Annotated in this window: 51 protein-coding genes (2 of these 51 running past the window's edge); 28 read left to right on the top strand and 23 right to left on the bottom strand. The window is 65.2% G+C overall.

Annotation, left to right across the window (positions count from 1 at the left end; translation table 11 throughout):
* Both J2X92_RS14360 and pilV read right to left on the bottom strand, forming a co-directional pair.
* On the bottom strand, positions 1-38 hold the 5' end (the start) of the coding sequence (locus tag J2X92_RS14360) for a PilW family protein (RefSeq protein WP_307576633.1). The gene continues 937 nt to the left of window position 1, outside the view; 38 of the gene's 975 nt are visible here — the first part of the coding sequence; its start codon is at positions 36-38; its stop codon lies beyond the left edge, outside the window.
* Entirely contained in the window at positions 25-627 is a 603-nt protein-coding gene (gene pilV / locus J2X92_RS14355; RefSeq protein ID WP_307576632.1) for a type IV pilus modification protein PilV, read from the bottom strand. The genes J2X92_RS14360 and pilV overlap by 14 nt, the downstream gene beginning before the upstream one ends.
* Before the next feature lie 164 nt (positions 628-791).
* On the opposite strand from pilV, the gene ribD reads away from it, so the two are divergent.
* From ribD to J2X92_RS14290, 13 genes are all read left to right on the top strand, one after another.
* Positions 792-1,919, top strand: a complete 1,128-nt coding sequence (gene ribD / locus J2X92_RS14350; protein WP_307576631.1) for a bifunctional diaminohydroxyphosphoribosylaminopyrimidine deaminase/5-amino-6-(5-phosphoribosylamino)uracil reductase RibD — start codon at positions 792-794, stop codon at positions 1,917-1,919.
* 86 nt (positions 1,920-2,005) lie between these two features.
* Complete coding sequence (locus tag J2X92_RS14345; protein ID WP_307576630.1) at positions 2,006-2,686, top strand: riboflavin synthase; 681 nt, start codon at positions 2,006-2,008, stop codon at positions 2,684-2,686.
* A complete protein-coding gene (gene ribBA / locus J2X92_RS14340) occupies positions 2,683-3,837 on the top strand; it encodes a bifunctional 3,4-dihydroxy-2-butanone-4-phosphate synthase/GTP cyclohydrolase II (RefSeq protein ID WP_307576629.1) in 1,155 nt (384 codons plus the stop codon). The genes J2X92_RS14345 and ribBA overlap by 4 nt, the downstream gene beginning before the upstream one ends.
* A gap of 6 nt (positions 3,838-3,843) precedes the next feature.
* Entirely contained in the window at positions 3,844-4,311 is a 468-nt protein-coding gene (ribH, locus tag J2X92_RS14335; protein WP_307576628.1) for a 6,7-dimethyl-8-ribityllumazine synthase, read from the top strand.
* Positions 4,308-4,844 (top strand): transcription antitermination factor NusB, encoded by a 537-nt coding sequence (gene nusB, locus J2X92_RS14330; RefSeq protein WP_307576627.1) that lies wholly within the window; start codon positions 4,308-4,310, stop codon positions 4,842-4,844. Before ribH ends, nusB begins: the two co-directional genes overlap by 4 nt.
* Positions 4,841-6,037, top strand: coding sequence for a pyridoxal phosphate-dependent aminotransferase (locus tag J2X92_RS14325; RefSeq protein ID WP_307576626.1), 1,197 nt, complete (start codon positions 4,841-4,843; stop codon positions 6,035-6,037). Before nusB ends, J2X92_RS14325 begins: the two co-directional genes overlap by 4 nt.
* Entirely contained in the window at positions 6,034-6,492 is a 459-nt protein-coding gene (locus J2X92_RS14320) for a YbgC/FadM family acyl-CoA thioesterase (RefSeq protein ID WP_055806080.1), read from the top strand. Before J2X92_RS14325 ends, J2X92_RS14320 begins: the two co-directional genes overlap by 4 nt.
* Positions 6,489-7,211: a protein TolQ gene (gene tolQ / locus J2X92_RS14315; protein WP_012748214.1), complete on the top strand. Its 723-nt coding sequence runs from the start codon at positions 6,489-6,491 to the stop codon at positions 7,209-7,211. The genes J2X92_RS14320 and tolQ overlap by 4 nt, the downstream gene beginning before the upstream one ends.
* A 15-nt stretch (positions 7,212-7,226) precedes the next feature.
* Entirely contained in the window at positions 7,227-7,664 is a 438-nt protein-coding gene (locus tag J2X92_RS14310; protein ID WP_055806077.1) for an ExbD/TolR family protein, read from the top strand.
* A gap of 3 nt (positions 7,665-7,667) precedes the next feature.
* Positions 7,668-8,600, top strand: a complete 933-nt coding sequence (locus J2X92_RS14305; protein WP_307576623.1) for a cell envelope integrity protein TolA — start codon at positions 7,668-7,670, stop codon at positions 8,598-8,600.
* Positions 8,601-8,718: 118 nt separating this feature from the next.
* Positions 8,719-10,449 (top strand): peptidoglycan D,D-transpeptidase FtsI family protein, encoded by a 1,731-nt coding sequence (locus J2X92_RS14300; RefSeq protein ID WP_307576621.1) that lies wholly within the window; start codon positions 8,719-8,721, stop codon positions 10,447-10,449.
* Positions 10,450-10,501: 52 nt separating this feature from the next.
* A complete protein-coding gene (locus J2X92_RS14295; RefSeq protein ID WP_307576619.1) occupies positions 10,502-11,722 on the top strand; it encodes a SprT-like domain-containing protein in 1,221 nt (406 codons plus the stop codon).
* A complete protein-coding gene (locus J2X92_RS14290) occupies positions 11,719-16,950 on the top strand; it encodes an AAA domain-containing protein (protein ID WP_307576618.1) in 5,232 nt (1,743 codons plus the stop codon). The genes J2X92_RS14295 and J2X92_RS14290 overlap by 4 nt, the downstream gene beginning before the upstream one ends.
* A 61-nt stretch (positions 16,951-17,011) precedes the next feature.
* Here the strand turns inward: J2X92_RS14290 and dnaE are convergent, their stop codons facing one another.
* Positions 17,012-20,530 (bottom strand): DNA polymerase III subunit alpha, encoded by a 3,519-nt coding sequence (gene dnaE, locus J2X92_RS14285; RefSeq protein ID WP_307576616.1) that lies wholly within the window; start codon positions 20,528-20,530, stop codon positions 17,012-17,014.
* 61 nt (positions 20,531-20,591) lie between these two features.
* On the opposite strand from dnaE, the gene J2X92_RS14280 reads away from it, so the two are divergent.
* Complete coding sequence (locus J2X92_RS14280; protein ID WP_307576615.1) at positions 20,592-21,377, top strand: sulfurtransferase; 786 nt, start codon at positions 20,592-20,594, stop codon at positions 21,375-21,377.
* Positions 21,378-21,413: 36 nt separating this feature from the next.
* On the opposite strand, the gene J2X92_RS14275 is transcribed toward J2X92_RS14280, so the two are convergent.
* From J2X92_RS14275 to J2X92_RS14260, 4 genes are all read right to left on the bottom strand, one after another.
* A complete protein-coding gene (locus J2X92_RS14275; RefSeq protein ID WP_307576614.1) occupies positions 21,414-22,325 on the bottom strand; it encodes a pirin family protein in 912 nt (303 codons plus the stop codon).
* Positions 22,326-22,338: 13 nt separating this feature from the next.
* Positions 22,339-22,902, bottom strand: coding sequence for a flavodoxin family protein (locus J2X92_RS14270; protein ID WP_307576612.1), 564 nt, complete (start codon positions 22,900-22,902; stop codon positions 22,339-22,341).
* A 57-nt stretch (positions 22,903-22,959) separates the two neighbouring features.
* On the bottom strand, positions 22,960-23,397 hold the full coding sequence (locus J2X92_RS14265; RefSeq protein ID WP_307576611.1) for a DoxX family protein: 438 nt from the start codon (positions 23,395-23,397) through the stop codon (positions 22,960-22,962).
* 89 nt (positions 23,398-23,486) lie between these two features.
* Positions 23,487-24,188 (bottom strand): pirin family protein, encoded by a 702-nt coding sequence (locus J2X92_RS14260; protein ID WP_055806050.1) that lies wholly within the window; start codon positions 24,186-24,188, stop codon positions 23,487-23,489.
* Positions 24,189-24,358: 170 nt separating this feature from the next.
* Between J2X92_RS14260 and J2X92_RS14255 the strand changes: the two genes are divergently transcribed.
* From J2X92_RS14255 to trmB, 4 genes are all read left to right on the top strand, one after another.
* On the top strand, positions 24,359-25,312 hold the full coding sequence (locus J2X92_RS14255; RefSeq protein ID WP_055806744.1) for a LysR family transcriptional regulator: 954 nt from the start codon (positions 24,359-24,361) through the stop codon (positions 25,310-25,312).
* 85 nt (positions 25,313-25,397) lie between these two features.
* A complete protein-coding gene (locus J2X92_RS14250; RefSeq protein WP_307576609.1) occupies positions 25,398-26,498 on the top strand; it encodes an NAD(P)/FAD-dependent oxidoreductase in 1,101 nt (366 codons plus the stop codon).
* 10 nt (positions 26,499-26,508) lie between these two features.
* Positions 26,509-27,432 (top strand): tRNA glutamyl-Q(34) synthetase GluQRS, encoded by a 924-nt coding sequence (gene gluQRS / locus J2X92_RS14245; RefSeq protein ID WP_307576607.1) that lies wholly within the window; start codon positions 26,509-26,511, stop codon positions 27,430-27,432.
* Positions 27,432-28,181, top strand: a complete 750-nt coding sequence (gene trmB, locus J2X92_RS14240; protein ID WP_307576605.1) for a tRNA (guanosine(46)-N7)-methyltransferase TrmB — start codon at positions 27,432-27,434, stop codon at positions 28,179-28,181. The genes gluQRS and trmB overlap by 1 nt, the downstream gene beginning before the upstream one ends.
* Positions 28,182-28,321: 140 nt before the next feature.
* Here trmB and J2X92_RS14235 read toward each other — a convergent pair whose 3' ends face one another.
* The 6 genes from J2X92_RS14235 to pdxR form a co-directional block, all read right to left on the bottom strand.
* A complete protein-coding gene (locus J2X92_RS14235) occupies positions 28,322-29,185 on the bottom strand; it encodes a hypothetical protein (RefSeq protein WP_307576603.1) in 864 nt (287 codons plus the stop codon).
* Between the two features lie 150 nt (positions 29,186-29,335).
* Positions 29,336-32,599 (bottom strand): zeta toxin family protein, encoded by a 3,264-nt coding sequence (locus J2X92_RS14230; protein WP_307576601.1) that lies wholly within the window; start codon positions 32,597-32,599, stop codon positions 29,336-29,338.
* Positions 32,586-33,023, bottom strand: a complete 438-nt coding sequence (locus J2X92_RS14225) for a hypothetical protein (RefSeq protein ID WP_307576599.1) — start codon at positions 33,021-33,023, stop codon at positions 32,586-32,588. Before J2X92_RS14225 ends, J2X92_RS14230 begins: the two co-directional genes overlap by 14 nt.
* 192 nt (positions 33,024-33,215) lie before the next feature.
* Complete coding sequence (locus tag J2X92_RS14220; protein WP_307576598.1) at positions 33,216-34,049, bottom strand: hypothetical protein; 834 nt, start codon at positions 34,047-34,049, stop codon at positions 33,216-33,218.
* Positions 34,050-34,165: 116 nt separating this feature from the next.
* On the bottom strand, positions 34,166-36,013 hold the full coding sequence (locus tag J2X92_RS14215; RefSeq protein WP_307576597.1) for a type IV secretory system conjugative DNA transfer family protein: 1,848 nt from the start codon (positions 36,011-36,013) through the stop codon (positions 34,166-34,168).
* 227 nt (positions 36,014-36,240) lie between these two features.
* The gene (pdxR, locus tag J2X92_RS14210) at positions 36,241-37,689 is read right to left on the bottom strand and encodes a MocR-like pyridoxine biosynthesis transcription factor PdxR (protein ID WP_307576595.1); all 1,449 of its coding nucleotides are present in this window, start codon (positions 37,687-37,689) and stop codon (positions 36,241-36,243) included.
* A gap of 95 nt (positions 37,690-37,784) precedes the next feature.
* Between pdxR and J2X92_RS14205 the strand changes: the two genes are divergently transcribed.
* The 3 genes from J2X92_RS14205 to J2X92_RS14195 all read left to right on the top strand — a co-directional run bounded on the left by J2X92_RS14205 (position 37,785) and on the right by J2X92_RS14195 (position 40,319).
* Positions 37,785-38,543, top strand: a complete 759-nt coding sequence (locus J2X92_RS14205) for an NAD-dependent epimerase/dehydratase family protein (protein WP_307576594.1) — start codon at positions 37,785-37,787, stop codon at positions 38,541-38,543.
* Positions 38,540-39,079, top strand: coding sequence for a cupin domain-containing protein (locus tag J2X92_RS14200; protein WP_307576593.1), 540 nt, complete (start codon positions 38,540-38,542; stop codon positions 39,077-39,079). The genes J2X92_RS14205 and J2X92_RS14200 overlap by 4 nt, the downstream gene beginning before the upstream one ends.
* Before the next feature lie 76 nt (positions 39,080-39,155).
* Positions 39,156-40,319: an ABC transporter substrate-binding protein gene (locus tag J2X92_RS14195; protein ID WP_307576591.1), complete on the top strand. Its 1,164-nt coding sequence runs from the start codon at positions 39,156-39,158 to the stop codon at positions 40,317-40,319.
* Position 40,320: 1 nt separating this feature from the next.
* On the opposite strand, the gene J2X92_RS14190 is transcribed toward J2X92_RS14195, so the two are convergent.
* Positions 40,321-41,040, bottom strand: a complete 720-nt coding sequence (locus J2X92_RS14190) for a Crp/Fnr family transcriptional regulator (RefSeq protein ID WP_307576590.1) — start codon at positions 41,038-41,040, stop codon at positions 40,321-40,323.
* A 132-nt stretch (positions 41,041-41,172) separates the two neighbouring features.
* On the opposite strand from J2X92_RS14190, the gene J2X92_RS14185 reads away from it, so the two are divergent.
* The 4 genes from J2X92_RS14185 (at position 41,173) to J2X92_RS14170 (ending at position 45,306) form a co-directional block, all read left to right on the top strand.
* Positions 41,173-41,763, top strand: coding sequence for an HD domain-containing protein (locus tag J2X92_RS14185; RefSeq protein WP_307576588.1), 591 nt, complete (start codon positions 41,173-41,175; stop codon positions 41,761-41,763).
* Between the two features lie 23 nt (positions 41,764-41,786).
* On the top strand, positions 41,787-42,554 hold the full coding sequence (locus J2X92_RS14180) for a class II aldolase/adducin family protein (protein ID WP_307576587.1): 768 nt from the start codon (positions 41,787-41,789) through the stop codon (positions 42,552-42,554).
* Positions 42,555-42,741: 187 nt separating this feature from the next.
* Positions 42,742-45,018 carry a glycoside hydrolase family 3 N-terminal domain-containing protein gene (locus J2X92_RS14175; RefSeq protein WP_307576586.1) on the top strand — a complete coding sequence of 759 codons (2,277 nt, stop codon included), beginning with the start codon at positions 42,742-42,744 and terminating at the stop codon, positions 45,016-45,018.
* A gap of 6 nt (positions 45,019-45,024) precedes the next feature.
* Positions 45,025-45,306 carry a hypothetical protein gene (locus J2X92_RS14170; RefSeq protein WP_307576584.1) on the top strand — a complete coding sequence of 94 codons (282 nt, stop codon included), beginning with the start codon at positions 45,025-45,027 and terminating at the stop codon, positions 45,304-45,306.
* A gap of 65 nt (positions 45,307-45,371) precedes the next feature.
* Here the strand turns inward: J2X92_RS14170 and J2X92_RS14165 are convergent, their stop codons facing one another.
* The 3 genes from J2X92_RS14165 to J2X92_RS14155 all read right to left on the bottom strand — a co-directional run bounded on the left by J2X92_RS14165 (position 45,372) and on the right by J2X92_RS14155 (position 47,763).
* Positions 45,372-45,722, bottom strand: a complete 351-nt coding sequence (locus tag J2X92_RS14165; RefSeq protein ID WP_307576583.1) for an alpha/beta hydrolase — start codon at positions 45,720-45,722, stop codon at positions 45,372-45,374.
* Positions 45,723-45,953: 231 nt separating this feature from the next.
* Positions 45,954-46,406 carry a hypothetical protein gene (locus tag J2X92_RS14160; RefSeq protein WP_307576581.1) on the bottom strand — a complete coding sequence of 151 codons (453 nt, stop codon included), beginning with the start codon at positions 46,404-46,406 and terminating at the stop codon, positions 45,954-45,956.
* Positions 46,407-46,602: 196 nt separating this feature from the next.
* Complete coding sequence (locus J2X92_RS14155; protein WP_307576579.1) at positions 46,603-47,763, bottom strand: sensor histidine kinase; 1,161 nt, start codon at positions 47,761-47,763, stop codon at positions 46,603-46,605.
* Between the two features lie 98 nt (positions 47,764-47,861).
* Here J2X92_RS14155 and J2X92_RS14150 point away from each other — a divergent pair, with 98 nt between their 5' ends.
* Positions 47,862-48,146 carry a DUF1488 family protein gene (locus tag J2X92_RS14150; RefSeq protein ID WP_307576578.1) on the top strand — a complete coding sequence of 95 codons (285 nt, stop codon included), beginning with the start codon at positions 47,862-47,864 and terminating at the stop codon, positions 48,144-48,146.
* Here the strand turns inward: J2X92_RS14150 and J2X92_RS14145 are convergent.
* Positions 48,132-48,971, bottom strand: a complete 840-nt coding sequence (locus J2X92_RS14145; protein WP_307576577.1) for a DMT family transporter — start codon at positions 48,969-48,971, stop codon at positions 48,132-48,134. The genes J2X92_RS14150 and J2X92_RS14145 overlap by 15 nt on opposite strands.
* Positions 48,972-49,082: 111 nt before the next feature.
* The gene (locus tag J2X92_RS14140) at positions 49,083-49,856 is read right to left on the bottom strand and encodes a helix-turn-helix transcriptional regulator (protein ID WP_307576575.1); all 774 of its coding nucleotides are present in this window, start codon (positions 49,854-49,856) and stop codon (positions 49,083-49,085) included.
* 143 nt (positions 49,857-49,999) lie between these two features.
* On the opposite strand from J2X92_RS14140, the gene J2X92_RS14135 reads away from it, so the two are divergent.
* Together J2X92_RS14135 and J2X92_RS14130 are read left to right on the top strand one after the other, a co-directional pair.
* On the top strand, positions 50,000-50,818 hold the full coding sequence (locus tag J2X92_RS14135) for a substrate-binding domain-containing protein (RefSeq protein ID WP_307576574.1): 819 nt from the start codon (positions 50,000-50,002) through the stop codon (positions 50,816-50,818).
* A 67-nt stretch (positions 50,819-50,885) separates the two neighbouring features.
* Positions 50,886-51,632 carry a transporter substrate-binding domain-containing protein gene (locus tag J2X92_RS14130; protein WP_307576572.1) on the top strand — a complete coding sequence of 249 codons (747 nt, stop codon included), beginning with the start codon at positions 50,886-50,888 and terminating at the stop codon, positions 51,630-51,632.
* Positions 51,633-51,660: 28 nt separating this feature from the next.
* Here J2X92_RS14130 and J2X92_RS14125 read toward each other — a convergent pair whose 3' ends face one another.
* The 4 genes from J2X92_RS14125 to J2X92_RS14110 form a co-directional block, all read right to left on the bottom strand.
* Entirely contained in the window at positions 51,661-52,071 is a 411-nt protein-coding gene (locus tag J2X92_RS14125) for a hypothetical protein (protein WP_307576571.1), read from the bottom strand.
* A gap of 12 nt (positions 52,072-52,083) precedes the next feature.
* Positions 52,084-54,306, bottom strand: coding sequence for a M1 family metallopeptidase (locus J2X92_RS14120; RefSeq protein ID WP_307576569.1), 2,223 nt, complete (start codon positions 54,304-54,306; stop codon positions 52,084-52,086).
* A 677-nt stretch (positions 54,307-54,983) separates the two neighbouring features.
* A complete protein-coding gene (locus J2X92_RS14115; RefSeq protein WP_307576567.1) occupies positions 54,984-56,090 on the bottom strand; it encodes a porin in 1,107 nt (368 codons plus the stop codon).
* 38 nt (positions 56,091-56,128) lie between these two features.
* On the bottom strand, positions 56,129-56,946 hold the 3' portion of the coding sequence (locus tag J2X92_RS14110; RefSeq protein ID WP_307576566.1) for a PDR/VanB family oxidoreductase. The gene runs 151 nt beyond the window's last position; the window shows 818 of its 969 coding nt (coding positions 152-969); its start codon lies off the right edge, out of view; the stop codon is at positions 56,129-56,131.

The raw sequence follows: 56,946 nt of genomic DNA, 5'->3' as shown, positions 1-56,946 counted from the left end.
CGCTGGCCGCACAGCCGCGCTGTATCACGAACCGTCATGACCATCCTGTGCCCAACCGGAGACCAGCTGCATCACGAGGCGAGGTGGAAGCTCCCGTTGCGGTCCGCCCTTCTGCTTGATGCTCAATGTATCCGCATGCGATGCCCAGCCGATTTTTGCGACCATGTTGCGGCCGGTCTGGCTGCACATCCAGTCGTATTCGCCGGCCGCCGCGTTCCAGGGCTTGTCGTCGAAGCACACGCGCACCCGGGCGCCCGGCAGCGCCTTGGCGACACGACGAGTCCATTCATCGATGTCCCACGCGGCCAGGCTCGCTGCGTCGCAGGTCGCACCTGGCGCCGCGCAGCCGCCGATCGCGGGGCTCGCAGCGGCACCCTCGGCCGAGCGATCGACCAGATAGGTGTTGGCCGCACCGTGGCCTGCCGCGACGCCCGGGTTCATGCGAACCTTTTCCGACAAGTCGCGCACGAGCCCGACCGCCGCATTGAACGTGGCGGCCTCCTTGCCCGCGCGCACCGCCGCCAGCAGCATGCCAATCGCGCCGAGCAAGCCGATGCTCAGCACGGCAACGGAAACGAGCACCTCCACGAGCGAAAAGCCCGCGCCGGACCGTCTTGTGGTCGTCATTTTTCGATGTCCTCCCGTCCTGCAACTTGTGTTGCTTCTTTATTCCTGCCATCGAATCCGGAGCGTAGGCGTGGGCTTCAGCGGTGGATTTACCGTTCATCCGCTTTGGACTGCCGCTCGTATGATCCGGCGGCCCAGGTGTTAAATAATTCTTCTCGCAGCCCATGCCCTCTCCTGAACAAGACGCGCAGCACATGGCCACCGCCTTGCGGCTAGCTTCCGCCGCGCTGCTGCTGACCGACCCCAACCCGCGCGTCGGCTGCGTGCTGTGCGATGCAGAGGGCCAGGTGCTAGGCCAGGGCCACACGCAGCAGGCCGGAGGACCGCATGCCGAAGTGATGGCGCTGCGTGACGCGGAGGCCAACGGCCATACCGTCAAGGGCGCCACGGCATACGTGACGCTCGAGCCCTGCTCGCACCACGGGCGCACCGGCCCCTGCTGCGACGCCCTCATCGCGGCCGGCATCGGCCGGGTCGTGGCATCGCTGCCCGATCCGAATCCGCTGGTGGCAGGCCAAGGCTTCGACCGCCTGCGTGCGGCCGGCGTCCAGGTGGAAACCGGCCCGGGCGCCGCCGAGTCGCGCGAGCTCAACATCGGTTTCTTCAGCCGCATGGTCCGCAAGCTGCCCTGGGTACGCCTCAAGGTGGCGGCCTCGCTCGATGGCAAGACCGGCCTGGCCAATGGCGTGAGCCAATGGATCACCGCCGAAGCCGCCCGCACCGACGGCCACGCCTGGCGTGCCCGCGCCAGCGCAATACTGACGGGCGTGGGCACCGTGCTCGAAGACAACCCCCGCCTCGACGTGCGCCTGGTCGATACGCCGCGCCAGCCGCACCTGGTGGTGGTCGACAGCCATCTGCAGACGCCGCCCGACGCTCATGTTTTCATAGCAGGCCGACCGGTCTGGATCTATGCCGCAGCGCGCGACGAAGCCCGCGCCAAGGCGCTGGAGGCACGAGGCGCCACGATCACCTGCCTGCCCAACGCAAGCGGAAAGGTCGACCTGGCCGCCATGCTGCAAGACCTCGCTCAGCGCGGCGTCAACGAGCTTCACGTCGAAGCCGGCCACAAGCTGAACGGCTCGCTGATTCGCGAAGGCTGCGTCGACGAACTGCTGGTGTATCTGGCACCCAAGCTGATCGGCAGCGGCCTGGAGATGGCAAGCCACCTGCATGCCGAGGGCCCGCTGACCTTGCTGGCTGGCGCGCTGCCGCTCGAATTCAAGTCGGTGGAGATGCTGGGACCGGATCTGCGGATCGTGTCGCGGGTGAGCGGACGCGACAACTTCTAATCGCCTCGCGCTTTCAGGGGACGGATCACATCGCCCTAAAGCGCCATGAAAAGCCGGGGGGCTCACGCATCTGCGAAAATGTGCGAATGTTCACCGGAATCATTACCGGCGTGGGGCGCATCGCCGCCATCCACGACCTCGGCCCCTCCTCCTCCTACGGCAAAAGACTCGGCATTTCGGTGCCCGACGGGTATCTCGACGATGTCGGGCTCGGCGACAGCATTGCGCTCAATGGCGCCTGCATGACCGTCACCACCCTCGATCCGGCGCAGCAGCAGTTCACCATCGACATTTCGGCCGAATCCCTCGACAAGACCGCGGGCCTCACCGAGGACGGCGCGCGCGTCAACCTGGAGAAGGCGCTGCGCGCCAGCGACCGGTTGGGCGGCCACATCGTCTCGGGCCATGTGGACGGCATCGGCACGGTGAGCCGCTTTGCGCCGGTCGGCGAAAGCTGGGAGCTGCGCGTGCTCGCGCCGCCCGCCCTCGCGCGCTTTCTGGCCTACAAGGGCTCCATCACCATCAACGGTGTGAGCCTGACCGTCAACAGCGTGGCCGACAGCGCCGAAGGCAGCGAGATCAGCATCAACCTGATTCCGCACACCGTCGAGAACACTTCACTGGGCAGCCTGAGAGCCGGCTCCAGGGTCAACCTCGAAATCGATACCGTGGCGCGCTACGTGGAGCGCATGCTTCAGGCCGGCGTTCTTGCGCCCACATCCATGGCTTCCATGCAATCCACGTACTCCAAGGACACTGCCGAATGAACGCTTCCGTCACGCCCATCGGCGCGCCCCGCAGCTCGCGGGCACCCGCGCCGATTTCCTCCGTCGAGGAGATCGTGGCCGAGCTCGCCGCCGGCCGCATGGTCATTCTGGTGGACGAGGAAGACCGCGAGAACGAAGGCGACATCGTTATTGCGGCGGACCACATCACGCCCGAGTCCATCAACTTCATGGCCCGCCATGCGCGTGGCCTGATCTGCCTCACGCTCTCGCGCGAAATGTGCGAGCGGCTGCAACTGCCGCCCATGGTGTCCCGCAACGGCGCCAAGCACTCGACCGCCTTCACCGTTTCGATCGAAGCGGCCGAGGGCGTGACCACCGGCATTTCGGCCGCCGACCGCGCGCGCACCGTGCAGGCGGCCGTGGCGCGCAACGCCGTGGCCAGCGACCTAGTGCAGCCCGGCCACATCTTTCCGTTGCAGGCGGTGGACGGCGGCGTGCTGATGCGCGCCGGCCATACCGAAGCCGGCTGCGACCTCGCGGCCATGGCCGGCTGCTCGCCCGCCTCGGTGATCTGCGAGGTGATGAACGAAGACGGCACCATGGCGCGCCTGCCCGACCTGCAAATCTTTGCGGCCGAGCACGGGCTCAAGATCGGCACCATTGCCGCGCTCATCGAGCACCGCAGCCGCACCGAATCGCTGGTTGAAAAGGTCGGCTGCCGCGAAATCCAGACCGCCTGGGGCAGCTTCACCGCCCACGCCTTCACCGACAAGCCGAGCCGCGGCGTGCACCTTGCGCTGGTGCGCGGCAAGTGGGCGCCCGATGACACGGTGTCTGTGCGCGTGCACGAGCCGCTCTCGGTGCTCGACGCGCTCGAAATCAACCGTTCGCTGCACTCGTGGAGCCTCGACGCCAGCCTGGCGCACATCGCGAACGAAGGCAAGGGCGTGGCCGTGCTGCTCAACTGCGGCGAAACGGCCGGCGAGCTGCTCGCGCAGTTCGACGGCACCGCGCGCCCCGCGCAAGCCCCCGAGCGCGGCCGCATGGATTTGCGCAGCTACGGCATCGGCGCGCAAATCCTGCGCGAATGCGGCGTGCACAAGATGAACCTGCTCGGCACGCCCCGCCGCATGCCGAGCATGGCCGCAGGCTACGGCCTCGAAATTGCCGGCTACCTCACGAAAGACTGATACGACATGCAAGGTGCAAACAAGGGCGCGGATGCAAAGCCGCTCGACGGAAAAGGGCTGCGCATCGGTATCGTGCAAGCACGCTTCAACGCCGACATCACCGACGCGCTGGCCGCGGCCTGCCTCGCCGAGCTCGAGAAACTCGGCGTGGCTGCGGACGACATCCACCATGTGCAGGTTCCCGGCGCGCTCGAAGTGCCAGTGGCCCTACAAGCGATGGCCGTGCGCGGCGGCTACCACGCGCTGGTGGCGCTGGGCTGCATCATCCGCGGCGAGACCTACCACTTCGAACTGGTGGCCAACGAATCGGGCGCGAGCGTGAGCCGCGTCGCGCTCGACCACCGCCTTCCCATCGCCAACGCGATCCTCACGACCGAAAACATGGAGCAAGCCATTGCACGCCAGACCGACAAGGGCCGTGATGCGGCCCAGGTGGCTGTCGAGATGGCGCAATTGCTGGCCTCCCTCAAATGACCGAAGACAACAACAAGACAGCAGGCGCCAAGCCCCGCCAGGCGCGCACGGGACTCACCAGCACCGGCGCGCGCAAGGCTTCGGCCAAGTCGAACCGCAGCCGCGCGCGCGAGTTCGCGCTGCAGGCGCTCTACCAGCACCTGGTTGGCCGCAACGACCCGACCGATATCGATCACTTCACGCGCGACCTCGCGGGCTTTCACAAGGCCGACGCCGCGCACTACGACGCGCTGCTGCACGGCTCCATCGAAGGCGCCGAGCAGCTCGACGCGCTGATCCGGCCGCTGCTGGACCGCAAGTTCGAAGAGATCTCGCCCATCGAGCATGCCGTGATGTGGATCGGCGTGTACGAGTTTCAGCATTGCCTGGACGTGCCATGGCGTGTGGTGCTGAATGAATGCATCGAGCTTGCCAAGGAATTCGGTGGCACCGACGGTCACAAGTACGTCAATGCCGTGCTCAACGGCCTGGCGCCGCAGCTGCGCGCCACGGAAGTCGAGGCCGATCGCGCCACAGGCAAGGCCAGGACGTGAGAATTTCGGCGCGCGCACAGCGCATCGAACCCTTCTATGTGATGGAGGTCGCCAAGGCGGCCGGCGTGCTCGCGCGCGAAGTGGCCCACACCGACCGGCCCATGATCTTCCTGAACATCGGCGAGCCCGACTTCACCGCGCCGCCGCTGGTGCAGGAAGCCGCCGCGCGAGCCGTGCGCGCCGGTGCCACTCAGTACACCCAGGCCACCGGCCTCGACCTGCTGCGCGAGCGCATCAGCGGCTGGTACGCGCAGCGGTTCGGCGTCGACGTGCCGGCCCGCCGCATCGTGGTGACCGCGGGGGCTTCGGCTGCACTGCAGCTGGCCTGCCTCGCGCTGATCGAATCCGGCGACGAGATCCTGCTGCCCGACCCGAGCTATCCGTGCAACCGCCACTTCGTGAGCGCCGCGGACGGCAAGGCCGTGCTGATACCGACCACGGCCGAAGAGCGCTTCCAGCTCACCGCTGCCAAGGTGGAAGCCGCCTGGACCGACAAGACACGCGGCGTGCTGCTCGCCTCGCCCTCCAACCCGACCGGCACCTCGATTGCGCCCGACGAGTTGCGCCGCATCCACGAGGTGGTGTCGCAGCGTGGCGGCATCACGCTGATCGACGAGATCTATCTCGGTCTCTCGTATGACGACGCGTTCGGCCAGACGGCGCTGGGCATCGACGACAACGTCATCAGCATCAACAGCTTCAGCAAGTACTTCAACATGACCGGCTGGCGCCTGGGCTGGCTGGTGGTGCCCGAAGCGCTGGTGCCCGTGATCGAGCGGCTTGCGCAGAACCTCTTCATCTGCCCCAGCACCGTGTCGCAATACGCGGCGCTGGCCTGCTTCGAAGAACCAAGCATTGCCGAGTACGAACGCCGCCGCGCTGAATTCAAGGCGAGGCGCGACTGGTTCATTCCGCAACTCAACGCTATTGGCCTCGACGTGCCCGTGGTGCCCGACGGTGCCTTCTATGCCTGGGCCGATTGCACCCGCGTCGCCGAGAAGCTGGGCATTTCGGGCAGCTGGGATTTCGCTTTCGAAACCATGAAGCGCGCCCACGTCGCCGTGACACCCGGCCGCGATTTCGGCACTGCCGAAACGGCCAAGTTCGTGCGCTTCTCCACCGCCAGTTCGATGGCGCACCTGCAGGAATCCGTCGAACGCCTGCGGGCCATGATCGCGAACCCCGCCCGATGAGCTACGCGTTTCCGATCCGCGTCTACTGGGAAGACACCGACGCCGGTGGCATCGTGTTCTACGCCAACTACCTCAAGTTCATGGAACGCGGCCGCACCGAATGGCTGCGCTCGCTGGGCGTGGAGCAGCGAAAGCTGCGCGAGGAAACCGGCGGCCAGTTCGTGGTGAGCGAAACGCAGCTCAAATATCATCGCCCTTCCCGCCTGGACGACGAACTGCTCGTTACAGCCGATCTTCAACAACTGGGCACCGCGTCGTTGATAATCGGTCAACGCGTGCTATCAAAAACAGAGCAAGAGCGAACGGGAGCTTCGGCGCCCGTCCTATTGTGCGAAGGCACGATCCGCATCGGCTGGGTGGATGCCTCCACCTTGCGCCCCGCGCGCATACCGAGCCAAGTTTCGGGAACCCTCGAGCGCTGCGGCGGCTCCATGACTCAACCTTTCAAGCCATGAATCAAGACCTCTCCATCATCAATCTCCTGCTCCATGCGAGCTTCGTGGTGCAACTGGTCGTGCTGCTGCTCGTGATCGTCTCGATCGCTAGCTGGGCCGCGATCATCCGCAAGTACTTTGCCCTGCGCCGCATGCGCGCGCTCAACGACGACTTCGAGCGCGAGTTCTGGTCGGGCACCAGCCTGAACGAGCTGTTTGCCTCGGCCGCGCAGAACGCCAAGTTCGCCGGCCCCATGGAGCGCATCTTCGCGTCGGGCATGCGCGAATATCAGAAGCTGCGCGAGCGCCACGTAAGCGATGCTCCCACGCTGCTCGATGGCGCCCGCCGCGCCATGCGCGCGAGCTTCCAGCGCGAACTCGATGCGGCCGAGCAGAACCTGTCGTTCCTCGCCACCGTCGGTTCGGTGTCGCCCTACGTCGGCCTCTTCGGCACGGTCTGGGGGATCATGCATGCCTTCACCGGCCTGGCCGCACTCGCGCAAGTGACGCTGGCCACCGTGGCGCCCGGCATCGCCGAAGCGCTGGTGGCCACCGCCATCGGCCTGTTCGCCGCCATTCCGGCCGTGGTGGGCTACAACCGCTTCGCACGCGAGATCGACAAGATCGCGATTGCCCTGGAGACCTACATCGAGGAGTTCTCCAACATCCTGCAGCGCAACCTCTCGGCCAACCCGGCCGCGGTGGCGTCGGCAACTTCGGCGGCTCCGGCCAACCGCTGAACGGAGGCCCAGCGCATGCCCGCCGTTTCATCCCGGGGCCGAGGCCGCCGCACGATCAACGAGATCAACATGGTCCCGTTCATCGACGTGATGCTGGTGCTGTTGATCATCTTCATGGTCACGGCGCCGCTCATCACGCCGAGCGTGATCAACTTGCCCTCGGTCGACCGTGCCAACAAGCAGCCCGACAAGCCGATCGAGATCGTGATCAAAAGCGATGACGAAGTGCAGATCAAGAAAGACCCGTCCACCGGCAGCGGCGGCGCGTCGATTCCCATGACCCAGATCGGCTCCGCGGCCAAGACCGCCCAGGGCGGCGACGACCAGCGCCCCGTGGTCATCAGCGCCGACAAGTCCGTCAAGTACGAAACCGTCGTGAAGGCGATGAACCAGCTCAAGCGCAGCGGCATCGAGCGCGTGGGCCTGTCCGTCACCACCACGGGCGGCAAATAAGGCATGTCGCTCGCCCTGGATCGCCCCGAGTTCGCACCACCGCCGCAGCGCGGCACGCCGCGCGCGGTGATGCTCGCACTGGTCGCGCATGCGCTCCTGATCGCGGCGCTGACGTGGGGAGTGCGCTGGCGCAGCGAGGCTGACGACGGCGCGGTCGATGCGGAGCTGTGGTCTTCCACGGTGCAGCAGGCTGCGCCGCGCCTGTCCGCACCGCAAGCGCCCACGCCCGCCCCCGCACCACCGCCGCCTGCGCCCGCACCGCCACCGCCGCCGCCACCGCCGCAGGTGAAGGCCCCGGAGCCCGCACCACCGCCGCGCGCCCCCGACATCGCCCTGGAGCGCGAGAAGAAGCTCAAGGAAGAAAAAGAACAGAAGGAGCGCGAGCTCGAGCGCCAGCAACAGCAGCGCAAGAAAGAGCTCGAGGCCAAGCAGCGCGCCGAGGACGAAGCCGAGCGCAAGAAGGTCCAGCAGCAAAAGCTGGCCGAGCAGCAGAAGAAGCAGCAGGAAGCCGAGGCCAAGCAGGCCGAAGCGAAGAAGCAGCAGGAAGCTGCCGCCAAGCAGGCGGCTGCCGACCGCGCCGCAACGCTCAAGCGCATGCAGGGCCTGGCCGGTGCGAGCGGCAGCGACGACTCCAAGGGCACGGCGCTGCGTTCGTCCGGGCCGTCGAGCGGCTACGCGGGACGCATTGCCGCCGCAGTGCGGCCGAACATCACCTTCCCCGATGCGGAGACGGTGAACGGCAACCCCGCGGCAGAATTCGAAGTGAATCTCGCGCCCGACGGCACCATCGTCGGCGTCAAGCTCACCAAGTCGAGTGGGCTCCCTGCCTGGGACGAAGCCGCGGAACGCGGCCTGCACAAGACCGACAAGCTGCCGCGCGACACCGACGGGCGCATCTTCCCGTCGCTGATCGTCTCGCTGCGACCCAAGCGCTGACGGCGCAGCATCGATTTGCGCATCGATTCCGGGCGGTTTCGGACCACCGCCCGGAACTCGTCCGATGCCCCGTTGTCTACCCGCGGACAACAACAGCCGGGTGCCATGCCCGCACAAGATGAAACCCAACGGCCGCATCCGCTACGGCAGCAGTCCGCTGCTTGCCAGTCCCACGCCCGTGTGGCGCAGCAAGTTCATCGTCGCCAGCATTGCCTTCGGCTTCGTGCTGCTGGCGGGCCGTGCGGCCTACATTGAGATCTTCGACAACGACTTCTTCCAGCACCAGGGCGATGTGCGCTACCTGCGCACGCTGGAACTGCCTGCGAACCGCGGCCGCATCCTCGACCGCAATGGGATGATCCTCGCCTCCGACGTTCCCGCGCCCAGCATCTGGGCCATTCCCGAGGACATCGAGCGCGACGACCCGGCGGTGCAGGCCAAGCTCAAGCAGGCGGCGAGTTTGCTTGGCATGCCGCAGAAGGAATTCGACAAGAAGCTCGAAGATGAGGACAAGAGCTTCGTCTGGATCAAGCGCCAGGTCGACCCGTCGGTCGGGCGGGAGATCGCGGCGCTCGGCATCAAGGGCATCTACCTGCGACTCGACTACCGCCGCCAGTACCCCGAGGGCGAAGCGGCGGCGCACCTGGCCGGCTTCACCAACGTGGAGGACACCGGGCAGGAAGGCGTGGAACTTGCCTTCAACCACGAACTGGCCGGCACATCCGGCTCGCGCCACGTCATCAAGGACCGGCTGGGGCACATCGTCGAGGACACCGAGGACCAAGTGCCGCCGACCGATGGCCACGACGTCCAGCTGAGCATCGACGACCGCGTGCAGTTCTTCGCCTACGAGAAGATCCGCGATGCCGTCATCGCCAACAAGGCGCATGCCGGCAGCGTGGTGGTGGTCGATGCACAGACGGGCGAACTGCTGGCCATGGCCAACTACCCGAGCTACGACCCCAACGACCGCCGCAATCTCGCCGGCGAGCAGCTGCGCAATCGCGCGATGACCGACGTGTTCGAGCCCGGCTCGACGATGAAGCCGATCACCATCGCCACCGCGCTGCAACTGGGCCGCGTCACGCCCAAGACCATCATCGACACCAATCCGGGACGCATCACGGTGTCGGGCGCGACCATCCATGACGACGAGAACTTCGGCGTGCTCACGGTCGAGGGTGTGATCCAGAAGTCGAGCAACGTGGGGGCGACCAAGATATCGCAACGCATGACGGCCGAGGAAATGTGGAACTCGCTCACGGCCGTCGGCCTCGGGCAGAAGCCGCAGACGCCCTTCCCCGGTGCGGTGACGGGGCGGCTGCGGCCATGGAAGTCATGGCGCCCGATCGAGCAGGCCACCATGTCCTACGGCTACGGCCTTTCGGCCTCGCTGTTCCAGATTGCGCATGCATACACCGCCTTCGCTCACAACGGCGAGGTGATCCCTGTGAACCTGCTGAAGAACAACGGCGAGCAGCCGGCCGGCGTGCAGGTGTTCTCGCCGCTGGTGGCGAGCGAAGTGCGCCAGATGATGCACATGGCGGCTGCGCCCGGCGGCACCGCGCCTCTGGCACAGACCGAGGGCTATTCGGTGGGCGGCAAGACCGGCACCGCGCACAAGCAGGTCGGCAAGGGTTACGCCGGCAACAAGTACCGCGCCTGGTACACGGGCATGTCGCCGATCGACAAGCCGCGCATCATCGTCGCGGTGATGGTCGACGAACCGAGCGCCGGCAAGTACTTTGGCGGTCTGGTGGCGGCGCCGGTGTTCAGCCAGGTGGTGCAGCAGACGCTGCGCATCATGAACGTGATGCCCGATTTGGCCGTCGCGCCGATGGCGCACTGAGCACAGCCGCTCGTTTAGGATCGTCGGCAACTCATTGCCTGGCGCTCCTGACATGGTCGAAACCACTCCCGCCGTTCGCCTCGAAGACCTGACCCCGCTCCCCTACCAGCAAGCACTTGCCGCCCATCTGCAAGCGAACGAGCCCGAGGTCTGGCGCTGGACTGCCTCGGCTGAAGCGCGCGAGGAGCATGCCGCGGCAGTGCGCGCCGACCTGCTGCGCAATTCGTACCGGCTCGATGCCGATGCCCACCCCGATCTGCACGCGCATTGCACCGCGGCCGCGCAGCGCATGGGCATCACGGCACGCGTCACGCTTTACCAGGCGGGCGACGGCACGATGAACGCCACGCTCTACTTCCTGCCCGGCGAGGCGCACATCGTGCTCTCGGGCCCGCTGCTGGAACGCCTCCAGGGCCCCGAGCTGCAGGCCGTGCTCGGCCACGAACTCGCGCACTACCTGCTGTGGGAGCGCGACGGCGGCAAGTACCACGTGGTCGACCGCATCCTGCAGGCCGCGGCGGCCGACTCCCGCGCCGACGCGAGCCTTCTGCATGCGGCGCGCCGCTACGGGCTCTACACCGAGGCTTTTGCCGACCGCGGTGCCTGCATCGCCTGCGAAGCGCTCGAACCCGCGGTCACCGCGCTCGTCAAGGTACAGACCGGCCTCGCGCAGGTCAATGCGGCAAGCTACCTGCGGCAGGCCGACGAGATCTGCGCCGAGCCCGAACTCCAGACGCGCGGTACCAGTCACCCCGAGGTGTTCGTGCGGGCGCGGGCGCTGCGCCTGTGGACCGAGCGCCAGCCCGAAGCCGACGAATGGCTGGCGGGCGCGCTCGAAGGCCCGCTGGACATCGCCACGCTCGACCTGCTCGGCCAGCAGCGCGCCAATGCACTGACGCGCGAGACCATCGCCCAGTTGCTGCAACGCCCGTTCCTGCAGTCCGAATCGCTGCTGGCCCACGCGCGCCGCTTCTTCCCGAACTTCGCGCCGCCCTCGGCGACCATGCCGCCGCCCGCGCCGGTGCCGGCTGGCGTGCACGACTACCTGGCCAGCGTGCTGGTCGATTTCGTCGCGGCCGACCCCGACCTCGACGACATCACGCTCGCCGCCGCGCTCGGTCTTGCCGAAGCCATGGGCTGCGCCGACCAGCTCGAACAGCGCGTCGTGAAAGACATACGCTTTCCCAAGCGCAGCCTGACCCGCGTGAAGCGCGATGCCGCCACCCTGCTTGAAAAGGCAGCGGCCCAACATCTTCAGGGCGCATCCGCATGACGACACCCGCCACCTCTCCCATTCAGCAGCTGCTGGACACCGGCGACGCCCACGGTGGCCTGCAGACCGACGACGTGCTGAGCCTCGTGCTGCCGCTGCTGCGCGAGGTGTCCGCCTTGCACGAGCAAGGCAAGGTCGCCGCGCTCGGAAGCGTATTCGCCTACCGTGTCGACGACACGCCCGCTCTCGCGCTCGCACAGCCCACAGGCGCAGAGCCGCGCCAGAACCGCGAAGCCATCGCACCGCTCGAACAGCCCGCGGCTTCCGTGCTGCGCGTGGTCGGCGAACACCGCGTGACGCTCGATGCCGACGAAGGCGTGTCGGTCGAAAACCTTGCGCTCATGGCCGACGCCTCGCCCGATGCCCTGCCGACGCGCCCCGTGTACCTGCCCGGCTACACCGCATGGGAGTTGCGCTTCGGGCATCACGACGCGCTGACCGACATCCTCTGCCTGGGCCAGGTGCTCGCCAGCCTCTCGTGCGGGCTCGACTTCACCGACACCGAGGAGCTCGGCCGCTTCGTCGCGAGCCGCGGCAACCTGTTCGCACTCAACCGCCGCCTGCACCCCGTGGTGGCTGCGGTGATCGGCGAGATGACCGCGCTCGACCGCCACGAACGCGCGCGCGACCTGCCCTCGGTGATTCGCCGGCTCGAAACCTACCGCGACCAGCCCCTGGACCTCGGCCTCGACCGCATCGCGCCCGCCAGGGACGGCGCGGGCCAGCGCCGCCAAGCAATCCGCCTGCACCTGCGCGACCGCCTCTTCGACCTCTCGCGACGCAACCGCCTGCTGCATTTCAAACCCAGCCAGACGCACGTGAACCTCACGGTGGCGAGCGTGCCGCTGGTGGTCGACATCAAGAACATCCGCGTCGACCAGCTCTGCGTGTGGGACGGCCGCTTTGCGAGCGACATCGCCACCTGCGACCCCGTGACGCTCGCGCGCTGGCTGCGCTTCGAAGACCAGCCCTACCTGCCGGGCGCGCTCGACCGCATCCTGCAGGAGGCGCGACGCGACCGCTCCGAATACGGCTTCTCGCAGCTGTCGCTGGTGATCGCCTTCCTGCGCTGGCACAACCTGAAGGAAGGAGAAACCGAGCGGGCCGAGCGCATCGCGTCGCCGCTCCTGATGCTGTCGGTCGAACTCACGCGCAAGAAGGGCGTGAAAGACCAGTACCTGCTTGAAGCCGCCTCGAGCGAAGCCCAGGTCAACCCGACGCTGCGGCACCACCTGCGCCAGCTCTACGGCATCGTGCTGCCCGAGACGGTGGATCTGCGCGAAACCACCATCGAGCAGTTCCATGCCCAGCTCGCCGCACAGATCGCGGCCAGCGAGCCCGGCGTGCAGCTGCGGCTCGTGAAGCAGCCCGAAATCGAACTGATTCATCAGCGTGCCCGCCAGCGGCTCGAACAGTTCAAGCGCCGTGCCCGTGTGCGCAACCCCGGTGCGCAACCCGTCGCGGCGCAGGATTTCAGCTACGCGCGCGACGACTTCCGCCCACTCGGCCTTCAGCTCTTTCACGCGAAGGTGCGGCCAGTTCCGCTGCCGTTGCGCGATGCGGTCGGCGCCCGGCCCGTGCCGCGCGCACCGCAGATGGCCTCCACCTCAGCCCAGACCCAGCGCGAGACTTTCACGCTGCGCGAAAGCACCGGCAACCCCTACCAGTGGGACGTCGACCTCACCTCGGTGACGCTCGGCAACTTCAACCATCGCAAGATGTCCCTGGTGCGCGACTATTCGGCGCTGAGCGAAACCGAAATCGCGAGCGAGGCCTTCGACAGCGTGTTCTCGCTGCAGCCGCGCCAGGTCGATGCCGAACCGCCGGCCGCGCTGCCGCTGGCCGACCAATGGCCCGTGGTGCAGGCCGACGCCACGCAGACTGCCGCCGTGGCGCTGGCACGTACCGGCACCAGCTACATCATCCAGGGACCGCCCGGCACCGGGAAGTCGCAGACCATCACCAACCTCATCGCCGACTACGTGGGCCGCGGCCAGCGCGTGCTCTTCGTCTGCGAGAAGCGCGCCGCCATCGACGTGGTGTTCCACCGGCTGCGGCAGCAGGGGCTGGACGAGCTCTGCTGCATGATCCACGACTCGCAGGGCGACAAGAAGGCCTTCGTGCAGAACCTCAAGAAGACCTACGAGCACTGGCTCGCAGCGCCCGAGGAGCTGGAGGCCGAGACCCGCGAGCGCACGCAGCTCGTCGACACCATGGACGCCGACCTGAAGGCGCTGGAGCGGTTCGATGCCGCGATGCGCGAAGCCCCCGAACACCTGGCCGTGACAGTGCGTACGCTGATGGCGCGGCTGATCGCGCTCAAGCCGCACGACCCCGCGCTCACGCCGCTGCAAGCCGAAGCGCTGCCGGCCTTCGCGGCATGGCGCCGGCATGAGGATCTGGTCGCACGCCTGCATCTCGCAGTCACCGAAAGCCTCGGCGTGCCGTACCTCGCACAGCATGCGTTCGCGCAACTTGCACCCGTATTGCTGCGGCAGGAGCGGCCGCTCGCGCGATTGGTCGAACTCAGCGACCGTGCGGCCGAGCAGATCGGCCCACATCGCGATGCGTTGATCGACGCATGGCCGCCGCTGACCGACGTGCGCACCCTCTGGGGCGATGCACTGGCAGTGGTGGCCGATGCGCGCCGCGTCGCCGCGCTGGCCGCGCGCGGGCATCTCTCGCTACTCGACACCGCGCACCCGACGAGCCTCGCGTTCGGCGAGGCGATGACGCAGCGCCGCGCATTGCAGCAGGTACTCAAGGAAGCGCTGGAGCGCACGAGCCACTGGCGCGACAAGCTCTCGCCGGGCGACACCGAAGCAGGCCTCGCCCAGGCCAAGGCGCAGCAAGGCTCCTTGCTCCGCTGGGTCCAGCCTTCGTGGTGGCGGCTATCGGGCGAACTCAAGCGCCGCTACGACTTCACCAAGCATGCGGTGCGCCCGCAGCCGAGTCAGGTGCTCGAAGAACTCCTGGCCGAGCACACGGCCCGGGCAGCCATCGGCAAACAGGCGACGCAGATCGAGGCCACCTACGGCTGCACCGACCCCGACGATTTCGTGCAGCAGCTCGATGCCCTGCGCCGCGGCGATGCCACCGGCAACGGCGTGCGCGCGGCCTTCCAGGCGCATCTGCGCACCGAGGCCGGCGCGAGTCGCAACGTCGAACGACTGGCCGCGCTCGGCGAGCGCACCGACGCACTCGATGCGCTGTGGCGCGACCTGCTGGACGACCCCGCCGCACAGCCGCTGTCATCGCTCGAAGAACTGGCCCGCACGCTGCGCGAGCAGGCCGACACCCTGCCCACCGTGCTGCCCCACCTGCAGGAACTGGCCGATGCCGACCCCGCCCTGGCCAAGGCCCTGCGCACGCTGCCGCTCTTGCCAGACGCCATCGAATACGCCGTGGCCCGCGAAGGCCTGGAACGCGTCTACCGCACCGAGCGCTGGCTGCCGCGCTTCGACAGCGCCGCGCTCGCCCGCCATGCCCAGCGCCTCGCCGAAGGAGAGCGCAAGCTGCTCGACCGCAACGCCCGCACCCTTGCCGCCGCGGTGCGCCAGCGCTTTCGCGACCATGTGCAAAAGAGCGCCCTGCCCGCGAGCCAGCTCGACACCGGCGGCAAGCTCTTCAAGAAGAGCTACAACGCAGGCCGGCGCGAACTCGAACACGAGTTCGGCAAGACCATGCGCTACAAAGCCATCCGCGAACTCGCCTCCGGCGACACCGGGCAAGTCGTGCGCGACATGAAGCCGATCTGGCTCATGAGCCCGCTCTCGGTGTCGGACACGCTGCCGCTCGCCGCCGATCTGTTCGACGTGGTGATCTTCGACGAGGCGAGCCAGATTCCGGTGGAAGAAGCCGTGCCCGCGCTCTACCGCGCGCCGCAGATCATCGTGGTGGGCGACGAGATGCAGCTCCCGCCGACGAGCTTCTTCTCCTCAGGCCGCGATCCGGAGGACGACACAGTGTCGGTCGAGGACGAGGGCGACCGCATCGCCGTGGTGCTCGATGCCGACAGCCTGTTGAACCAGGGCGCGCGCAACCTGCCGGCCACCCTGCTCGCCTGGCACTATCGCAGCCGCTACGAGTCGCTCATCGGCTTTTCGAACGCGGCCTTCTACGCGGGCAACCTGTTCACCATTCCGGACCGCAGCCTGCCCGCGGCCGCGCGCGACGAGATCCTCGTGCAGTCGCGCAACCCGACTGACGAATCGGTGGCCGCGCAGGTCGATGCCCTGCTCTCGCGCGCCATCAGCTTCCACCGCGTGACCGATGCGGTCTACGAAAACCGCATCAATGACGGCGAGGCACGCCACATTGCGCAACTGGTGCGCGAACTGCTCAAGCGCGAGACCGGGCGCAGCCTCGGCATCGTCGCGTTCTCGGAAGCGCAGCAGACCGAAATCGAGGCCGAGCTCGATGCGCTGGGCGCCACCGACAGCGACTTCGCCGCGCGGCTCGAGGCCGAGTACGTGCGCGAGGAAGACGACCAGTTCTGCGGTCTCTTCATCAAGAACCTGGAGAACGTGCAGGGCGACGAGCGCGACATCATCATTCTCAGCATCTGCTATGGCCCGAACCCCGACGGCCGCATGCTGATGAATTTCGGCCCGATCAACCAGCGCGGCGGAGAAAAGCGGCTCAACGTGATCTTCAGCCGCGCACGGCATCACATGGCGGTGGTCTCGACCATTCGCCACGAGGCGATCACCAACGATCACAACGAAGGCGCCGCGGCCCTCAAGCAGTTTCTGCGCTATGCGGAGTGCCTGTCGCGCGGCGACTCGGCCACCGCGCGGCGCGTGCTCGAAGGCATGAACCCGCTCACGCGGGCCAGCAGCGCCCAGCAGGCGCGTGCCGACGAGGTGACAGCGCAGCTCGCGGCCGCGCTGCGTGGGCGAGGCCACGAAATCGATGAACAGGTGGGCCAGTCGCGCTTCCGCTGCGACCTTGCGCTACGCGCGCCCGAGGCCGGCCACTATGCACTGGGCATCCTCGTGGACACCGCCACGCATTACGAGAACCGCAACGTGCTCGAACGCTATGTCTCGCGTCCGCGCGCGCTCGATGCGTTCGGCTGGCAGGTGGTGCAGGTGCTCGCCAAGGATTGGCTGCATGCGCCGGAGGCCGTGCTCGAACAAATCGAACTGGCTCTGCGCAAGAAGGGAGACAAGGCGGGCGAACTCGCTGCCACCACTGCGGCCAGCGCACCAGGCGCAGCCGTTTGAGGTCGAGTTTGGCCTGCGAGCGCGCGCGGATGCTACGCAACCGCGCGCCTTGCTTGCCTCTTTATTCGTAAACCACCGAGGCTTTTCCAGCTTCCGCCTGCGCCGTCCAGCTCGCGAGCGCTGCGTCGGTCGGGAAGAACTTGGCGCGCTCGCCAAGTTGCAGTTCGACCTGCGCACCACCGCGCGCCATCGAGAGACGCACCGGTAGCCCCTGCACCAGGTCGCCATGCTCGCTTTGCTCGGTGCGCGGAGGAAAGTCTTTCACCAGGCGGGCGATGTCGGGCGCCTTGCCGTTCACGGCTACCCGCAGGAACTTGCCGAAGCGACAGCGCGCCGTGGCCAGGTCCCACACCTGCTGCACCTGAAAGCGTGCCTCGAAACCGCCGCGCCCCGGCTGCAGCCGGCCGCTCACGATCACCAGTTCGTCGTCCTTCAAGGTGTTGCGGTTCGCGTTGATCAGCGCCTCGTCGGCGGTGGCGTCGATCGAGTCCGACTTGTCGTCCAGCTTGAAGATCGCCAGGCGCCCGCGCTGGCCGTTGATCACGCGGAAATCGCTCACGATGCCCGCGATCACCTGCTGCTCGCGAGTGTCCATCAGGTCGCCGATCTCGCGCTTGCAAAAACGCCGCACCTCGTGCGAAACCTCGTCGAACAGATGGCCCGAGAGATAGAAGCCCACGGCCGTTTTCTCGTAGGTGAGCCGCTCCTTCACGCCCCAGGGCGTGGCGTCGACCAGCTCGGGCTCCTGCGTGGCCGAGCCGTGCTCGCTGTCGCCGAAGATGTCGACCTGCGCCGCATTGGCCTCGGTGGCCGACGCGAACTCGAAGGCGCGGTCGACCGAAGCGATCAGCGATGCGCGGTTCTGCTGGATCGCATCGAAGGCGCCGGCCTTGATGAGCGCTTCGACCGTGCGCTTGTTGATGCGCTGGCGATCGATGCGCACACAGAAGTCGAACAGGCTCTTGAACGGCCCGCCTTCTTCGCGCGCCCGAACGATGGCTTCGACCGCCAGCTGGCCGGTGCCCTTGACGGCGCCCAGGCCGTAGCGAATCACCTTGTCGGTGACGGGCTCGAAGCGGTAGTTGCCGCGGTTCACGTCCGGCGGCTCGAAGGTGATGCCGAAATTTTTCTGCGCGTCTTCGAACAACACCTTGAGCTTGTCGGTGTCGTCCATTTCCACGGTCATGTTGGCGCAGAAGAACTCGGCCGTGTAGTGAACCTTGAGCCAACCGGTGTGGTACGCCAGCAGCGAGTACGCGGCGGCGTGCGACTTGTTGAAGCCGTAGCCCGCGAACTTCTCCATCAAGTCGAAGATCTCGTCGGCCTTGTCCTGGGGAATGCCGTGTGTCGAGAGTGCACCCGCGCGGAATTTCTCGCGGTGCTCGGCCATCTCCTCGAGCTTCTTCTTGCCCATTGCGCGGCGCAGCAGGTCGGCGCCGCCGAGCGAGTAGCCGCCCAGGATCTGCGCGGTCTGCATCACCTGCTCCTGGTAGACCATGATCCCGTAGGTCTCCGACAGCATCTCGGCCACGGCCGGGTGCGGATACTCCACCTCTTCGCGGCCGTGCTTGCGCGCCACGAAGCTCGGAATCAGGTCCATCGGGCCCGGACGGTACAGCGCGTTGAGCGCAATCAGGTCTTCCAGGCGCGTGGGCCGTGCGTCCTTCAGCATGCCCTGCATGCCGCGGCTTTCAAACTGGAACACCGCCTCCGTCTTGCCCTCGGAAAACAGCTTGTAGGTCTCGCGATCGTCCAGCTTGATGTTCTCGTACGCGAAGTTCTCCTGGCCCTTGTGGCGCTTGACGATGAACTCTTTCGCAATCTCGAGGATGGTGAGCGTCGCGAGACCCAGAAAGTCGAACTTCACGAGGCCGATGGCCTCCACGTCGTCCTTGTCGTACTGGCTCACGGCCGAGTCGCTGCCGGGCTGCTGGTAGAGCGGGCAGAAATCGGTGAGCTTGCCGGGCGCAATCAGCACGCCGCCCGCATGCATGCCGATGTTGCGGGTCATGCCTTCGAGCTTTTGCGCCAGCTCGACCAGCATGCGCACTTCTTCTTCCTTCTCGATGCGCGCCGCAAGCTGCGGCTCCATCTCGATGGCGTAGTTGTTCTTGTCGCCTTCCACTTTCGGATTCGGCGGGTATTGGATCGTCACCGGCTGGCCCGGCTTGTTCGGAATCAACTTGCTGATGCCATCGCAGAACATGTAGCTCATGTCCAGCACGCGGCCCACGTCGCGAATGGCGGCGCGCGCGGCCATGGTTCCGAAGGTGGCGATCTGGCTCACCGCGTCGCGGCCGTACTTGTCCTTCACGTAGTCGATCACGCGGTCGCGGTTGCCCTGGCAAAAGTCGATGTCGAAGTCGGGCATCGAGACACGCTCGGGATTCAGGAACCGTTCGAACAGCAGCTTGTACTCGAGCGGATCGAGGTCGGTGATCTTCAGCGCATAGGCCACCAGCGAGCCCGCGCCCGAGCCCCGGCCCGGGCCCACCGGACAGCCGTTGTTCTTGGCCCATTTGATGAAGTCGCCCACGATCAGGAAGTAGCCGGGGAACCCCATCTTCAGGATAGTGTTGATCTCGAACTCCAGCCGCTCTACGTAGCGCGGCCGCTCGGCATCGCGCTTGGCGACGTCGGGGTAAAGATGCGCAAGACGCGCTTCCAGACCTTCAAACGACTCCTGGCGGAAAAACTCGTCAATCGGCATACGAACGCCTTCGCTGACGAAGGGCGTCGGAAAGTCGGGCAGCTGCGGCTTGCCGAGCACCAGCGTCAGGTTGCAGCGCTTGGCAATCTCGACCGTATTGGCGAGCGCGCTCGGCACGTCGGCAAAGAGCGCTTCCATCTCGGCGCTCGACTTGAAATATTGCTCTTCGGTGAACTTGCGCACGCGGCGTGGGTTGCCGAGGATTTCGCCTTCCGAGATGCAGACGCGCGCCTCATGTGCCTCGTAGTCCTGGCGTTCGGCAAACTGCACCGGATGCGTGGCGACCACCGGCAGGCGCAGCCGGGCTGCGAGCTTCACGGCGGCAACCACATGCGGCTCGTCTTCGGGGCGTCCCGCGCGTTGCAACTCGATGTAGAAACGGTGCGGGAACATGCCCGCCAGCTGAAGCGCCAGTTCGGCGGCGCGTTCTTCCTGCCCCTGCAGCAGCGGCGCGCCCAACGGGCCGGCCTGCGCGCCCGAAAGCGCGATCAGCCCGCCCTGCAGTTCCTCGAGCCATTCGAGCTTGCAGGCCGCCTGCGACTGGCCCCGGCCCACGTTCTGCGTCCAGGCACGCGCCAGCAGCTCCGACAGGTGCAGGTAGCCTTCCATGTTCTGCACCAGCAGCACGATGCGCGTGAGCACGCCGGGCTCCTTGCCCAGCCCCTCGATGAAAATCTCGGCGCCGATGACCGGCTTGACGCCCTTGCCTCGCCCCTCTTTGTAGAACTTGACCGCGCCGAACAGGTTGTTCAGGTCGGTGATAGCGAGTGCGGGCTGCTTGTCGGCAGCGGCCGCCTTGACCACTTCGTCGATTCGGTTGGTGCCGTCGACGACGGAAAACTCGGTGTGCAGGCGCAGGTGAACAAACATCCTCCTATTGTAGAAACCGGCACCCCACGATGTGAGTTGGCGATCCCTACAATTGCGCCCCGTGCAAGAGATTTTGAATATTGCGGCTTACAAATTCGTAGCCATCGACGACAGCCCCGTGCTGCGTGAAGACCTGCGCGAGCGCGCCCAGGCCCTGGGCCTCATGGGCACCATCCTGCTGGCGCCGGAGGGCATCAACCTGTTCCTGGCGGGCCTTCCCGACGCCATCCGAAGCTTTGTGGCGGGCCTCCGCGCCGATTCGCGCTTTGCCGACCTCGAAACCAAGGAAAGCTGGTCCGCCGCGCAGCCCTTCCGCCGCATGCTGGTGAAGCTCAAGCGCGAGATCATCCGCATGGACCACCCGGCCATCCAGCCGGCCGCCGGGAGAGCGCCGGGTGTGGACGCCCCCACCCTCAAGCGCTGGCTCGACCAGGGGCACGACGATGAAGGCCGCGAGATCGCGCTGCTCGACACGCGCAATGCCTTCGAGGTCGACGAAGGCACTTTCGACGGCGCGATCGACTGGCGCATCAGCAAATTCACCGAATTCCCGCCCGCGCTGAAGGCGCATCGCGCAGACTTTGCTGGCAAGACGGTTGTGAGCTTCTGCACCGGCGGCATCCGCTGCGAGAAGGCGGCCATCCTGATGCGCGAGGAAGGCGTCGAGAACGTGCTGCAGCTCGAAGGCGGCATCCTGAAGTATTTCGAAGAGGTTGGCGGTGCGCACTACCACGGCGACTGCTTCGTGTTCGACGGCCGGCGCGCGCTGGCGCCCGACCTGAGCGCACGCGCGGCCGATGCCAGCGCACGCGCCTCAGAAGATCCCGACCTGGCGCTGAAGCACTGAACCTCGCGGCGCGAGGCGTTCTTTGCCGCGGACGCGTCAGACCGGTGTGGTGCCCACGTCCGGCTCGCGCACGCCGAAGGGCTTGCCCGGCAGCGGGATGAATTCGGTCTCTCCGGGCACATGGCCCATGCGCTGCGCAGCCCAGTCGGAGCCGGCTTCGAGAATGCGATCGCGCCGGCTCGAAACAAAATTCCAGGTGATGTAGCGCGGGCCGTCGAGCGCCTCGCCGCCAATCACCATCAGGCGCACGGCGGTCGTCGAGCTGAGCACTGCGCCCGCGTCGTCCGGCAGCACCGCCATGGTGTGCGCGGGAATCGGCTCGCCATTGACGCTCGCATCGGCATCCACTGTGTAGACGGCCAATTCTGGCGCCAGTGCGGGCAGCTCGAAACGCCCACCCGCGGGCAATGCGATGTCGAGGTAGATCGTTTGCGACAGCGTCTTGACCGGTGAGCGCTTTCCGAAAGCCTCGCCCACCAGCACGCGCACCGCCACGCCCTGCTCCACCAGTTCCGGAATGGCACCGGCCGGCGTGTGCTCGAAGCTCGGGTCGGTTTCTTCATGCACCTGCGGCAAGGCGGCCCAGAGCTGCAGGCCATGGTTCACATAGGTGTCGGCCTTGAGACGCTCGGGCTTGCGCTCGGAATGCACGATGCCGCGCCCCGCCGTCATCCAGTTGATGGCGCCGGGCAGGATCTCCTGCACGCTGCCGAGGCTGTCGCGATGCATCATCGCGCCCTCGAAAAGATAGGTGACGGTGGAAAGGCCGATGTGCGGATGCGGCCGCACGTCGTGCTGGGCGCCGGGCTGCTCTGTGGCCGGGCCGAAGTGGTCGAAGAAGACGAAGGGCCCTACGGAGCGGCGGTTCGCGGCCGGCAGCAGGCGCCGTACCTTGAAGCCGCCGCCGAGGTCCTTGTCAGCGGGATGCAGCGATAGAAGCGAGTCCATGCTGCATCATGCCTCAGGCCTTGCCGGCTGCCCAGCGTGCCGACGCCTTGGCCACGCGCTCGCCGAACAGGCGCGCGGTGTCGAGATCGCCCTGCGCCATTTCGGCCGGGGAGGCATCCGAGGGCGACTGCGCCATGGCGCCGCTGAACGAAGCCACGTAGTTGATGTCGTTACGCTGCGCCGCCTTGGTGTTGCTCGGCATGATGGCCGTGCCAACCCAGACGCCGCCTTGCTGCATGGCGAGCGTGAACAGGTAGTGCAGGGTCGAGAGCTTGTCGCCGTTCATCGATGCGCTGTTGGTGAAGCCGGCAAACATCTTGTCCTTCCAGGCTTGGGCGAACCAGGCCTTGGACGACGCATCCGCGAACTTCTTGAACTGCCAGCTCACGCTGCCCATGTAGGTGGGCGAGCCCATGATGATGGCGTCGGCGGAATTCAGTAGCTCCCAGCCGCCGGCGGGCAGGTTGCCGTCGGCATCGATCTGCACCAGCTCTGCGTTGGCACCTTCTGCCACGGCCTGGGCCATGCGTTGCGTATGGCCGTAGCCCGAATGAAAAACGACTGCGATCTTGGTCATGAAGTTATTTTGAGTCTGGTTGAAAAAGAAGTCAGGTGGGGTGACCGACGGAAGGTATCAGCGCTTGTCGATGCTGAAGCGGCCGGCACCGAAGGCCACGAAAGCGAGCAGGCCACCGGTGACGGCAATGTTCTTGAAGAACATCAGCTGGTTCACGAAGGCCTTGTCGGCGGGCATGCTCCAGTAGTTGTGGAACAGCACCGATGCCACCACGGTGAAGATTGCCAGCACCAAGGCCGCAAAGCGTGTCTTGAAGCCGACGAGCAGCATCAGTCCCAGGCCCAGCTCCACGATGATGGCAATGACCGCCGCAACCTGCGGCAGCGGTGCGCCAACGGACGAGATATACCCTACGGTCCCGGCAAAGCCCATGAGCTTGCTGAAGCCTGCCGGCACGAACAAGAGTGCCAGCAGCACGCGGCCGACGAGGGACAGAGTGTCCTGTGCCGCATTGGGGGTGGTGGCTGCGGCTGCGTTGAAAGTGGTGGTTGCCATGATGAAGTAACTCCTTGGTTATCGATTGATTGAATGAAAGAACAGGGAAAGCAAGACAGATGCCGGGCGGCGTGCGCCCGGCGCGGGGATCAGGCGGCCAGGTCGAACACCAGCACTTCGGCATCCTTGCCGGCGCCGAGCGTGAGCTGCGATTCGCCTTCGAGCATCGCGGCGTCGCCGCCTGCGAGCTTCTGGCCATTGACTTCGAGTTCGCCGCGCACCAGATGCACGTAGCTCTTGCGCTTGGGATCGAGCGCCAGGCTGGCCTTCTCGTCGCCGTCGAGCAAGCCCGCGAAAAGGCGCGCATCGGCATGCACGGTCACCGAACCGTCGGCGCCGTCGGGCGAGGCCACCAGGCGGAGCTTGCCGCGCTTCTCAGCGTCGCTGAATTTCTTCTGCTCATAGCCAGGCGCGATGCCGCGCACGTTCGGCTCGATCCAGATCTGCAGGAAGTGCGTGGTCTCGTCGGCCTTGTGATTGAACTCGCTGTGCATCACGCCGCGGCCCGCGCTCATGCGCTGCACGTCGCCCGGCGGAATGGATTCCACATTGCCCATGCTGTCCTTGTGCGCCAGTTCGCCCGAGAGCACGTAGCTGATGATTTCCATGTCCTTGTGGCCATGGGTGCCGAAGCCGGCGCCCGCGGCCACGCGGTCTTCGTTGATCACCCGCAGGTTGCCGAAACCCATGTAGGCCGGGTCGTAGTAGCCGGCAAAAGAAAAGCTGTGGAACGAGCGCAGCCAGCCGTGGTCGGCATAACCGCGTTCCTGTGATTTACGGACTTGCAACATTGTCGAACTCCTTGGCCCTTCCCCGAGGGGATGCTCGGGCCTTCTTCGTATGCCGCGCCGGATGCGCAGCGGATGTGAAGAACTTTAGGCCCGCACCCCGGCTGCAAAAGCGCTGGGTTTTGATGGCATCATTCAAATTTTTTGATCAATCAAACAACCGTGGAATCGCCATGCCCAGCGCCAGAGACGTACTGACCCCCGACGCGCTCGCCATGCTGCAGACCGTGGCCAGCACCGGCAGCTTTGCGGGCGCGGCGCGTGAGCTCAACCTGGTGCCCAGCGCGCTCAGCTACCGCGTGCGCCAGATCGAGGACGCGCTCGACGTGCTGCTGTTCGACCGCAGCACGCGCCAGGCCCGCATCACCGAAGCCGGTGCCGAACTGCTGCGCGAGTCAACGCGGCTGCTGGGCGAGATCGATGCGGTCGCCAACCGCGTGAAGCGCGTGGCCACCGGCTGGGAGCCGATGCTCACCATTGCCGTCGACAGCGTGATCGCACGCGATCCGCTGCTCGACCTGGCCACCGCCTTCTTCGCGCTCGACCCGCCCACGCGGCTCAAGCTGCGCGACGAAACCCTGCTCGGCACCATCGAGGCGCTGACCAGCGGCGAGGCCGACCTGGCCGTGGGCGCCGTGCTCGACGCAGCGAGCCTGGCCTTCACCGCTACCGGCATCCGCAGCCGGCCCATCGGCGAGCTGTGTTTCGTCTATGCCGTGGCCCCGCACCATCCGCTGGCGCGCCTGCCCGAGCCGTTGACCGATGCGGTACTGCGCCAGCACCGCGCGGTGGCGGCCGCAGATTCCGTGCGTAGCGGGCCGGGCATGACGGTCAATCTCGTCGGTGGACAAGACGTGCTCACGGTGCCGAGCATGCATGCCAAGCTGGCGGCGCAACTGCACGGCCTGGGCGGCGGCTTTCTGCCCGAGCCCATGGCACGGCCTTACATCGAGGCCGGCCACCTGGTCGAACGCAAGACCGAACGCCAGCCGCCGCTTGCGACCATGCACTGCGCGTGGCGCGTGCGCAGCGCGGGCGGGCCCGGCCGCGCGCTCGAATGGTGGCTCGCGCAATTCGAGCACGAGGCCACGCGGCGCGCGCTGCTGGAGCGGCACCGGGGGCGCTGAGCCCAGCCGCCCCGGAGCGCCTCTTCCAGACCGTTGTAGAGTCCGGACACATCCATCGTCTCCCCCGCACAAGAAAAGATCCCTCATGACCACTCGCGCAACCGCAAAGACGGCAAAGGCAGCAAAGGCGGCCGACCGCCACCGAACGCCCGCCACTCCACGCCACTACGCCGTCGTCGGCGCCGGCATTGCCGGCGTGGCCTGCGCCCGAACCCTGGTGCAGGCTGGCCACAAGGTCACGGTGTTCGAACGCGAAGCCACGCCCGGCGGGCGCATGGCGAGCGTCGACACCGCGTTCGGCCGCTTCGACAGCGGCGCGCAGTATTTCACCGTGCGCGACCCTCGCTTTGCGTTGGCACTGGAAGCCACGCCCAATCTCTGCCGCCCATGGAGCGCCAACCTCGTGCGCGTGCTGGACGCGCATGGCCGCGTGGCCGAGGCGGCCCTGCCCGGCCGCGAATCGCACTGGGTGGCCCAGCCCGGCATGGATGCACTGGTGGGCCACTGGGCCGCACCACTCGGCGGCAGCCTGGTGCCCAATACGCAGGTCACGCAAATCGAACCCGATGCGCTCGATGCCAAGCGCTGGCAGCTGCGCACTGCGGGCGAAGGCGATTCGCAGCACGTGTACTCGGGCTTCGACGGCGTGCTGCTGGCCGTGCCGCCTTCGCGCACGCGCGTGCTGCTGGGCGACGGCAAGATCTCCGCGTCCGTCAGCCAGAAGATCGAGCCGGTGCGCATCGCGCCGTGCTGGACGCTGATGATCGCCTTCCCACAGGCCAACCAGCCCACCATGTCGCACCTGGGCCCGCAATGGAATGCCGCGCGCAGCACTCACCACCGCGTGGCGTGGCTCGCGCGCGAGTCGTCCAAGCCCGGCCGCGAACGCGTCGAGCGCTGGACGCTGCAGGCCAGCGCCGCCTGGTCGCAGGAACACCTGCGCGACGATGCAGCGCGCGTCCAGGCCAAGCTGCTGCGTGCCTTCGCCGAGATCACCGGCATCCATGCCGCGCCCACGCACGCTCAGGCGCGCTGCTGGACCGAAGCCCAGACCCAGGTTCCCGTCGGCAAGAGCCACCTCTGGGACGCCAAGGCACGCATCGGCGTGGCCGGCGACTGGTGCACCGGGCATCGGGTCGAAGACGCTTTCCTCTCGGGCCTTTCGCTGGCGCTGGCAGCGGCCTGAGCCACCAGGGATGCGGGAGACCGGCCGCTTCGCGCCCTCGCCCACCGGCCCGCTGCATGCCGGCTCGTTGGTGGCCGCGCTTGCGAGCTGGCTCGACGTGCGCGCCCGCGGCCCGCAGGCGCGCTGGCTGATCCGCATCGAAGACGCCGACACCGAACGCTGCCTGCCCGGCATGGGCGAACACATCCTCCGGCAACTGGCCGACTGCGGCCTGCTCCCCGATGAAACGCCGGTGTGGCAGACAGAGCGCACCGCCCGCTATGACGCGGCGCTTGCCAGGCTGCAGGCCCTCGGCCTTGCCTACCCCTGCGGCTGCTCGCGCAAGGACATCGACGAGGCGCTGGCGCGCCTTGGCCGGCCGCACACGCGTCACGGGGAACGGGTCTATCCCGGCACCTGCCGCAACGGCCTGCACGGCAAGCCCGCGCGCGCTTGGCGCTTTGCCACCGAAAAATTCGAATCGACACAGCCGGCGCTGCCGGGCGGCGAACTCTGCTGGAGCGACCGCCGCCTCGGCCGCCAATGCCAGCACGTCAGCCGCGAGGTCGGCGACTTCGTGCTGCGCCGTGCCGACGGCCCCTGGGCCTACCAGCTCGCGGTGGTGGTCGACGACGCGGGACAGGGCGTGACCGACGTCGTGCGCGGCGAAGACCTCGTCGACAACACGGCACGCCAGATCCTGCTGCAGCGCGCGCTCGGGCTGCCCACGCCCAGCTACCTGCACACGCCGCTGGTGCGCGGCGCCGACGGCGACAAGCTCTCCAAGCAGAATGGCGCGACCTCCATCGATACCGCAACGCCCGATGCCGCACTGGCCTCGCTCGATGCCGCGGCGCGCGTGCTTGGCCTGGGCGCTGCGCAGGGGGGCACGTGTGCCGCGGCACTGGCCGGCTGGGTGCCCGAATGGCGCCATCTCTACAATTCGCGGCCGTAATGACCTCTTCCGACACCGTGCCCCACGACCTTCCACCCAGCGACGACGACGCGGGCGACGACGACAACAAACCGCACCCGCTGCACCGCCGCCTCAAGAGCTTCGTGAAGCGCGCCGGCCGCACCACCGACGGACAGGCGCGCGCCTTTGCCGAACTCGGTCCGCTGTTCCTCATTCCCTACAAGCCAGAGCCGCTCGACCTCACCGCAGCTTTCGGCGGCCGCGCCGCGCCGACCGTGCTCGAGATCGGCTTTGGCATGGGCGAAGCCACCGCGCACATCGCCACGGTGATGCCCGAGACCAACTTTCTCTGCTGCGAAGTGCACGAGCCCGGCGTGGGTGCGCTGCTCAAGCGCATTGGCGAGCAGTCGATCACCAACATCCGCATCTGCGCGCACGATGCGGTCGACGTGCTCGACCACATGCTGCAGCCCCATTCGCTGGCCGGCGTGCACGTGTTCTTTCCCGACCCGTGGCACAAGAAGCGGCACAACAAGCGCCGGCTGATCCAGCCCGAGTTCGTGAAAAAGCTTGCCGAGCATCTGCGACCGGGCGGCTACATCCATTGCGCCACCGACTGGCAGCCCTACGCCGAGCAGATGCTCGAAGTGTTGTCCGCGGAACCGCTTCTGCGCAACACGGCCGGGGACTACGCACCCAAGCCAGACTACCGGCCACTGACCAAGTTCGAGAACCGGGGCCTCAAGCTGGGCCACGGGGTCTGGGACCTGGTGTTCCAGCGCGTCTGAGTGGCCGCCGTGTTCGCCAGCAGCCGCGGCTACCTTCACCCCGCGTCTTCGCGCTCTATCCCTGGGGAGCATCGAGAGACCACACCGGCGAGCGGGTGCCGGATACGGGGCATCGGCGCGGCCACCGCGCTGGCGCTGCGTCAAGCGTTGCCCTGAACGCGCATGTAGAGGTTCATGTCATTTCGATGTTCCTCGGCCAGCCGACGATGCTCGGCGAGGACGTCATCCATTCGCTCCATGGACAATTCCGCGTAAGTAACGGCGACCTGGTCTCGGATCATTGAAGCCATCCGGTGCAAGGCATGGGCAAACAGTCGCAACGCAATAGCCTCGACATACAGGGCATCCGATGCGCACCGGGCGGTACGGTATGCATGTGCAGCTTTGCGTTCCTCCTGTGAGCCACGCTCGCATTGCAGAAAGTTCATCAGTTCTTGTGCGGTGGTTTGTTCCGCGTTGGTAGCCGCCGCCAACACGGGGTGTACCCACTCGCCCATCCCTACCGCATCCGCACGTGCGCCAAGAGGCGGCCAAGCCGGCGCGCCCGCGTACCAGGGCGACTGAGCGCAATCCGACGCCAGTTGCCCGGCCCGTTGACGAGCCTCCTTGTTCTCCGGCGCCACAGCCTGCCAGGCGGCAAAGCGCGTGCGTTGCGCGTCGAGAAGATTGCGCAAAGCGCCTGTCAACCTGTCCCCACCCGGGTCGTCCAGCAAGTACACGATGTTCACGGCCAGATGAATCGCGTCCTGGGCTAGCGCCTGCGCACCGAAATCGTGTTCCTGGAGCAGCGCAGAGATTGCGACCGCATGCAGGTCTGCCAGTGCATTCAGCCCGTACCAGGCATAGAGATTAGTGGCGGTTCCCTGGCTAACCTGGAGTTGTCCGACGCCGTGTGAGAGTTCTGTTTGACTGCGCTGCATGACCGGAAGGTGGCGGCGCAGTGCGTGCAGGCTGCTCGCCCACACCTCGTTTTGCGCCATGCGGCGCTTTTCTTTTTCGTTCATTGCTTGGCTCTTGTCGACGTGCCTCTTGGCGTGGATTGCAGCATGTTCTTGGCGCTTTGGTCGCCGGTTTCACAGCATTGCCGCCCCTCATGGGATTGTTCAGGTCGAGCACGATCATGGATTGCGCTGGCGCCCGGAGAGCAGAGGCTGTCAGCCCAGCATCGGCCCCTGCTGCTGGTTGGCTTGCGCTGCGGCCTGTGCCTGATATTGGGCGCGATCGGTCGCGCGCTGCTGGTCGAACTGCTGCACTTCCTGCATGGTCTGCTGCACGCTGGGCGCGGGCTGCGTGACGTCGACGGTGGTGCCGGGGCCGAACAATGAACGGGATAAAAAGTGAAGCTTTCCTTCCCTGCCCACGACATGGGCCAGATCATCGGGCTGCTTGATGCCTGACTTGTAGCAGGCCGCCGTTAGATGCGAGAGCAACTCCGGCGCCGTGCGTTGTGGAAGCCCGTCTTTGAGAGTGTTGTACAACGCATTTTGGGGATGACTCGGGTCGCTGAATTCGCGCAGCAACGGGCGGCTTGTATCGGCCACGGCAGTGGCGGATATCTGCTTGCCGTGCGTGCCGGCCTCCAAATCTTGCCGGGTGTCGCGGCCTTGCGCGATCTGCGTCGTCCCAGGCTGATCGCGCTGATCCCTCTCGTCGCGCTCATCACGCCGCGCCAGGCCGTCGTGTCCGCGCTCTGCGGCCATGCGCGCCATCTGCTGGTGCATCTGGGCCAATTTGGCCTGCGCCGCAACGGCCTGGGCCTGTGCCGCGGCCGCCTGGGCTTGCGCTGCGGCCACCTGGGCTTGCGCCGCCGCAATGGTTGCGGCATCGCCTGGAGGGTTCGAGTGCACCGGGGCCGCCACTGAGGCGTGGGTTGAGGCGTGGGTTGTCGGCGAGTGCATCGCCTCGGCACCAGCGGCCGGCCGCGCAGGGCTGACATGCGCCTGTGCCACAGGCGCCTCCTCCAGCAAACGCCTTGGCGAATGGTCCTGTGCGCGTTCCTGCGTACGTTCCTGCACGCGCTCCTGCGTGCGCTCCACCGAGGGCTGTGGCAGCTTGGGCTCGTTCTTGAACCGCTCCCTGTCCTGCGCCAGCGCAATCTCCAGGTCACGCATCCGGGCCTGCTCCTGCGCCAGGTGCATCCGGTACAACTGGCTGCCCTTGTCCATCTGGGATGTATCCAGCTTGCCCACCGGCCGCAACGAGCCCGCAGAAATCTGCTCGGGTTCGTCGCGGCGCCGGTGCGCCTCGGCAAAACTCATGCCGCCCGGCGTGGGCACGATGCGCGATTCATGCGTGGTGATGCGCTCGATCTGCTGGGGTGTCAGGTGGCCGCTCGTAGGCTGCTGCTGCCCGGGCGGCGTCGTTTTCTGGGGCGGTTGTTGGTGCTTTAGCTCTTGCCGCTGCATGTCCTGGAACTTCTGCTCCACCAAGGCCGCCCCATACTGGCGGTTGGTCTGCACGTGGCCTTGATGTTCCTTGTCCAGCCGTGCCAGCTCTTCTCCCTTGGCGGTCAGCGTCCGGGGGATGTAGTCCTTGCCCTCGAGGCCAGACATTTCCACATGGTCGGTGCGGGTGAACGCCCCCTGGGGGCTGCGCTCCCAGGTCTGGCCGGTGGCCGGGTCTTTCACATGGATTTCGCTGGGCAAGCGCAAGAGCTGTGTCACGGATTCGGGCACGGGTCTGTCATCCCGCGCAAAGCCTCTGCCGACGTAGTCGGTCATGTAGGCCTTGGCGAGGTTTTCCGAATAGTACGCATTGGCATCGCGGCGCACCGCGGAAATCTGATCGAGCTGCTTGCTTAGGTCGGGGGCAGCGCGTTCGTCATGGGTCAGAACAGCGCCAAAGTCTCCTACGGGGATGGCAGTGCCGTAGGGCCCTTGGTCGGTGACCTCGGTCACCCAGCCGTCTTTGGTCAGGCGATAGTCGCTCTTTTGCCCCTGGGGGTCTTGCAGGGTGATGTTCTGCGGATCGAGATGCTGAGGCCGAGCCAGCGCGAGTTCGGTGATGGCGCTGGTGCGCTTGTATTCGAGGGTGTTGATCTGGTCCGGGGCAGCGGGCTGGTTCTTGTGAACCCAGTTGGACTGCTCCCAATGGCCATGGGTGTGCGCGTAGGTGTTGCCATCGTCGCCCACCTGGTGATTCATTTGGTACTTGGTGTACGCGCGGCCAATGGCTTCGCCACCAAAGGCCCCGATGGTGCCGCCGACCGCGCCGGTGACCAGGGCGCCGGGACCGGTGAAAGAGCCCGTGGCTGCGCCGTAGGCCGCGCCTGCGGCAAAGCCCGCAGCCAGGCCGCCACCGGTGCGGCCGACGTATTCGTGCAGCAGGGCGTCGGCGCCGAATTGGTTGCCCTGGGCGGTCAGGGCGTTGTATTGACTGGCGGTCGTGAGGGCGTCGTAGCCCAGCAGGGCGACGCTGGCCACGCCGCCGCCTTTGACGAGGGTTTGGAAGCCGGGTTTGGTGCCAATGGAGGCATCGGCCGCGCCAAGTTGGGCCAGGCGGGTGCCAATGGACTTGGGCGGCGCGTGCCCCAGTTGCTCGGTGGCCGCCGCCTCGGAACGGGCGCGGAGCCTTTGCACCTCCTGAATATCTTCCGCGCTGGCGCTGCGGCCTGGGCGAATGACGTTTCGGGTGATCTTGTCAAAATCTCTGAGATGCGTATCCCATTGCTCGGGCGTGAGGGGCTTGCTGCGCTCGCCCTCCAGGGCCGGGCGACCTGCCGGCCCATGTTCCCATTGGCCGTTCTTTAATTCATTTTGATAAATAGCCTTGCCGTTGCGGTCGTAGATGCCGACACGGTCAGATAGTTTTCGGGCTTCGATTCGTTCGACACTGTCCAGAACACCCTTGTAGGCGGAGTCGTGACCATCCTTGGGGACCCAGCGGCCGTAATCGTCTTTCTTTTTATCTGACTCATATCGACTGTGCACGCTTTGCCAACTGGTGCGCTCATTCGTTGCGACCACGCGCACATCGGTGGTGTAGCCGGCAGCTTTGTACTCCTGCAACCGCGCTGCGGCATTTTCTGGGGTGCGCAGCGTGCCTTCGAGAATGACATTGAGCTTGTGCTCTCGACCATACTTTTCGAGCTTTTCAGCCCAAATGCCGGCGTCCTCGTGGGTGAAGCTCGATGAGGTGCGGTCGTTGGCTATGTTTAATTTCTCGAACGCCGGATGGTATTCCCGAAAATCGTCCGGTGAAATCTTGAGAGCACCGCCCTGATGCGTCAATTCGCGTTCGACGCCGCCCATGGTGCGGCTTTTTCCGGCCCCGGGTTGGCCGCCGATGATGACCATTGTGGGGTGTTCGACCGGATGAAGGTTGGAGCCGATATTTTTTATTTTTTCCGGAAGAATTTCTTCGCGAAAAATCCGCTCGTTCTCCACCTCCGAGAGTCGATAGGGATTAGAACCAGCCATGGAGGACTCCCTTGTTTCGCAAATAAAGGAAGATTTGATTGAGGACAACGTATTTCAAATCAATCGCTTTAACGGCATCATTGTCATCAATGTCGATCGAATTGAATTCGCGGTAAGCCATTACTCGCAGATCCATTAATCTGTTCTTACGAACTTTATCTGGGAAGGTTAGTTTTTCTTCTTCATATCCTTCGGAGATAGATCGAGCCTTCCATGCCTTAACCGAGCCTTCCGCACTTTCATAGTTGTCGGCAGCATCATCCGAGCGATCTTCTTCAATCAGCTTGATGATTTTCTTGATTTCCCTGCTGCTCAGATCAAATTCCTCATGAATCTGATCCAGCGTGAAGCTGCCGCCATTGTCTTTGGCGAGTTTCAAAATCCGATCCCAATAATCTCTCTCGGAGGCGGGGGGGTTGTTCATTCGTTGCCCTTTCGAAGTGTTTGTTTCAGGCAATACTGAGCATGACATGCGCCTGTGACATGCCCTTGGGCTTCACATGACAATGCCGGAAGTGTCACAGGGAGGCACCATTTTCTGCCATTTTGATAGGGCGTATAACGCCCAACCGATGGGCATCGCCATGCATTTTGGCATGCGACTTGATTCGCCCGATCAATCTCTTATTCCCAGCATGAGTGTCCGCCAGAGCTTGGCAATATTTGCTGATTTTTCTTTTTTCGCAAAATCCAATAACGAAGAATATGCCTTGCACTGCTCTTGTGGTGGTGTTTTTTCATCGAGAGCATTTAGAAAATCCTTCTTTTTAAAAGTGCCACTGGATTTTTCCATTTCAGTCAAATATGAAAGGAACTCTTTTGAGGTAAAGGTCAATTTTGCATTACTCCCATTTTTAAGCCCACTGATACCGCTCGCAAGTAAGCTGCTCTCAGCATTTTGAAGATCTGAACGCACATCGATTGGCAAATTTAAATTGGCGAACTTCGCATTGATCCAGGAGTCGCAATTGGCCGCATCTAATTTACTGAAAAATTCAATTCTCCGGATGGCGAATTCCGCAACAACTTCATCATCTGCAAATGGCAAATACTTGCCTACCTTGGCGAAGAGAAGTCCCAAGAGCGGTTGCGCATCATTGGTGTCTTTGAAGTTATTGGACGACTTAATTATTGCATGTAGCTCGCTGCGAAATTTCGGGTCAACTTCAAGTAGCAGTTTATAGGTCGTGTTTTTATTTTTCAATTCGATAATTGTTGCTTCTGCTAGCTCATCGGCTGATTTTGGCTGAGTGGCGGTGATTAAAGGCATCTCTCCAGTGATATCGGGCTCTGAAAATAAAAGTGCAATATTTGGCGCTAGATTCATGCATGCAATCATGCAAGCCAAGGGGATCCATTTTTTATGGTAAATTCTGTTCAGGGCGAAACCCATTCCCACTCCAATTGCCGAGCCAAAAATCATCCAAAAGATCCACTGTGTCATTTCCACTTAATACCTCCCGTTTGCATGTTTGATTTAATGTTCGTGAATGAAATAAATCTGATAGATTGATAATCGGTCACCGTATTCGGCCGGCCAAGCTGGCTGAGCCGGTTGAGCAAGGCTCAATGCCGTTTCGAGTGGAACCTGGTCTCACACTCGGTTTGAGTGATGTCATCCAGCCCAAAACCAGTCACCGATGGCTCCCTGCTGAGCGCCATCGTCTTGATCCTCGCCGGCGCCATGCTCGCCCGCTCCTTGAAAACCTTGTCCTTGAAGAACCAGTTCTTGTGGGCCCGGATCGGCTTGCAGCCTTCATAGAAGATCAATTCCTCGTCGGCGGGCAGCTCCTTGATCTCCTGCGGCAGAAAGAGGGCTCGGCGCTCTTCGGTGTAGTTGGTCGAGACCTGGTTGGAGCCGCCGCCTCGGCTGGTGCTGCGGTGCTCCTTGCGGATGGTCTTGTAGCCCAGCATTTCGCTGTATTCAGCCGCATCGCTTTGCTCGCGTGGCGCAAACACGATCTGCGCGCCGTGGTTGGTGATGAAGTTCTGTGCGTCGTTGTCGCCGTAGGCCGAGCGCAGCTGAGCGCGGCTTTGCACGATGCACAGGTCGCGCACACCGTAGCTGGCCGAGATCGAGATGCGCTTGGCCCACACATCCACTCGCCCCATGGCGGTGAATTCGTCCATCAGCATGAGCATCTGGTATTTCAAATCCGGCTCGTCACCCAGTTGCTTGGTGAGGTTGTTGCCGATCACGCTGCTGAAGAAGATGTTCAGCAGCTTGCCGCTTTCATCGAGCTTGTTGGTCGGGATGTCGACGTACAGCGTGGTCGGATGTTTGCGGATGGCGGTAATGTCGAAATCGGTCGCGTTGGTGGCAGCGGCCAGCACCGGACTGAGGAACTGCTGCAGTGGCGCCTGCATGGTGGCGATCACCGAGGAGAAGGTTTGCTCGGCCAGGCCGGCGAGGTTGCCAAAGACGGTGCGCGTTTGCACGCTGACGAAACTGGACTCTTGCGGGTTGTCCACGATTTCTTTGAGCATCGCCAGAGTGCCCCGGCCGTCGGTGCCGCTGGACAGGCGCAGGATGCGTTCAAGACTGGGAAAGTTCTCGTCGGTGTTGGGGTCCTGGGCGCGCACGAGAATCCGACCCCAGTGGTCCCATACCTCGAACATGTATGAGGCGAAGGCGGTGAAGGCGGCGCGGCTTTGGCTCGTCCAAAAAGGGTCTTTGCCAGGCTCGTCCGGGTAAAGAATGGCGGCGATGGTCTGGATTTCGCCGATGCGCTTGCCCGCATCCATACCCACCAGCAGGGTGAAGGCGTTGAAGCGGTGGGTCTTTCCCTGGTCGTCGTAGGGGGCCCACACATAGATGGTGTGACCCTGTGCCGCGCGCCAGCCGCTGGTGGCTTTGCGCAGTTCGCCTTTGAGGTCGAGCACGACCATCGAGTGCAGATACGACAACAGTACCGGGATGGCGATGCTGGTGGTCTTGCCTGAACGGGTCGGACTGACCGTGATGACGTGCTGAGCGCCGCCCAGCCACAGGTACTGGCCTTTGTATTTGCCGATGAGGATGCTTTGCGGGGTCTGCTTGAGCAGGCCGGCTTTCTTGAGATCGGAAAGTTCGGCGAAGCTGGCGTCGCCGTGCAGGGATTCGGCCTTGGCTCGAAAGAGTGGGATGAGCAATGCGGCCCAGCCCAACAGGGGTACGCCGAAGCCTATGGCGCCGCTGAGCTTGATCTTGGTAGCGTAGGGGGCGTACTGCGGCAGGTCTGTCGCCTGAATATATTGCCACCACGTGTTCCAGGTCAGCGGTGCATTGCGCAGATCGAGGATGAGCAGAACAAGGTAATTGGAGAGGAACCAGCCACCTGCCAAGACCCCCAGAAGTATCACCAACGCGAAAAGTACCTTGCTTTTGCTCATATCCTGCGCCATCTCCCTTTTAATAAGGAAATGCTTATACAAGGCGAGGCAGCCTCAGCAGGTTGTGCGATAGGCCGCTGAACGTAAGACTGCGGCGCTGTTGCCAAATTCTTCACGCATTGGAGCTGCCTGCGATCTGGTGGGCACCCATAAAGGCCGCAGCAATGAGGTTGAAGCTGACATGGCTGCAGCTGGGCACGCTCACCAAGCGCATGGAAAACACGACGGACCGTGCCCTCCGGCCTTGAGGCCGACGCTTCTTCAGGGCCTCAGGGCCTTCGGTCCAAGGCTGCTCGCAACTCGGTTGCAAGCTGTTGCGCGTGCACGGCGGAGCCGACATTGGTGAAGCCCATCAGCAATCCTTCGCCTCGGAAAGCCTTTGTGCCTCGTCGAGAGAGCGGCTGGCAGTTCAGGCCCGCAAGCTGAGCGCGGCGTGCCAGTTCCTCGTCGCTTTCGCTGCGCCGGTCGAAGCGCGCGATGAGGTGCATGCCGCCGCTTTGCAGGTCGATGCGCACGTCTTCGCCAAAGGACTTCCGCAATGCGGCCGCGAGCATGGCGCGACGGCGCGCATAGAGCAGGCGCATCTTCTTGAGATGCCGGGAGAAGTGGCCTTCGCGCATGAAGTCGGCCACCACGGCCTGCGTGATCTGCGGGCTTCCGTTGGACCACGTTGCCGCGGCTGTGGCGAAGGCATCGCGCAGTGAGTCGGGCGCCACCACATAGCCCAGCGCCAGGCCAGGGTACAGCACCTTCGAGAAGCTGCCCGCATACAGCACGCGATCGTGCCCGTCGAGGCTCTTGAGCGCGGGCAGCGGTGGGCCGGCGTAGCGGTACTCGCCGTCATAGTCGTCCTCGACGATCCATGCCTTTGCCGCCGAGGCCCAGTCGAGCAGTTGCAGCCGGCGCGCGAGCGACATCGAGACCCCCAACGGCGCCTGGTGCGAAGGCGTGACGATGGCCATCTTCGCCTTTGCAGCCTTGCGCATGCCGCGAGCCACGTCCATGCCTTCCTGGTCCACTGGCACGGGCACGGGGAGCTGGCCGGCACCGCGCAGCACTTCGTGCGTGGGCGTGTAGCCCGGGTCTTCCACCCACACGCGATCGTCTCTCGCAAGCAGCGTGCGCGAGATGAGCGCCAGCGATGCGCGGTAGCCGCCCGTCACGAAGACCTGCGACGGATCGCATGGAACGCCGCGCGACACCCGCAGATAGGCCGCAATGGCCGCGCGCAGCGCCGGATGGCCCGAAGGATCGCCATAGAACATGTCGGCGGCGGTCATCGCCCTTGCGCGCCGCGCGGCCAGGCGCGCCCAGAGCTTGCGCGGAAAGGCATCGAGCGCCGGAATGCCCAGCTGCAATGGCGGCGGCGGGACGGGTTCGGCCAGTGCCTGGCCGAGGAAGGCCGCCGCCCCGGTTCTTTGGGGCCCGCGCCGCGACGCCCGACGCACTGGAAGCGAAGGCGAAACCACCGTGCCCGCCTGGCCCAGCGGCGAAAAATAGCCTTCGCCCGAAAGCTGGGTGTAGGCCGTCTCGATGGTGCCCCGCGCCACACCCAGTTCACTTGCGAGGCTGCGTGCCGATGCCACGCGATCGCCCGGGCGAAGCACCCCATGTTCGATGGCCGCCCTGAAGCGCTCGTAGACCTGCCGGTACAGCGGAGCGAGTGCCGTGCGGTCGATCTCCAGGTGGGCCGCGCTAAAAGTCTTTTCTCGAATCATGGCCTAGTCATTTTGAGGAATCTTGGCTCTTTCGAGTGTGGCATGCAAAACCTAAGCTCGACTCGTCGAACAACCAGCGGAAAGCAGGAGATGCGATGAGCGAGAAAATTTTCCTTGCGGGTGCGGCCGGCGCCATCGGCACCGCGCTGGTCCCGCTGTTGATCGAGGCTGGCTACACCGTGTACGGCAGCACCCGACGCCCCGAACGCGCGCACGCGCTGGAGGCGCGCGGCGCTCGGCCTGTCATCGTCGACGTGTTCAACGCCGAAGCTCTGCGCGTGGCACTGAAGCGCATTGCGCCGATGGCCGTGATCCACCAGCTCACCGACCTGCCGCGGGACCTCGACCCCAAGCTGATGGCCGACGCCGCCCACGGCAACGCACGCGTGCGCACCGAAGGCACGCGCAACCTCGTGGCCGCGGCGCTGGCGGCCGGCAGCCGCCGGCTGGTGGCGCAGAGCATCGCCTGGATGTACGCACCGGGCCCCCTGCCCCACGTCGAAGAACACCCCCTCGATCTCGAGGCCGAAGGCATCCGCCGTGTCAGCGTGGACGGCGTGGCTGCTCTCGAGCGCAGCGTGCTCGCCGCCGCGGGCCTCACGGCCACGGTGCTGCGCTACGGGCAGTTGTACGGGCCGGGCACATGGAATTCCGGTCCCAAAGGCACATGTCCCGTCCACGTGGAGGCCGCGGCCTGGGCGGCGGTGCTGGCGCTGCAGCATGCGGAAGGCGGCGGCATCTTCAACATCGCCGAGGACAGCCCCGAGGTCAGTAGCGAAAAGGCGAAGCGCAAACTCGGCTGGAACGCATCGCTTCGGTTGCGGCTGCGCCAGCGCCAGGGTGTGGCATCGTGAAGCCGGCCCGGATTCATCGCATCCCGCTGGGTTCCGGGATCGCGGCGCTTTCGCTTGTGCTGGCCGCAGGCTGGGCGCTGATGCCCAATGGCGACCGGCAGGACGCGGTGCAATGGTTCGCCGACGTATGCAGCGGCGTCGCCCGGCCGATGTTCTCTTCCGCCCCGGCGCCCGCGGGCTCGGGCGCCGATGCACGTCCTGCGATTTCATCCAAGGTGCTGTCGTGCGAATCGCTGCCCAACGTGCCGGGCAAGTCGGTCACCACGGTCCTCGTCGACTTTCCGCCGCTCGCCTATTCGCCGGCCCATCGGCATCCGGGCTCGGTGACCGCGATCATTCTCGAAGGCACGATCCGCTCGCAGCTGGGCGGCGGGCCGGTGGGCACCTACAAGAGCGGCGAGACTTTCTTCGAGCCGCCGCGCACGCTCCATCTCTTTGCGGAGAACCCTGATCCCGTGCGCCCCGCCAAGCTGGTGGCCGTGTTCGTCACCGACGAGAGCTGCGGACCGCTGGTGCTGCCGCCCGACGCGGACTGAAAGGCGCGTAAACCCATCTTTTCCGCGGGCACCGAACTTGCTACACTTTTTTACTAATTTGTATGAAAGGTGGCACATGAACGGCTCTCGAAGGAAAGTGATGAAGGCGTGCGGGGCAATGCTGCTGGGCGGCGGTCTTCCTCTTTCGGCGCTTTCTCAATCCACCAAGGCGGTAGCAGCGGGCACACGGGTGGTGCTGCTGGGCCAGTCGGTGCCCCTGACCGGCGCGGCCGGCGAGATCGGGCTGGCCTTTGCCGCGGGCAGTCGACTCGCAGTGGGTGAATTCAACGAGCGCAATGCCTCCAGCGGCATCCAGCTCAAGCTGCTGCAGCTCGACGACGGCTACGACGCGGCCCGCGCCGGCGCCAACGCACGCACTCTCCTGGGCGCCGACAAGGCCGACATGCTGTTCGGCTTCGTGGGCACCGCCAGCAGCGCTGCCGGAGCGAGCGTGGCGACGCAGCAAGGTAGCCTGCTGTTCGCGCCCTTTGCCGCAGCGGACACGCTGCGCGAGGCGAGCCACCCGAACGTGTTCCACGTCCGCCCGGGCATGATTGACGAAGCCCTGAAGATCGTTCGCCAGTGCGCCACCGTGGGGCAGACGCGCGTTGCGCTGGTGGGCGACGAAGACGCCATGGGCCGCGCCGGCTTGGCCGCCGTACAGCAGGCCATCACCGAACTTAAGCTGCCCGAGCTGGTGGCCACCGCCATGGTGCCCATGGGCGGCGGCGACAAGCTCGATACAGCGCTCAAGACGGTGCTGCAGCAGTCGCCCCAGGCCATCGTGCTGGTGTCACTCTCGGGCACCACGGCCAACGCGATCCGCAAGCTGCGCAAGAGCGGCTATGCCGGCAGCTTCATGGCCTTCTCGATCGTGGGGATCGATCCGCTCTACGCCGAGCTGGGCAAAGACATCGGTGGCATCGTGATCTCGCAAGTGGTGCCCTCGCCGCGGCCATCGGCGATTCCCATCGTCAAGGAGTACCGCGCCGCCCTCGACAACTCCGACCAGACGCCCTCGTACGAAGGCCTGGAGGGCTTCATTGCGGCCAAGGTGGTGGGCGAGGCAGTGCGCCGCGCGGGCCGCGCCTTCACGACCGCGAGCCTGCAGCGCGTGATGACCGCGATGACCGACTACGACGTGGGAGGCTTCCGCGTCAACTTGCGCCCGGGCCTGCGCGACGCATCGCGGAACATCGACCTGATCAGCATATCGGCCGACGGACGCGTGCTGCGCTGAACTATCCGCTCCTGACCAGCGCCTGCAGCGCCTCGACCGACAACAGGTCGATGCGCCCATAGCCGATCGAAATCACCTCGTCGCGCGCGAGCGCGTTGAGCTCTTTGGAGAGCGTCTGCCGGGTGATGCCGAGCATCATGGCCAGCGCCTCCTGCGGCAGCATAAGCGTACGGCGCAGGTGTACCGACTGCGTGGCGTCGCCCCGGGCCAGCACCAACAGCCGGTGCGCCACGCGCGCGCGCAGGCTACGCAGCGTGGCATCTTCGGTCAGGCCATAGAGCATGCGCACCCTTGCCGCCAGCATCGCGGCGATCGCGTTCGCGAAGACCACGTCGCGCATCTGGTGCGCAAAGGCCTCGGGCGGCACCACGAGCAGGTCGAGCGATTCCAGCGCGGTGGCGTCGTGCGTGCGCGGCGAGCCGTCGATGAGCGTGATTTCGCCAAACCAGTTGCCGGGCTCGAGCACCGCAAGGATCGCTTCGCGCCCGTCCTGCCGCAGCGATGAGATTTTGATGGTGCCGGCCGCCAGGCCATAGAAGCCCCCGCCGGCCGCATGCACCGGATCGCCTTGGCGAAACACCATGGCGCGGCGCCGCAGATGAATCAACTCGGCGGCGCCGATCAGTGCTTCGCGCTGCGCCCGCGGCATGCTCGTGAACCACGGATTGCGCTCCATCGCGGCGCGATGCGGTGCGGACAAACGCTGCTTGGGAGCGGCCATACGGGAGAAATTGCCTCGAAGAGGCCTTGGGGCGGGGTTTACCAGAGCCTTGCATTGTCAAATTCACGACAGTTGAACGTCAAGCACAGGTCTACAGTGGCCGGCATTCCCCAAGAACATGGAGACGACACGATGAGCGAACGGGCAAGTTTCAAGAGCATGCAGGAGAGCACGCGCGAAGACTGGCAACTGATCGGCGGCGAGTTCAGGCAATTTGCGGGCGGCCTGCCCGCGCGGGTCATCAAGCACCTGCAGATCCTCGAAGGCGACTACGGCGGCTTTCCGGTCGACCGATACACCCATTCGCTGCAGACCGCGACGCGCGCACTGCGCGACGGCCGGGACGAGGAGTACGTGGTGTGCGCGCTCTTGCACGACATTGGCGACACGCTCGGCAGCTTCAACCATCCCGACATTGCCGCGGCCATTCTCAAGCCCTTCGTGAGCGAGGCCAATCACTGGATGGTGCAGCACCACGGCATCTTCCAGGGCCACTACTTCTTCCATCACATCGGCCTGGACAAGGACATGCGCGACAACTTCAAGAGCCATCCGCACTACGAGCGCACGGCTGAGTTCTGCGCGCTGTACGACAACCCTGCCTTCGACCCGAAGGCCGAGACGCTGCCCATCAGCGAATTCGAACCCATGCTGCAACGCCTGATGGCACAGCCGAAGCAGAGCATCTACAAGGCCGCGATGAAAGAGCCGGCGGCTGCCTGAAGACCCACTAGGAACCACCCACCATGAACGCAGCCTCCCAACCCGAAATCCAGAAGCTCGTGTCCGCCGAAGAATGGCAGCTGCGCGTCGACCTTGCCGCCTGCTATCGCCTGGTGGCGCTTTACGGCTGGGGCGACCTGGTGTTCACGCACATCAGCGCGCGCATCCCCGGGCCCGAGCACCACTTCCTCATCAACCCTTACGGGCTCATGTTCGACGAGATCACCGCGTCGAGCCTGGTCAAGGTCGACCAGCAGTGCAACAAGATCATCGAATCGCCCTACCCCGTGAACCCGGCCGGCTTCGTGATCCACAGCGCAGTGCACGCCGCGCGCGAAGACATCCAGTGCGTGCTGCACACCCACACCAAGGCCGGCATTGCCGTGAGCGCGCAGAAAAATGGCGTGCTGCCGATCAGCCAGCAATCGACCTTCGTGCTGGCTTCGCTCGCCTACCACGACTATGAAGGCGTGGCCTTCCGCGACGACGAAAAGCCGCGCCTGCAGGCCGACATGGGCAGCGCCAATTTCCTCATGCTGCGCAACCACGGCCTGCTCACCTGCGGCAAGACCATTGCAGACGCCTTCCTTTCGATGTACACCTTCGAGAACACCTGCCAGATCCAGATTGCGGCCCAGTCGGGCGGCGGCGAACTCACGCATGTGAACCCGAAGATCGTCGAAGGCGTGGGCCAGGCCATGAAGGTGCAGACCGGCGGCCTTGGCGGGCAGTTCGTCTGGCCGTCGCTGATCCGCAAGCTCGACCGCATCGACGACAGCTACAAGCAATAACGCCAACCCCGGTTTGTACGGCTGCCAGCGCCTGCGCGACAGGTGCCGGCAGCTTTTTTTTTGAACAATGCATGCGTGCATGAATGAGGCAAACGCGCCACGAGTGCAGCCATTGCTGAACCGGATGTAACAGTGCCAAGGCCCGTCCGGGCGGGTCCGACTCGCTTTGGCGCGACAATGGCGGGCCATGCACGTCCGTATTCCCGCCATGGCGGCCCTGCTGGGCCTGGCCTCTTGTCTCTTCTCCCCCGCTTCCCACGCCGCCCCGGCCACCGCCGAGGATGCACTGGGTGCTGACGCCCGTATCGATTCGCTCATCGCGCGCATGACAGTCGAGGAGAAAGTGGGCCAGCTCAGCCTCTACGGCCCCGCCGACACCAACATTCCCGGTAATCCGCAGGCCGCCCAGCGCAACGGGCAGCAGGAGATCGATGACGTGCGCGCAGGCCGCGTCACCGGCCTGTTCAACAATCAAGGACTCGAGCGCAAGCGCGTGCTGCAAGAGGTGGCCGTGCGCGAATCTCGCCTGGGCATTCCGCTGCTCTACGGCGCCGACGTGATCCACGGCTTTCGCACCATCTTCCCCATGCCGCTGGCGGAAGCCGCAAGCTGGGAGCCCGCGCTGGCCGAGCGCACCGCGCGCGCGGCGGCGGTGGAGGCCAGCGCCGATGGCTTTCGCTGGACGTTCGCGCCAATGGTGGACATCGCGCGCGATGCGCGCTGGGGCCGCGGCATCGAAGGCGCGGGCGAAGACGTGTACCTGGCCAACCTTTTCGCGGCGGCGCGCGTGCGCGGCTTCCAGGGCAGCGACCTCTCGCGCGGCGACGCCCTGCTGGCCACGCCCAAGCACTTCGCGGCCTATGGTGCCGCGGAGGGCGGACTCGACTACGCGGCCACCGACATCTCCGAGCGCACGCTGCGCCAGGTGTACCTGCCGCCGTTCCGCGCGGCGCTGGACGCGGGCGCTCTGTCGATCATGAGCGCGTTCAACGAGATTTCGGGCATTCCGTCGATTGCCAACCCGGCGTTGCTGACGGGCGTGCTGCGCGACGAATGGAAGTTCAAGGGCTTCGTGGTTTCCGACTACACCGCCGACGAGGAACTGATTGCGCACGGCTACGCGGCCAACGGACGGGAGGCGGCCAGGCAGTCGTTCCTGGCCGGTACCGATGTCAGCATGCAGAGCGGCCTGTACATGCGCCACCTGCCCGAGCTCGTGGCGTCGGGCGAAGTGCCGATGGCGCGCCTGGACGATGCGGTGCGCCGCGTGCTGTGGGTCAAGCAGAAGCTCGGCCTGTTCGATCAGCCTCTTCGAGGGCTCGATGCCGCACCGGCCCAGGCCCGCACCGAGAACCCGGAGTACATCGGGCTCGCTCGCGAAGATGCGCGCCGCGCCATCGTGATGCTGAAGAACGAGCGCGCGGTGCTGCCGCTGCCCAGGTCCGGCAAGAAGATCGCGCTGATCGGCCCCTTTGCTTCGGGCACGCAGGACCTGCTCGGCGCGTGGAGCCTGTTCCCCGGCCAGTCGGCTCCCGTCGGCATCGAAGACGGCTTGCGCGCCGCGCTGCGCGACCCTGCGGCGCTGGCGGTAGTGCGCGGCTCGAACATCGACACGCCGCTGCCCGGCGGCATCGATGCCGCGGTGACGGCCGCGCGCGATGCCGACGTGGTGGTGCTCGCCATCGGCGAAGGCCAGCTCATGTCCGGCGAGGCCCGTTCACGCACCGACATCGGCATTCCACAGGCCCAGCAGGACTTGGCTGAAGCGGTAGCCGCCACCGGCAAGCCCGTGGTCGTGCTGCTGAGCAACGGCCGCGCCATGGCGCTCAGGGGTGCGGTGCGCAATGCCGACGCCATCCTTGTCACCTGGTTTCTGGGCGTGCAGACTGGCACCGCCATCGCGGACGTCGTGTTCGGCGACTTCAATCCTTCGGGTCGGCTGCCGGTGAGCTTTCCGCAGGCGTCGGGCCAGGTGCCCTTCTACTACGGCCAGAAGCGCACCGGCCGGCCGCTGCCTGACAACGACCAGGCGATGGCGTTCAAGACCCGCTATGTGGATACCACGAACCAGGCGCTCTATCCCTTCGGATACGGCATCGGCTATGCACCGGTGCGCTACGACGGCGTGGAGACGAGCCAAGACCGGCTGCCCCTGGGCGGTACGCTGCGCGTGCGAGCCACCGTCACCAACACCGGGCAACGCGAGGCCGAGGAAGTGGTGCAGCTCTATGTTGCCGAACGCGCCGCAAGCGTGACGCGACCGGTGCGCGAACTCAAGAACTTCCGCAAGGTGCGCATCGAACCCGGCGCATCGAAGGTGGTCGAGTTCACGCTCGGTTCCGAAGACCTGCAGTTCATCGGCCGCGACATGAAGCCGACGGTCGAACCCGGTGAGTTCGACCTATGGGTCGCGCCTTCGGCCACCGGCGGGCTGCGAAAAAGTTTTGCGCTCACGCGGGAGTGACGTCACATGACCACCACACCCGTACCCATAGACCAGCGCTTGGACCTCATTTCCGAGACGGACATCGAGACCTACTGGTTTCAGCAGACCGGCACCGTCTCGGCAACAATGGGCGAACGGAACGGGCCTGTATGCGCGCCGGTTTTTCAGTACAGCGTACTGTCCAACGACAGCATCGAGATTGCCGACAGCGAGCGCGTCATCGCCATCTGGACACGCATCGAAGTCGACGGCGATGTGCTACGCGCCGAATGCAACGGGCAGACCAAGACTTTCCGCATCGGCTGACGGGACGACTGTCTCAACGAGGAACGGGCCCCGAGGGCCCGCTTCATCACCAGAGAACGATCGGCTTACAGGCCAGCTTGGCGCGTGAACGACACGGCGGGCTTCTTGTAGGCTTGCGGCACTTCGTCGCGGTAGAACGCGCGACGGTCGAGGCTGGCGAGCGGATCGTGCGCCTTGGCAACGGCTTCGGCCTGGATCACCGAGCGGTCGGCGGTCGAGCTGAAGGCTTGTGCGCCGGCGCTGGCGCCATCGCTGTATTCGTTGCCGGCGCGTGCGGCTGCAACGGCTTGCGGAGCCACTTCGGCGCGCGAGACGCCGGAGTTCACGCTTTGCACGCCTTCATAGGTTTCTGCGTGTGCACCGGCGGCGGCCAGGAGCGAGAGAGCAGCGGCAGCGAGGATCTTCGAGGCATTCATTTCAATCTCCTAATGGGTTGGTTGGTGAGATGAAGTTTGAGCCCGAAGTCCCATGAAAAAACGCCGCAAAATGAATCACGGCGTTCACGGGATTGAAACAATCGAGCGCCACGACCCCGTCGTGCCGCCCCTGTCTCGATGGCATTGAGGGCAGGCTTGCGGATAGGCCACGTTCAAAACAAAGGGCCGGCAGCATTACGCTGTCCGGCCCTTCGACTGTCTTCTTTTTGCCTACCGCTTCGTCGCCGGCGTTGCAGGCACAGCAGGTATCGTCGTGTTGGTGTCCGACTTGGAAGCCGGCACCGCAGGCGTCGCCGGCGTTGCAGACATCGTCGACGATGAAGATTGTGAAGATTGCGGCGATGGCGTTGCCGGTGTCGCAGGCGTGGCCGGCGTTGCAGGCGATGTGGCCGTGGCTGGCGTTGCAGGCGTAGCAGGTGTGGCCGGCGTTGCAGCATTGGCCGAGGCGTTGGATCCGCTGGTCGCGCCCGCGCCGTTGCCGTTCGCACCTGCTGCTGCGCCTGCGCCGGCACTGCCGCCGCCGCTGCCGCTACCGCCACCACCCGAGCCTCCACCGCCGCCTCCACCTCCCCCGCCGCCACCCGCAGCCAAGGCAAGGGGTGCAACGCAGGCGCCCATGAGGACCGCCACCAGGGTCGGTGCAATACGCTGTTTCAGCTTCATCGAATTCTCCTTGTTGATGTTTCGACAAGGTGCAACCTAGTCGAGGGAGAAAACCGTCCTTGTAGTCCAAAGTCATCACGGCAGGCCGGCCTTGACGGTCGGAAGCGATGGCGCTATGCAATGGATAGCGGGGCAGCCTTGCTCGATAGGGCCGCGGGGACTATGGCCATCTGCTGTCCGTACAGGGCGAGCCCTGCTATTTCATGCCGTGAGGCAGATGAACAGTGAATGCCGTGCCTTCTGCCGCCGACGACGTCACCGTGATGGTGCCGCCGTGGCCCGTCACGATCTCCCGCGCAATGTAGAGGCCGAGTCCGAGGCTCGTGGCGGGCCGCTCGTGCGGCGCCGATTCGCGGGTCGCAACCTGCACCAGCGGGTTGAAGATCACCTGCATCGCGTCGGGAGGAATTGGCCGTCCCCGGTTCTTGACGACCAGGGTCGCATGCGCCTCTTCGTGCCTGATCAACAGCACCACGGGATAGGTGGGATCGCCGTGCTGCACGGCATTGCTCAGCAGATTCGTCAGGACCTGGCGCATTCGGGCCGCATCGAACATCAGGACCACGTCGCCTGGCAGATCGGCAACCAGTGCCCGTTGCGGGTACGCCGCGCACACCTCGTCGAAGGCCTCCTGGCACAGGGCGCCCAGGTTGCCTTCCTGCGGAACCACCTCGATGCCGCGGCCGAGCCGGGTACGCGTGTACTCGAGCAGGTCGGTCACCATGTCGTTGATCGACGCAATGCTTCGCTTGGCGATTTGGAGCGTCCGTTCCTTGGGCTTGGCATCACCTGTCAGCCCGAGAAGTTGAATGCAGGAACTGAGCGCGCTCAGGGGGTTTCGCAGGTCGTGCCCCAGCACGGCCAGGAAGGTGTCCCTCGAATTGGCGACATGGTCGGAATACGTGGCCATGGCCTCTGCAAGGCCCTGGTCGATGCCTTCGTTGAAGCGCACCACTTCTTCGAGCACCGCGGCGTCGACCGTGCCCACCTTCGCCATCCACAATCGAAGAACCGTGGCCCGCAGCGCGCGATATTCCGCGCCCAGTTGGGACAGATCGAAGCCCACCCGCTGGCGCAAGCCTCCATGTTCGGCGGCAAAGGTCTCTTTTGCGAACGGTATCGCGAGCCCCTTGGATTTGGCTTCGCGCTCCTTTTCGGATTGCGTGGACTCCATTTCGCTTGCAATGGCCAGCAGGATTTCATGCGCATGGTCCCGGAGCTCGACGACGGACATGGTCTCCGCCGGCGGGATCATCGTTCGTGCAAAGGATTCCCACTCGACAAGAATGGGTTCGATGTTGTCTTTGATGAATTGGCTCAGGCGCATGCTGGCCGAGTATGCGCCCTTGTAGGACAAGAGGCGGTCCGGCGAACAGCGCCGGCCAGCCGGAAGCGACGGAAGAAGGGGTACTCGGCGAAGCGTATCCTGAGGCTCCTCGTTCCGGAATACACCCCATGACTGAACAGCCGCTTTCCGGGACGAACCCCGTCGCCCCGCCCTTCTTCCACGAAGCCTCGGGCACGGTGCGCTTCTGGGTGCAGATCGATGGCCACCCCATGGGTGCGAGCATTGGCCGGGAGGTTCTGCACTACCGCTACCACTCCAATGCCCAGGACGATGATCCGCTCGAAACTTACACCCAGCACGTGGAGCAAATGGAAGCGGCCGTGCGCCGCCGGGTTGCACAGGGCTCCGTCGAGCCGGTGATGCTGCGCGAAAACGATCTACCCCGCAGTTGATTTCGCCCATGCATCTCGCGTCAACCAGGCGCCGCTTGCCAACGTCACGCCGACCACTGCACTGGTAACGGCCATCAGGTCGGGGCCCGTCAGTGGCTCGGAGAGCCACCACCATCCGCCCCATGCGGAAAAGACGGGAGCCAGTCCCCCGAATGCCGACGCTTGAGGTGCGCCAAGTCGCGAAACGGCAGCACTGAAGACCCACAGGCCGAGCAGTCCGGCAATCACGCCTTGCATCAGTGCCTGCCACAGGATGTCGCGCACGGGCGCATCGAAAAGACCCGTTTCACCTCGCCACAGCAACCACGGAATGAGGAGGATGGCCGACCACGCATTGACGACCGCCGCTCCTTGCCAGCCGCTCAGGCCGGTCCGCCTGAAGGAAAGCGTGAACCCGGCCCACAGCGCGGCCGCGAGAAGAAAGAGCAGATCGCCCCGCCACGCGCCGGCATCGATACCGCGAAAACTTCCTGCGCCCAGAACGGCCATGCCCGCGGCGAGAAATGCCAACCCCCACGCGCGCGAACGGTCCGGACGGTCTTTCCACAGCATCCAGGCGAACCCCGTCGCAAAAAGCGGAGATGCGCCCGCCATGAACACGCCCATGTGCGCCGATGGGGCAAACCTTGTTCCCGTCATTGCGACGAGCCCGAACGGCAGCCCCGCGCCGAGGATCATTCCCAACAGCCAGCGCAAGGGCACCCCGCGAGGCAGCAGCCCCACCCGCAGCCACACAGGCGCGAGAACGATGGCCGGTATGGCATAGCGCAGGATGGTCAAGTCGGCCGGCGCAATCGTTGTGATCGTCGAATGGCGCGTGGCCACCTGCCAGGCGCCCCCGATGAGCGCCGAGGCAACACCGGCGGCAAGACCGATCGAAATTCGAAAATTGACCAACTGCGTGCTCCCGCTGAAAACGAAGCACGCAGTGTTTGATCAATGCAGGCGGGGCGCTTCCAGATTCGTGCGCATCTGGCTCGGTGCCATGCCGAAGGCGCGCCTGAATGCCACCGTGAAGTGCGCGTGGCTTGCAAAGCCCAGTTCAAGGGCGAGCGCGCTGATGCTTCTTTCGCCTTCGCGCAGGCGATCGAGCGCAAGCGTCATCCGCAGCTGATTGCGAAAACCGTGCAGGCTCATCCCCGTGTGCAGGCGAAACCGGCGCGCCAGATGAAACGCCGAACAGTGCACCGCCCTGGCAATGTCGTCGAGGGTGTCGCTGCGCTCCGGCGCAGCGGCAATGTAGTCGCGCGCGCGTTCGACCGCACGGTGGATCGTCGATGGGCCCAGCCGCTCCGTCGGCCGCATGCTTTGAACCAACCCGAGAAGGCGCTCCTGCAACTCCAGCGCGTCGATGGCCTGTGCCGCATTCGCTTGCAGGCATTGGTGCAGCATTACCCGGCCGCTCAGGGGCAGATAGGACCTGCCCGCCGGCTCCAAGATTTCGGTGAGCGTGAGCACGACACTCCTTTGGCCTCCCGTCGGACGCTTCAGCTGATAGTGATCGTCGGGCGACAGCCACAACGCGGCGGCCGGATCGCATACGAAAGCGTTCGCGCCAAGGCGGCATTCGAAGCGCTGGGTCAACGGTAGCAACAGGCGAGGCCCTTGCACTCGATAGGGTGCGCTCCAGCTTGGCTCGGCCGCATCCAGCGTGGCCAGATGGCAGCCGATGGATTCACTTTCGAATAGGACACTGCGAAGATAGGTCATGGAGCCCACCAGGAGCGATCAGCGAACGGTCGGTTGCCCCGATTCTGGCAGCCAAGCGCCACATTCGTACTTACCCCAAAAATGATGAAGGCTGATTGACAGCCTCGCTGCCTACGATGGATACAAACCCCTCAGGAGACACCATGAAGACCCAGCCTTTCTCATTGCATCGCCTGACCCGCCGCGCCGCCCTGCTGGCCGCCGCGGCCGCACTTGCCGGATGCGGCAGCCTCGGCAGCCCGCCGCGCGCCGGCGGCGACATCCACGTGATGACCTCGGGTGGTTTCACCGCCGCGTACAACGACCTGCGCCCCGGCTTCGAGCGCAGCAGTGGCCGCACGGTCAAGACCGCCTATGGCGCTTCGATGGGCAATGCGGAGGATTCGATTCCGAGCCGCCTGTCGCGCAACGAGCCGGCCGACGTGGTGATCCTCGCGCGGCCGGCGCTCGACGCGCTGGTGACAGAGGGCAAGGTGGTGCCGGGAAGCCAGGTCGACCTGGTCAAGTCGTCGATCGGCTTTGCGGTGCGCAAGGGCGCGCCCAAGCCCGACATTTCAACGGTCGATGCGCTCAAGCGCACGCTTTTGGCTGCGCCTTCCATCGCCTACTCGGCCAGCGCCAGCGGCACGTATTACGAGACCGAGCTGCTCAAGAAACTCGGCATCGAAGACCAGGTCAAGCCCAAGAGCAAGCGCATCCTGAGCGAACGCGTGGGCACGGTGGTGGCGCGCGGCGACGCGGCGCTGGGGTTGCAACAGGTCAGCGAACTGCTGCCGATCGAAGGCATCGACTACATCGGCCCGCTGCCCGCCGAGGTGCAGCGCGTGACGGTGTTCTCGGCCGGCATTGCCACGGCCTCCAAGCAGCCCGATGCGGCGCGCCAGCTGATCCGCTATCTCAACTCGCCCGAGGCCGCGCCGACCATCTCAAAGACCGGTCTCGAGCCGCTGACGGCACGTTGATGCGCTGATGCGCTGATGCGGCCGGTCAGTAAACTGGCGCCCATCCTCTTTTGAAACGATGGACGCCATGACCCAGCCACAGCCCATTGCCCCCGCCCTCGTCTCCACCTTCGCGCCCGGCGGCACGCTGCGCGCGTCGATCAACCTCGGCAACCCGATCCTCGCGAACAAGGATGCGGCCACGGGCGAGCCGGTGGGCGTGTCGATCGACCTTGCGCGCGAGTTCGCGCGCCGGCTCGGCGTAGGCATCGAGCTCGTGGTGTTCGAGAAGGCGGCGGCATCGGTCGACGCGGTCAGGAACGAGAAGGCCGACATCGGCTTCTTCGCCATCGACCCGGCACGCAGCGAGGGCTTGCGCTTCACCGCGCCCTATGTGCTGATCGAAGGCAGCTACCTCGTGCGCGAGGCTTCGCAGCTCACGGACAACGCGCAGGTCGACCTTGCGGGCCATCGCATCTCGGTCGGCGCGGGCAGCGCCTACGACCTGTTCCTCACGCGCGAAATCCGGCAGGCCGAGATCGTTCGCCTCCAGGGCGCAGCTGCGGCACTGGCGGCGCTGCGTTCGGGCCAGGTCGAGGTGGCCGCCGGCATTCGCCAGATGCTCGAAGGCGAAGCCCAGCGCGAGCCGGGTGTGCGTGTGCTGCCCGGCCGCTTCATGGTGATCCAGCAGGCCATGGGCACGCCGGCCAGCCGCGGCGCCGAGGCACAGGCACTGCTCGCGGCCTTCGTCGAGGAGATGAAGGCCAGCGGCTTCGTGGCCGATGCGCTCGAACGCCACGGCATCGAGGGCGCGATCGTCGCGCCCGCGGCCTAAGCGGCGCGTTTACCGCTTCGCAAGCCGCTCACAGCTTGTGGACCTCGACGGGTCCTTGCGAATAGAACAGGAAGTAGCCGGTTCCGGTGCTGAAGTCGTTCTTCTTCCAGCCCGGCGGCACCTTGAACACGCCGAGCTGCCCGCTCGCCACGCCGACGAAGGCGGTGTTCCCGGTGTCGGTGGTGATACGGCGCCAGGCTTCGCGCGTGACGGGCTCCATCTGCATCTTGGGTTCGCTCCACTCGGCGGTGCGCACCTTGTCGCGCATGATGTAGCGGCCGTCCTGCCGCTCAATCTTGACCAGCTCTTTCAGGACACCGTTCTTCTTCACGGCATACACGCCGACCAGTTCCGCTTCGGGCCCGCCACTCGGCCCGCATGCGGTCAACAACAGCAGCGCCGACGCGCCGGCCACCAGATAGTTGAATGCTTTTTTCATGGAGGCTGCCCTTCAGCGCTTTTGGTTCTCGCGCAGCTTCAGGCTGCCCTGGTAGCGCAGTGCGTGCGGATAGTCTTCCTTGCCGCCCGCGTCCTGCGCCAGCGTCATCTTCTGCTGGCTGGCCTCGGTCTTGGCAACAAGCGTGGACGGCAGGTTGACGATGTTCTTGATCTGGTCGTACTGCGCCTGCGTGATCCGGCCTACCGACAGCAGGCGGAACGCGTCCCGCTCGATGTTGAGCAGCAGCGGCTTGTTGTCGGCAAAGTTCTGCGCCTTGGCCAGCAGGTCGCTCCACGACTGGGTGCTGTAGTTGCTCACGTAGTAGTCCTGCCCGGTCGGCCCGGCCAGCACCGCGGTGCAGCCCGGAAGATCCAGTTGCGTGGTGCTGCTCGCCATCACGAAGGTCTTGCGCTGCTCCATCGCGTCGCCGTAGGCCAGCGTCACGGGAATGGTCCATGAAGACGCCGGATAGACGTTCTGGTTGGGAAACGGCTCCTGGCTGATCGACACGTAAGTGCGGTCCCCCGCGCATTGCGCGTCCACCGTCAGCAGCGGCACGCCGGTCTGCCGGATGAAGCTGTCGCCGATGTCGGTCACCCTCTTGCCGCCGCTCGCCTTCTCGAGCGAACTCCACAGCCGCGACGGCGTAACGTTGCCGAAGGCATAGTCTCTCAGGTAGATCTGCAGGCCCTTCTGCATCGCCTCCTCGCCGATGTAGTTCTGGATCATTTCCAGCACGTGGCTGCCCTTGTTGTAGACGAAGATCGAAGGGCTGATGAAGCCGAAGGAGCCCGCGTCGTTGAGGTTGCGCTGCACCGGCACCGCGGTGTTGCGCAGGTCCGCCACCACCACGGTGTGCTTGTCCAGCACGTAGTCGGAGAAGCTGTAGTAGTCGGGGTGGAATTTGATCGTGGTGCGGCGGTCGAACCAGCGCGCGAACGATTCGTTGAGCCACACGTTGTCCCACCAGTCGAGCGTGACCAGGTCACCGAACCACTGGTGCGCAATTTCGTGCGTGACCACCGTCACCGAGTAGAGCGTCGGCGTGTCGCCCGGCTTGGTCAGCACCCGGTCGGCAAACTCGAAGATGGAGCCCCAGTTCTCCATGCCGCCAAAGCCCGTGTTGGGCTTGTTGTCGTAGCTGTCGTTGGCGGCCACGGTGTCGAACTTCTTGAACGGCAGCGGAATGCCGGTGTAGTTGTAGTAGTAGTCCATGGCCACCTTGGTCCACTCCATCGCGAAGGTGGCCCAGGTGGAACGGCCCGGCGGCGTGAACCAGCGTAGCGGCATTTCGCTGCCGTCAAGCGGGCTCTTGAAGGTGTCTGAAAGAATGTCGAACTTGCCGCCGCCAAAGAAGGCGAGGTACATCGGCATCGAAGGCGTCTTCTCGAACGACACCTGCTGGTAGCCGTCGGGCAGCTTGACGGCGGACTTCTGCGCGGCGTTCGACACCGTCTGCCAGTCGCCCGGCACCTCGGCAGAAATCTCGAAGGTGTGGCGAAAGGCCGGCTCGTCCCAGCCCGGGAACCATTGCCGCGCATAGTTGGTTTCGCCCTGCGTCACGATGGCGTCGCTCGTCACGCCCTCGGGCGTGGAAAGTCCCACCTTGAAGACACCTGTAGCCGCAGAGCAGAACGGGTTGCGCGCCATTTCCTCGGGCGGGCAGTACTCCGCATCGGAGAACTGGATCTTGCCGTCCCACTCCATGTGCAAGAGGTACTTGCCCTTGGCAATTTGCCCGTCGCTGAGCCGCAGCTGAACGAAGTCGCCCAGCGTCTGCGGCGTGGGTATCAACGCAATCGCCTCGGAGGGGTTCGACAGTTTGCGCAAGGTGGTTCGGCCATTGGCAAACTTCAGGTTGTGCGCGGCAACGACGATCGCATCGACCGGCTTGAGTACTTCGATCTCCACGTCCCCTCGCCCCACGAAGGTCTTGAGTTCCGCATCGGGTCGGAACCACAGCTTGTAGTTGATGGGCCAGACGGTGTCGGGCAGTTCCATCGGCTTCGCGGACCGGTCGATCTGCGCCACGGCCGCGTCGGGTGCGAGCGCCGGTCCGTCGTCGGGCGCCTTGGGCGACGCGGAACTGTCCGCCGCGAGCGAGGGCGCCTTCAGCGCGCTGCCTCCCAGGGAAGAGTCGCCGCCGCCTCCTCCACCACCGCAAGCCACGAGAGTGGCAAGAGTCACGGCGGTGATGGCCAGATGATTGACGGCCGGCTTGACAAATTTCTTCATGATGATGAACGCCTCTTGGTAAAGACAGGCGCCGCCGCGCATGCACCGGCGGATAGCCGGCAATGCGCGAACGCGCGCAATGATGGGATGAACGACACATCGGCAGGCAGCGCCGCGCCCTCCCGGCGAACGAGGCGTTCGTCAGGAAAGACACGCGCTATCCACACGATTTTTTCAGCCGGCGCGGCACGAACGCGCCACGCCGAACCACGCCGCGAGCGATGCGGGTGGTCCCAGGATGCGGGGAGTGATCGGTTCCATTCCCGTCGATGCGCGAGGGCGATGGAATGCGGCTGTGCCTGAATGCCTGGACGGTTGGCTTAGCGCAAGCGCGTCAACTCTGCGGATTCAGGCAGAGAGACAACGATTGAAGTAACGATTGAAATAGCGGCCGCAACGGCGAGTTCTCTTGTAGCTGTTCTGAATAGCTTCACGTGCGTTCTCCCTCCTTGGAAGTGCGCACATTTTTAGCTGAGCACAGATGACAGCGTCAACGAAGCACGGAACTTTTCTCTCTCAAAATGTTCGCGCGCCATACGACGAATGGAGTCATCGAATCCACGCGTGCAATGCACTACGAAGATGGTTCTTTGTTCATGCCGCGCGCGGCGTGCGGGGCGAGTACGGCAGGCGCATTCGGTGTGACCGTGCAGCCACACCGAATGCGCGAAGAGCGCCTAGAAGATGTGGCGCATGCCGAATTCGGTGCCGCTGGACGACCGGTTCGGCATGGTGATGGCGCCCGCAAGCGCTTGTGCTGCGCCATTGTGGTTGCTGATGCGCGCGACCGTGGCATACAGTGCGGTGCGCTTCGACAGGTTGTGCACGTAGCCGATCGCCAGCTTCGAGGTGGTCGGCTTCAGCGCCGCGCCGGTGGGCTCGAGCCGGTAGCGCGCATACGAGCCCTTGATCTCGCCTGGGCCAACCGGCAGCTGGAAGCCGACCAGCGCGCCCTTGCCATCGGTGCTTCCCTTCGACTCCGTGTAGAGCTCGCCAGTGAGCTTCAGGCTCATCAGCGAGGGACCGAAGGTATAGGACGCGCCGAGGTTGGTCACGCGAAGGTCCCCGGTCGCGTAGCGCGTCTTGCCGGTGGCCAGTGCGATGTTGAAGCCGCCCTGCAGGTAGCCGAAGCGCAAGCCCACGTGGCTGCCGTCGCGCCGGGTCGACCGCAGCGTGCCCGGCAGCACCGAGTTCGAGTCGTTCTCGCCCATGGCATACATGGCCTGTCCGTAGAACCCGCCCAGGTTGCCCGGCAGGAAGTAGCCGATGCTGTTCGACGCGCGGGTGCCGGTGGGCGCGGGCAGGCCGCCAAGGCCCGAGAAATAGATCTGGTTGGCCCCGATGCCGCCGCCGGTTCCGAAAGGATCAAAGATGGCCGTGTTCCAGAACGCGGGCACGTAGTCACGGCCCAGGCGAATCTCGCCGAACGGTCCTGAAAGGCTCACGGTGGAGCGGCGGTTGAAGCTCAGGATGCCCGCGGTGCCGGCACCGCTCGCCTGGTTGTTGACGTTGGAGCCAAAGCCGGTGCCGTTGTCGTTCTGCAGGCCGGCCTCGAGCCAGAAACCGGCCGCGAGCCCGCCGCCCAGGTCTTCGGTCCCGCGAAAACCGATGCGGCTGAACACGTTGCCGCTGTTGGTCAGCTGCACCTTGTGGCCTGAACCATCGCCGCTGCCGCGCGTGTAGGTGACGGCCGCGTCGACCACGCCGAACAGGGTGACGGAAGATTGGGCCAGCGCTCCGCCAGCCGCGCCGGCCGAGGCCAGCGCGAACAAGTACTTTTTCATGGGGTGTGTCTCTACGCTTTCTTGCTTGGTGGGGAAACTCAGATGTCGAGCACCAGCCGCTCGCCCTTGCAGCGAGAGACGCAGATCATCATGGTCTTGTTGGACGCACGTTCGATCTTGGTGAGGATGCCGTCGTGGTGGTCGATCTCGCCTTCGAGCACCGCCGTTTCGCAGGCGCCGCAGACGCCTTCCTTGCAGCTGTGGTCGGGGTTCAGGCCGGCATCGATCAAGCTGTCGAGAATCGACTTGCCGGGTGGCACCTCGACGCTCCGGCCGCTCTTCGCACATTCGACCACGCAGCCCTGCGTGGCGCTCGGCGCCTCCACGTGCACCGCGGCAAAGCGCTCGATGTGCGCGTTGGCATAACCCAGCTTCTCGCAGCTCTTCTCGAAGGCATCGAGCATTGGCGTGGGACCGCAGCAGTAGTAATGGCTGGTGGTGCCCTTGCCCGCCAGCAGCGCCGCGAGGTCGGGCGGTGCGCCCTTCTCGTCGTCGAAATGCCATGTGAGCTGCAGCGACTTTTCCTTGGCCAGTGCCTCGATGGCATCGCAGAACGCCGCCTCCTTGCGGGTGCGCGCACAGTACAACAGCTCCACCGGCTGGCCGATGGCCACGAGCCGCTGCAGCATGCACCAGATGGGCGTCACGCCAATGCCGCCGGCCACGAGCACCGAGCGGTCGGCGCCCTCTTGTAGCTTGAAGTTGTTGCGCGGCACCGAGATCGGCAGCGTCATGCCCACGCGCAATTGCTGATGCACATAGCGCGAGCCGCCGCGGCTCTTGCGGTCGTTGAGCACACCGACCACGTAGCGCTGGCGGTCGCTGGAAGGGTTGCACAGCGAATAGCTGCGCACCA

Origin of the sequence: Variovorax paradoxus (assembly GCF_030811855.1) — a bacterium.
GTDB lineage: Bacteria > Pseudomonadota > Gammaproteobacteria > Burkholderiales > Burkholderiaceae_C > Variovorax > Variovorax paradoxus_L.
The sequence above is the reverse complement of the archived record's forward strand: the minus strand, read 5'-3'. Positions and strand labels throughout refer to the sequence as shown.

What these genes read in the sequence shown, in the direction of transcription:
- pilV (WP_307576632.1), bottom strand. Translation starts at nt 627, where the DNA reads ATGACGACCACAAGACGGTCCGGCGCGGGCTTTTCGCTCGTGGAGGTG.
- ribD (WP_307576631.1), top strand. Translation starts at nt 792, where the DNA reads ATGCCCTCTCCTGAACAAGACGCGCAGCACATGGCCACCGCCTTGCGG.
- J2X92_RS14345 (WP_307576630.1), top strand. Translation starts at nt 2,006, where the DNA reads ATGTTCACCGGAATCATTACCGGCGTGGGGCGCATCGCCGCCATCCAC.
- ribBA (WP_307576629.1), top strand. Translation starts at nt 2,683, where the DNA reads ATGAACGCTTCCGTCACGCCCATCGGCGCGCCCCGCAGCTCGCGGGCA.
- ribH (WP_307576628.1), top strand. Translation starts at nt 3,844, where the DNA reads ATGCAAGGTGCAAACAAGGGCGCGGATGCAAAGCCGCTCGACGGAAAA.
- nusB (WP_307576627.1), top strand. Translation starts at nt 4,308, where the DNA reads ATGACCGAAGACAACAACAAGACAGCAGGCGCCAAGCCCCGCCAGGCG.
- J2X92_RS14320 (WP_055806080.1), top strand. Translation starts at nt 6,034, where the DNA reads ATGAGCTACGCGTTTCCGATCCGCGTCTACTGGGAAGACACCGACGCC.
- tolQ (WP_012748214.1), top strand. Translation starts at nt 6,489, where the DNA reads ATGAATCAAGACCTCTCCATCATCAATCTCCTGCTCCATGCGAGCTTC.
- J2X92_RS14310 (WP_055806077.1), top strand. Translation starts at nt 7,227, where the DNA reads ATGCCCGCCGTTTCATCCCGGGGCCGAGGCCGCCGCACGATCAACGAG.
- J2X92_RS14305 (WP_307576623.1), top strand. Translation starts at nt 7,668, where the DNA reads ATGTCGCTCGCCCTGGATCGCCCCGAGTTCGCACCACCGCCGCAGCGC.
- J2X92_RS14300 (WP_307576621.1), top strand. Translation starts at nt 8,719, where the DNA reads ATGAAACCCAACGGCCGCATCCGCTACGGCAGCAGTCCGCTGCTTGCC.
- J2X92_RS14295 (WP_307576619.1), top strand. Translation starts at nt 10,502, where the DNA reads ATGGTCGAAACCACTCCCGCCGTTCGCCTCGAAGACCTGACCCCGCTC.
- J2X92_RS14290 (WP_307576618.1), top strand. Translation starts at nt 11,719, where the DNA reads ATGACGACACCCGCCACCTCTCCCATTCAGCAGCTGCTGGACACCGGC.
- dnaE (WP_307576616.1), bottom strand. Translation starts at nt 20,530, where the DNA reads ATGTTTGTTCACCTGCGCCTGCACACCGAGTTTTCCGTCGTCGACGGC.
- J2X92_RS14275 (WP_307576614.1), bottom strand. Translation starts at nt 22,325, where the DNA reads ATGGACTCGCTTCTATCGCTGCATCCCGCTGACAAGGACCTCGGCGGC.
- J2X92_RS14270 (WP_307576612.1), bottom strand. Translation starts at nt 22,902, where the DNA reads ATGACCAAGATCGCAGTCGTTTTTCATTCGGGCTACGGCCATACGCAA.
- J2X92_RS14265 (WP_307576611.1), bottom strand. Translation starts at nt 23,397, where the DNA reads ATGGCAACCACCACTTTCAACGCAGCCGCAGCCACCACCCCCAATGCG.
- J2X92_RS14260 (WP_055806050.1), bottom strand. Translation starts at nt 24,188, where the DNA reads ATGTTGCAAGTCCGTAAATCACAGGAACGCGGTTATGCCGACCACGGC.
- J2X92_RS14255 (WP_055806744.1), top strand. Translation starts at nt 24,359, where the DNA reads ATGCCCAGCGCCAGAGACGTACTGACCCCCGACGCGCTCGCCATGCTG.
- J2X92_RS14250 (WP_307576609.1), top strand. Translation starts at nt 25,398, where the DNA reads ATGACCACTCGCGCAACCGCAAAGACGGCAAAGGCAGCAAAGGCGGCC.
- gluQRS (WP_307576607.1), top strand. Translation starts at nt 26,509, where the DNA reads ATGCGGGAGACCGGCCGCTTCGCGCCCTCGCCCACCGGCCCGCTGCAT.
- trmB (WP_307576605.1), top strand. Translation starts at nt 27,432, where the DNA reads ATGACCTCTTCCGACACCGTGCCCCACGACCTTCCACCCAGCGACGAC.
- J2X92_RS14235 (WP_307576603.1), bottom strand. Translation starts at nt 29,185, where the DNA reads ATGAACGAAAAAGAAAAGCGCCGCATGGCGCAAAACGAGGTGTGGGCG.
- J2X92_RS14230 (WP_307576601.1), bottom strand. Translation starts at nt 32,599, where the DNA reads ATGGCTGGTTCTAATCCCTATCGACTCTCGGAGGTGGAGAACGAGCGG.
- J2X92_RS14225 (WP_307576599.1), bottom strand. Translation starts at nt 33,023, where the DNA reads ATGAACAACCCCCCCGCCTCCGAGAGAGATTATTGGGATCGGATTTTG.
- pdxR (WP_307576595.1), bottom strand. Translation starts at nt 37,689, where the DNA reads ATGATTCGAGAAAAGACTTTTAGCGCGGCCCACCTGGAGATCGACCGC.
- J2X92_RS14205 (WP_307576594.1), top strand. Translation starts at nt 37,785, where the DNA reads ATGAGCGAGAAAATTTTCCTTGCGGGTGCGGCCGGCGCCATCGGCACC.
- J2X92_RS14195 (WP_307576591.1), top strand. Translation starts at nt 39,156, where the DNA reads ATGAACGGCTCTCGAAGGAAAGTGATGAAGGCGTGCGGGGCAATGCTG.
- J2X92_RS14190 (WP_307576590.1), bottom strand. Translation starts at nt 41,040, where the DNA reads ATGGCCGCTCCCAAGCAGCGTTTGTCCGCACCGCATCGCGCCGCGATG.
- J2X92_RS14185 (WP_307576588.1), top strand. Translation starts at nt 41,173, where the DNA reads ATGAGCGAACGGGCAAGTTTCAAGAGCATGCAGGAGAGCACGCGCGAA.
- J2X92_RS14180 (WP_307576587.1), top strand. Translation starts at nt 41,787, where the DNA reads ATGAACGCAGCCTCCCAACCCGAAATCCAGAAGCTCGTGTCCGCCGAA.
- J2X92_RS14175 (WP_307576586.1), top strand. Translation starts at nt 42,742, where the DNA reads ATGCACGTCCGTATTCCCGCCATGGCGGCCCTGCTGGGCCTGGCCTCT.
- J2X92_RS14170 (WP_307576584.1), top strand. Translation starts at nt 45,025, where the DNA reads ATGACCACCACACCCGTACCCATAGACCAGCGCTTGGACCTCATTTCC.
- J2X92_RS14165 (WP_307576583.1), bottom strand. Translation starts at nt 45,722, where the DNA reads ATGAATGCCTCGAAGATCCTCGCTGCCGCTGCTCTCTCGCTCCTGGCC.
- J2X92_RS14160 (WP_307576581.1), bottom strand. Translation starts at nt 46,406, where the DNA reads ATGAAGCTGAAACAGCGTATTGCACCGACCCTGGTGGCGGTCCTCATG.
- J2X92_RS14150 (WP_307576578.1), top strand. Translation starts at nt 47,862, where the DNA reads ATGACTGAACAGCCGCTTTCCGGGACGAACCCCGTCGCCCCGCCCTTC.
- J2X92_RS14140 (WP_307576575.1), bottom strand. Translation starts at nt 49,856, where the DNA reads ATGACCTATCTTCGCAGTGTCCTATTCGAAAGTGAATCCATCGGCTGC.
- J2X92_RS14135 (WP_307576574.1), top strand. Translation starts at nt 50,000, where the DNA reads ATGAAGACCCAGCCTTTCTCATTGCATCGCCTGACCCGCCGCGCCGCC.
- J2X92_RS14130 (WP_307576572.1), top strand. Translation starts at nt 50,886, where the DNA reads ATGACCCAGCCACAGCCCATTGCCCCCGCCCTCGTCTCCACCTTCGCG.
- J2X92_RS14125 (WP_307576571.1), bottom strand. Translation starts at nt 52,071, where the DNA reads ATGAAAAAAGCATTCAACTATCTGGTGGCCGGCGCGTCGGCGCTGCTG.
- J2X92_RS14120 (WP_307576569.1), bottom strand. Translation starts at nt 54,306, where the DNA reads ATGAAGAAATTTGTCAAGCCGGCCGTCAATCATCTGGCCATCACCGCC.
- J2X92_RS14115 (WP_307576567.1), bottom strand. Translation starts at nt 56,090, where the DNA reads ATGAAAAAGTACTTGTTCGCGCTGGCCTCGGCCGGCGCGGCTGGCGGA.